The sequence below is a fragment of the Rhodanobacter caeni genome (genome assembly GCF_039523575.1).
Lineage (GTDB): Bacteria > Pseudomonadota > Gammaproteobacteria > Xanthomonadales > Rhodanobacteraceae > Rhodanobacter > Rhodanobacter caeni.
On the sequence record NZ_BAAAFO010000001.1, the window covers coordinates 902,653 to 958,522 of the forward strand.

Below are 55,870 nucleotides of genomic sequence, written 5' to 3' on the forward strand. Positions count from 1 at the left end.
TCGCGGGCAACATCGTCACCGGCGAGGCGGCGCGCGCGCTGCTGGACGTGGGCGTGGACGCGGTGAAGGTGGGCGTGGGCCCCGGTTCGATCTGCACCACGCGCGTGGTGGCCGGCGTGGGCGTGCCGCAGATCACCGCCATCGACATGGTGGCCACGGCGCTGAAGGACGAGATCCCGTTGATCGCCGATGGCGGCATCCGCTATTCCGGCGATATTCCCAAGGCGCTCGCCGCGGGCGCGTCGAGCGTGATGCTCGGCTCGATGTTCGCCGGTACCGAGGAATCCCCCGGTGAGGTCGAGCTGTTCCAGGGCCGCTCGTACAAGAGTTATCGCGGCATGGGCTCGATCGGTGCGATGGCGCTGGGTTCGAAGGACCGTTATTTCCAGGAAGAGGCCGACGCGGACAAGCTGGTGCCCGAAGGTATCGAAGGCCGCGTGCCGTACCGCGGCCCGCTGCGCAACATCATCCATCAGCTGATCGGCGGCCTGCGTGCCTCGATGGGTTACCTGGGCGCGGCCACGATCGAGGACGTGCGCAGCAAGGCCCAGTTCGTGAAGGTTACTTCCGCCGGCGTCACCGAGGCGCATCCGCACGACATCCAGATCACCAAGGAAGCGCCGAATTACCGGTTGAATTCGTGATCCGGGAGGGAAGGGTGCTCATTACCATGCTCGCCCTTCCCACTACACGCCGTACCACACCGTCGTCATCCCGGCGAAAGCCGGAGGAGCTCTACAACAGCCGAAGGCTGGTCATCCAGCGCCTTCCCAAGCTTCGCGGCACAAGTCACTGGATCCCGGCTTTCGCCGGGATGACGGATGTGGGGAATCGTCGCTCCACGCAGCTTTCGGCTTTCGCCGGGGCGACCGACATGCCGCTTCGGTTACCCGTCGCACTCGTTCGCCCATCCTTTCCCGATACCAGTCCGCCGCTCATGACCAACATCCACTCCCACAAAATACTCATCCTCGATTTTGGCGCGCAGTACACGCAGCTGATCGCGCGGCGCATCCGCGAGATCGGGGTGTATTGCGAGATCTGGGCGTGGGATCACGATCCGACACAGATTGCCGCGTTCGGCGCCAAGGGCATCATCCTGTCGGGCGGGCCCGAATCCACCACGCTGGCCGATGCGCCCAAGGCACCGCGGCAAGTGTTCGATGCCGGTGTGCCGATCCTGGGCATCTGCTACGGCATGCAGACGATGGCGGCGCAGTTGGGTGGCGCCACCGAAGCGGCCGAGGCGCGCGAGTTTGGCCACGCCAGCGTGGACATCATTGCCCCCAGCCGCCTGTTCGACGGCCTCAACGATCATCCGGGCGACCACAAGCTCGACGTGTGGATGAGTCACGGCGACCATGTCGCCACCGCGCCGCCCGGTTTCACGGTCACTGGCCGCACCGCGCGCATCCCCGTGGCGGTGATGGAGAACGACGACAAGCGGTGGTACGGCGTGCAGTTCCACCCGGAAGTCACCCACACCAAGCAGGGCGAGCCGCTGCTGAAGCGCTTCGTCAGCGAGATCTGCGGTTGCGCCACGCTGTGGACGGCGGCCAACATCATCGACGACCAGATTGCCCGCGTGCGCGAGCAGGTGGGTGATGACCATGTGTTGCTGGGCCTGTCCGGCGGCGTCGATTCCTCCGTGGTGGCCGCGCTGCTGCACAAGGCCATCGGTGACCGGCTGACCTGCGTGTTCGTCGACACCGGCCTGTTGCGCTGGAAAGAGGGCGACCAGGTGATGGCGACCATGGCCGAGCACATGGGCGTCAAGGTGATCCGTGTCGACGCCGCCGACCGCTATTTCAAGGCGCTCGAAGGCGTGGCCGACCCCGAGGCCAAGCGCAAGATCATCGGCGGGCTGTTCATCGAGATCTTCGACGAGGAGTCGGCAAAGATCACCGCCGACGGCAGCAAGGTGAAATGGCTGGCGCAGGGCACGATCTACCCCGACGTGATCGAGTCGGCCGGCAGCAAGACCGGCAAGGCCCACGTCATCAAGAGCCACCACAACGTGGGCGGACTGCCCGCGCACATGCAGCTGAAGCTGGTCGAGCCGCTGCGCGAACTGTTCAAGGACGAGGTGCGCCGCATCGGCGTGGCGCTTGGCCTGCCGCGCGCGATGGTCTATCGCCACCCGTTCCCCGGCCCGGGCCTGGGCGTGCGCATCCTGGGCGAAGTGAAACGCGAATACGCCGAGCTGCTGGCCCAGGCCGATGCGATCTTCATCGACGAGCTGCGCAAGGCCGACCTGTACGACACCACCAGCCAGGCGTTCGCCGTATTCCTGCCGGTGAAATCGGTGGGCGTGGTGGGCGATGCGCGCGCGTACGAGTGGGTGATCGCGCTGCGCGCGGTGGAAACCATCGACTTCATGACGGCGCACTGGGCGCACCTGCCGTACGACTTCCTTGGCAAGGTTTCAAATAGAATTATCAATGAGTTGCGCGGTGTTTCTCGCGTAGTCTATGACATCAGTGGCAAGCCGCCCGCAACCATCGAGTGGGAGTAGGAAAATCAGTCACCTACGCAAGCCCAGGGAGGCCGGCAACTTGCCGGCTTTCTCATGTATGAACCACAATGCATTGAAATGACTGAAGAAAATACCGGAGCCACCAACGCCTTTTCGGCGGCCGATATTCGGCACATGCGTCACGCCCTGCAACTGGCGGCGCATGCCCGCGATGCCGAGGGCGAAGTCCCGGTGGGTGCGGTGCTGGTGCAGGGGGAGGAGGTGATTGGCCTGGGCTGGAACCGCAACATCACCTTGCACGATCCGACTGCCCACGCCGAGGTGATGGCGATGCGCGCGGCAGGCGAGAAAATGGCCAATCACCGGCTGACCGGCGCCACGCTTTACGTCACGCTGGAGCCGTGCGTGATGTGCGCGATGGCGATGATCCACGCCCGCCTCGGCCGCGTCGTCTACGCCGCCGTCGACCCCAAGACCGGCGCCGCCGGCGGCATGTTCGACACGCTGGTCGACGAGCGCCACAACCATCGCATCGAGGTGGCCGGCGGCCTGCTGGCCGAGGAATCGGCCCGCATGCTGCGCGAGTTCTTCCGCGCGCGTCGCTGAGCCATCAATCGGCGACGGTGGCCAGGACGCCGTCGGCGGCGCTGTCGGCGTGGCTGTCGAGCAACTGCAGCGGCATGCCCCACGGCGCCAGGAAGTCGAGCACCATCCGGCCGGCCAGCGGGCCGGAGGTCAAGCGGTGGGGTGAACCGTTCACCGTGACGCCTTCGCGGCGCAGCCAGTCGCCGCCGTGCCGCAGGTCGTCGGCGACGAACCGCAGCGGCTGATCCGGCTTGGCCGACGCGGCGGGAACGCCGCGGTTGTCGAACAGCTCGACGATAGAGCCGGTATCGCAGGACAAGAGCACGGAGCTGGCCGACTTCCTGGTGACGTTCGCATCGATCGGCCGGCAATCCAGCACGTCCTGGAAGAACGTCACCGCCTGCGCCATATCCGGCACGCCGACCCGCGCGTAACCGGTGCCGTACAAGGTGGCCGCGCCGGCGCTCGGCGACGCCATCGCCGCCAGGGCGAGGGCGAGCAAGCACAACGTGTGCAACAACATCGAAGACCGTGATTTGCGCATGGCGCGACATCCGGGTGCCTATGACGGTGACTGGATGGGCGCGGGCGAGGCCGGACAAAAGCCAGCCATCCATGATCAATGCGTTTCCGGTTGCGAACGATCGTCCGTGGCAACGGGCCCGTCCAGCACGCCGCTCGTGGGCGGCGTGATCCATGCGCCCACGCGCCACGTGGCGGCTCTTCACGCGAGCTAGGCAACGGCGTCCGTAGATTCGATGGGATGAAAAATGACGAATCTGGCGCATTTGCCCGCCTCGGCGACGAGAACTTCGAGTACTCGCACGACTACCTGCGCGCACCGCCAGCTGGCGGGGCGGCTGCGCTCAAGCCATCGGCGCTGGAGCGCGCGTTCGAGCAGTTCGTGGCGGAAAGGGACTTCCCCTGCCTGGGCGCCAAGTCGGCGCAGAGTCGCGGGCGCCTGCATTACCTGCACGCCCGCGACATCGAAAGCGACAGCGCGGACCGGCTGATCACCGCCGGCGTGCAGGCGTTTGCCGCCGATGTCACCAGCCACAGCATGTTCGTGAGCCTGGTGGTGCTGTTTCCGCGTTCGGCGCGGCTGTCCGAGCAGGCTTTCGAAACGGCGCTGTGGCAACGCCTGCAATCGATCCATGCGCTGGATCGGGCCTCGTATCGCTGGGACCCCAACGTCAGCAGCGATCCGGCTTCGGCACGTTTCAGCATGAGCGTGGGCGGGCGCGCGTTCTACGTGATCGGTCTGCACCCGGATGCCAGCCGCCCGGCGCGCCGCTTCTCCTGCCCGGCGATGGTGTTCAACCTGCACAGCCAGTTCGAACGCCTGCGCGAGGACGGCCGCTACCCCAGGCTGCGACGGGCGATCATCGAACGCGACGTGGCGTTTTCCGGATCGGCCAACCCGATGCTGGCCGTGCATGGCGAAAGCCCCGAAGCACGCCAGTACAGCGGCCGCCAGCTGGACGCCGGCTGGGTTTGCCCGTTCCATGCCGAAAACGAAGGAAACCCCGGATGATCCACACCATCGCGCCGCGCAGCGGGGTGGCGTTCGAACTGAAGCGCGGTGAGCTCTTGAAGGTGATCGACCCGATGGGCGAGCAGGTGGCCGACCTGGTGGCGTTCAACCGCCACGACATCGGGGAGGCCATCTCGTCGGGACGCAGCATCGACTACGCCAGCAGGATCTACCTCAGCACCGGCGATCCGATCTATTCCAACCGCAGCGGCATCATGCTGCTGATTCGCGAGGACACCGTCGGGCGGCATGATTTCCTGCTGTCGCCCTGTTCGGCCGAGATGTTCCGCATCATCTACGGCGACGCCCATCCGCACCGGGGCTGCTTCGGCAACCTGGCCGCGGCGCTTGCCCCGCATGGCGTGCAGCCCGATGCGATCCCGACGGCGTTCAACGTTTTCATGAACGTGCCGATCGACGCACGAACCGGCGCGATCCGGGTAGAGCCGCCGCTGAGCGCGGCAGGCGACTACATCACATTCGAGGCGCAAATGGATCTGCTGATCGGTCTCACGGCCTGCTCGGCGGGCCAGTCGAACAACTTCAGCTACAAGCCCATCCAGTACGAGGTATCGGCCGGTGCCTGAGGTGTCCACCGGCATGCACGCAAACGCTTCGGTGGCGCGATCGCTGGCTGGCGCGAGGGCAGGGCGAGGCGCCCTGGAGTGCCTGCCCAAATGGCTGAACCTGGTGCCGATGGTGTTGCAGTGGTGCTGGTTGGGCCTGCGCTACCGCAGCGTGACCTTGCCATCGGCAGCCAACCCGGCGATCACCACGGGCGGATTGGTGGGCGATGGCAAGGCGGAATATTTCGCCGGCATGGGACAGCACGCGCTTTCGATGACGGCGCCTTTCGCGATGCTGCAGGCCAATGGCGACGATGCGCTGGCGCAGGCGCTGATGCGGATGCATGCCACCGGGCTCACGTTCCCGGTCGTGGTCAAGCCCGAGCGCGGCTGGTGCGGTTTTGGCGTGCAGCGGATCGACAACACGCCGCAATTGGCCGTCTATCTGGCGGGCTATCCGAGGGGCGAGCCGCTGATGCTGCAGCGTCACCTGGACGAACCGGGCGAAGCGGGGATTTTCTACGCCCGCATGCCCGGGCAAGCCACCGGCAGGATCTGCGGCATCGTGCTGCGCCACTACCCGCAGGTGATCGGTGACGGTGCCAGCACCGTGTCGCAGCTGATCGCCGCCGATCCGCGGCTGCGTCGCGCCCATCGATCACGCCGGCACCGTTTTCGCTGCGACCTCGCGCAGATACCGCCGGCCGGCCAATCGGTGCGGCTGTCGCTGATTGGGTCCATCCGCGCCGGCGGGCGCTACGAGGATGGCAGCGAACTGGCCGGCGGCGAACTGACCGCGGCGGTCGATGCCATCGCACGGGACATGCCGCACTTCCACGTCGGCCGGTTCGACGTGCGCTATGCCAGCGTGGCGGATCTGCGCCAGGGTCGGTTTCGCATCATGGAAGTCAACGGTGCGGGCTCCGAGGCGGTCTACGCCTGGGACCCGAAATACTCGTTGCGTGAGGCTTATCGCATGGTCTTTGCCAAACAGCGGATGCTGTTCGAGATGGGTGCGGCCAACCGGGCGCGCGGCCATCGTCCCGTCGGCGCGCTGGCACTTGCCCGGCATTTCCTGCGCCAGCAGAAGCTGATCCACCGGTATCCGCCCTCCAATTGAGCATCGGTGCCCGCGCCGCGGCGGCGATCAATCCGGGGTTTCCCGGTTGTTCCGTTCGATGGCGGCCCGGCGCGTCTTCCACACTTCCGCCGTCTGCGGCTTGACGAACAAAGTCAGCAACTCCGCGTGCGCGGCCTTGGCGCCTTTCTCGATGCGGTGAATGCAGGTTTCGATCTGCGGCGTGGTCAGCGCGTCCTCGAACTCGGCACTCAGCGCCGCCACCACCTGATTCGGGCCCATCTGCATCGTCAGCACGCCGTTGGCGCAACGCACGCCCGGATCATTCGCCGCGATGGCAAGGATCGCCTCGCGCACCACCGGATGGGCCGGCTCGCCAAGCAGCAAACCCTTGCTTTCGCGCGCCAGCAGGATCGCCGACACGGTGAGCACCAGGGCGATGCCGATCGACGCCACGCCATCGAGCCGCGGCTCGCTGAACGCGTGCGAACCGAGCACGCCCAGGAAGGCGATCAGCAGGCCGAGCAGGGCGGCGCTGTCTTCCAGCAGGACGGTGAACGTGCTGGGGTCCTTGCTCTGCCGGAACGCCTCGAAATAACCGAGCTTGCCCTTGTGGCGGCGAAACTCGCGCAGCGCGATCACCCAGGAGGTGCCCTCGAAAACCACCGACACCGCCAGCACGATGTAGTTGATCGCGGGGTTGGCCATCGCCTCCGGCTGGCGCATGTGCGCCACGCCCTCGTAGAACGACACCCCCGCGCCCAGCGCCAGCACCAGCAGCGCCACGATGAAACTCCAGAAATACAGCTCGCGGCCGTGGCCGAACGGGTGTGCATCATCCGGCGGCGCCTTGGCCCGATGCAGGCCGTACAGCAACAGCACCTCGTTGACCGTATCCACCAGCGAATGCACGCCCTCGCTGAGCATCGCCGAGCTGCCGGAGAACGCCGCCGCCACGAACTTGCTGGCCGCGATCAGCAGATTGCCGCCCAGCGCCACATACACCACTACGCTGGAACCGGACGCTGTGGACATGACGGGTCTCCTGCAGTGGCGTGATGCGACGGGAAGGTGTCGCCACGACAAGCGACCGCGCCATCTTGCACGGCCGGCTTTCCACGGAAAGTGAATGCCACCGATGAAGGACGATCGGCCTGTTCACGGCAGGAAACGCACCGATCGCGAAGCCGGACTTTTCCGGCCTGGGTCGCGCACCGATATCGGATGCACCCAAACCTGTCATGCGCCGCTGCGATCGGGCGCACATCATGGAAACGCTCCGATGAAACGTCACCTGTCCACCTTGCTGCAGCGCAAGCGCTCCGAGTTTGATGGCGCTTCCCATGCCTCCGCGCCGGCAACCCGGCGTGCGAATGCCGTTCCGACGGAATTGAACGGATACGACTGGCTGCAACGGATCAAGCGTGCGCGCATGGTCCGCGTCTCCGGTGCCTGAAACGGTCAGGCGGCCAGGCAACGCGGCGCCATTGAAGGCTCAATCGGTCCCGCACCACTGGTGTTCGCAAGGCTCGCCATCGCCGTCACCGTCCATCTGGGTGCCGGGACATTGCCTGAGGAAATAGGTGGCCTCCGCGCATGACGTCATCTGCGAACAACGGGTACGGCCGTCGCAGCTGAACGTTTGATCGGGGATGCTCGGCCTGGCCCGGATGGCGTGCGCCGCGGGTTCCGTGTGCGCGGCACGTCCCGGCGCAAGCCATGCCCGGCCATACCAACCGGCAACGCCCAACGCCAGCAAACCCAGGATCATCACCGCGGTGCCTGCGCGGCGCGTCGCGGGTGGCGCGCCATGGGTGGCTGCGGGAGGTCCGGCACGGCGGCTGCCAGGGCGCATGATGCGAACGGCGCGCTTCTTTCCGTCCTGGCGAAGATCGATTTCGAACGACACGAGCTCGCCGATGCGTGGCCGAACGCCGTCGCGCGGGAAGGCGGAAACATGCACGAAAATCTCCTCCGTGCCTGTCGCCGGTTCGATGAAGCCGAAGCCGCGATCGTCATTCCATTTCACCAGCGTTCCGTGGCTTCGCATGGGCGTGGCTTCCTTCATTCTTGTCACGACGGGACGTGGCGCGATGTTCCGGCGAGGGCGTCGACAGCGTCAAGCGATGCGCCGGTTCTCCCCCAAACGTCATGGCCGATTCGTGACCTCTGACCCTTCGTGGACGGCGTGGGCGCGGCATACGCTGCGCGCGTCGATCTGGTTCCGGTGAGGGTGATTCCACCGGCGGCAGATGGACGCTTCAACTTCATACGAGCTGGCTGCCATCCCCATGGCGGCTCGTCCCGACGCATGGAAAAAAAGGAAAATCCCATGAACCATTTCAGCTCTCCCTCTCCCCGCCATTTCCATCGCTTCTCCTTCCGCGGCCTGGCGGTTGCCGCCGTCCTTGGTGCCTGCGGCATGGTGGGCTCCGTCGCGGTCCAGGCCCAGGCCACCGCCGGCCACATCTTCGGAAAGGCGCCGGCGGGTGACACCGTAAGGGCGAGAAGCACCACCACCGGCCTGCAGCGCCACGTCGAGGTGGACGCCAAGGGCCGCTACTCGATCAGCGCCTTGCCGGTCGGTATCTACACGGTGACGCTGGAGGAAAACGGCAAGCCCGTGGTCAAGCACCTGAACGTTGGCGTTGTCGTGAATCGCGGCATCAAGGTCGATTTCGATTGCACGCAAGGCCAGTGCGGACAGGCTGCCGAAAACCGGTGATGCCGGTGGCGTGGCCGGCCAACACCCTGCGGGGCGGCAACCGGCCGCGCTGAATGCGTCATCGTCATGAAGTGCCCGGCGCCGGAAGACGCCGGACACTTGCGGTTCTGCCGCGGTTTTACTTTTGCCCGGTGTCGATGCCGTCGAACAAGTGGTTGATCGAAGCGTAATCCAGTGCCGGGCGTGCCGGGTGGCCTTCGCCGTCATGCAGGAAACGGTTCGCGAGCCCGGCCACGCATTCCATGGTGGCAATCGAAATCGACGCGCCGGCACTCAGTCGCCGCACGCCCAGGGCAGCCAGCTCCGCCACGCCTGGCAGGCCGGGTCGACTCATCACATTCAATGGCAAGCCCGCCTCCGCGACGAGGCGGCGGATGTCGTCCACATCGACCACGCCGGGCACGAACAGGTTGTCGGCACCGGCCGCGCGATATCGTGCTGCACGGGCCAGGGTTTCCCCGACGCGCTGGTCGTCGCTGGCGAGGCCGCGCAGATAGACGTCCGTGCGGGCGTTGACGAACAGATCGACGCCGCGCTGGGCGGCCATGCGCTTGATTCGCTCGATCTTGCTGGCGAGCAGGTCGGGGCTGTCGGCACCGTCTTCGATATTGATGCCGACGGCGCCAGCGTCGATCACGCGGGCGACATTGTCGGCGACGGTCGCGGGATCGCTGGCGTAACCGTCCTCGAAGTCGACGCTGAGCGGCACGCGAATCACGCGGACGATGCGGGCAACGGTGTCGGCCACGTGCTGAACGGGCAACTGGCTGCCATCGGCGTGGCCGTTGGCCCAGGCGACACCCGCGCTGGTGGTGGCAATGGCCCTGGCGCCGAGGCTTTCGATCAACCGGGCGCTGCCGGCGTCCCAGGCATTGGCGAGCAGCAGCAGGCCGTGCTGGTGCAACTGGCGGAAGGTGGCGGCGTGATTGGTGGCTGTCATCGGGGTGGCTCCGGCGAGTCGGTTGGAGATGGTTGCGAGTGTTTCATGCGGCGCGTTTCCGCGGCTCGCCGTTTTCGGTCAGCAACGCCTGGAGTTTCCCACTGTGCACCGTGTTGGCGTGGCTTGCGTGCATTCACTGGCGTGGCAATCGCGCCATGTGCAGCAACACGCCAGCCAGGCTTTTCAGGTCCTGCGCGTTGTGATGGGCCACCCGCCGCAGGTTCGCGGCCGATCCGCCGCGCAGGTAGGCGAGCCACGCCGCCGGCGCCTCCGCGCCCGGCAGGTCGTCTTCGCGAACCACGCCGAGCAGTTGCCGCTCGGCTGTGGCCAGGCGGCAGTTTTCCCATTGGCCTTTCCAGTGGCGGCGCACGGGATGCAGCAGGTCGAGGTGGCCCAGGCCGGTCAGCGGGTCGGGCAAGCGGGCCAGGCGGTAGCGCGTCTTGAGCAGGGGCGAGTCGTAGCATTTGCCGTTGTAGCTGACGAGCACGGTGTCGTCGGCCAGCCAACTGGCGAACGTGCGCAGCATGGCGGTTTCGGCGGCCATGGCTGTGATGGTGAGCTGGCGGATGCGAAAGCGACCCTCGTGCCAGTCGGCCGCGCCGATCATGAAGGCGCGGGTGCCGGTGCCGCCGGCCAGGCCGGTGGTTTCGGTGTCGAAGTGCAGCAGGCGGCGATGGTGTACCGGCTCCATCCGGGCAAAAGTGGCGTCGACGGTTTCGGGCGGAGCGAGCCAGTCGACGTGGGCTTCGGTGTAGCGCAGGCCGGGGGCAAGCTCGATGCCGGGGACGTCGCGGTCACTGGATGCCAGGTACGTTGGGCCGCGTTTGAGCTGGGCGTGGCGTTGCAACAGGCGGCGAACATCGGGTGAGAGGGATTTTTGCGTGATCGGTGACGGCGCTTTCGACTTCGCTGCGCCAAGCCTGTCCCGAGCCTTGTCGAAGGGCTCAGGGTGAACGGTTGTGGGAGAAGACGCTTGTCCCGCATCCGCGCGCAACTGCCGCAGTTTTTCGGCCAAGGCACTCACAGCGCCACCAGCAGCGCCAGCACGCGCAACGCCAGCGATTTGGGCGTCTGGACGTCCAAATTATCGTTGTGTTCGTCCGCAGCAAGTATGGGCCCCACGCAGCCGGGACAACCGGCGCGGCAGTCGCAGCGTTCGATCAGGGTGATCGACTGGGCGACCAGATCCTCGCGGCGCTGGAACAGCGGTTCGCTCTGGCCGATGCCGCCGGGGAAGGCGTCGTACAGGTAGACGGTGGGCGTGAACGGCGCATCGGGCGCCAGCGCGGCGGGCTGGCCGTCGCTGCCGCGCAGCTGGCCGCGGCCGTTGAGGTCGGCGCTGACGAACCAGGCGCCATCGCCGCTGCCCACCGATTTCTGCAGGTCGCGCGCCTCGGCCATCACTGCCACGGTGGCCACGATATGCAGCGCGTAGGCGGCGCCCAGGAAACCGTCCAGCGCCTGCTGCCGATCCGCGAATGCCGAAGCCAGCACGGCTTGCGACAGCTGCCACCAAACGGCGGTGGTGTGCAGCTCCTGGTCGGGCAGGTTGACCGGGCCGTAGCCGATGTTTTCATGCGAGTAGAAGCGGATTTTCTTGTAGCCGGGCACGCGGCGCACCACGTGCACTTCGCCGTGGTTTGCCTTCCCGCGGCCGGCGCCGGCGCTGTCGAAACAATCCAGCACCTTCAGCTTGGTGTAGTCGATGGCGTCGGTGTAGTAGTCGACTTCGGTGCGCGTGACGTAGGCCTTGCGGCCTTCCCAGTCCAGCCGCTCCACCTGGTAGGGCACCGACTGGATCATGTGGATGGCGCCTTCGTACAAGGTCACCGGCGCGGCGCTGTAATCGACCTCGGCGATGATGGTCTGGCGGCCGTTGGTGCGGTCGACCACCACGAAATTGCCGTCCGCCACCGCACGCAATGACACCGCGATGGCGGGGTAGCTGTCGGCGATCCACTCCCAGCGGTCGCCCTCGCGATGCAGCACGCCTTCCTCGCCCAGCACGTCCAGCCACGGCGTGGCGACCTCGTTGCCGAACATCTCCTCGCCCACGAACGGCAATTCGAACGCGGCGCAGCGGATGTGGTCGAGCAGGATCAATGGTTGATCCGGCTGGATGCGCGCGTGTTCGGGTGTGGCGCCCTGGAAGAACTCCGGGTGGCGCACCAGGTACTGGTCCAGCGGATCGGAGCTGGCCACCAGCACGCCCAGCGCGGACTGCTGCCGGCGCCCGGCGCGGCCGAAACGCTGCCACGTGGCGGCGACGGAACCGGGGTAGCCGTTCAGCACCACCGCGTCCAGCGCACCGATATCCACGCCCAGCTCCAGCGCCGAGGTGCTGACGATGCCGTCCACGCTGCCCGCGCGCATGTCGCGTTCGGCCGCGCGGCGCTCCTTCGGCAGGTAGCCGCCGCGGTAGGCGCGGATGCGCGGGCGCTTGCGCGGGTCGTGGTCGAATACGTCCTTGAGGTACTTGGTGAGCACCTCGACCATGCTGCGGCTCTGCGCGAACACCAGCGTCTTCAGCCCGGACTTGATCGCCAGCCGCGCGATGCGGTTGGTCTGCGAACGCGCCGACGCGCGCAGGCCAAGATCCGGGTTCACCACCGGCGGATTCCACAGCATCACGTGCTTCTCGCCGGTTGGCGCGCCACTTTCAACGATGGCGGTGACCGCATCCTCGATCAGCGCCTCGGCATGCTCGCGCGGGTTGCCGATGGTGGCCGAGCAGAGGATGAACTGCGGCGTCACGCCGTAGAACGCACACACCCGTTTCAGCCGGCGGATCACGTTGGCCACGTGCGAGCCGAACACGCCGCGATAGGTGTGCACCTCGTCGATCACCACGTAGCGCAGGTTCTCGAAGAACTGCGCCCACTTGGTGTGATGCGGCAGGATCGCCTGGTGCAGCATGTCCGGGTTGCTGACCACGATGTCGCCGTGCAGACGGATCGCCTGGCGCGCATCGCCGGGCGTGTCGCCGTCGAAGGTAAACGCCTTGACGCCCAACTCGCCGGCCTGGTTCAGTTCCAGCAACTCGGCCACCTGGTCCTGCGCCAGCGCCTTGGTGGGGAACAGGTACAGCGCCTTGGCGTGCTGCTGCATCGCCGCGCTGATCACCGGCAGCGTGTAGCACAACGACTTGCCCGACGCAGTGGGCGTGGCCACGGCCACATGCGCGCCGGCTTGGGTGGCGGCCCACGCTTCGGCCTGATGGCTGTAAAGCCGGTCGACGCCGCGGCTGCGCAAGGCCTGCGCCAGCGCGGGCGGCAAATCAGGCGGCAGCGGCGCGTAGATGCCTTCCTGCGCGGGCACCACGAAGGCACCGGTGATGCGTGCGGCGTAACGCTTGTTGAGCCGCTGCGCCAGCGAGCGGCCATCGCCGGGGCTGCGCAGCACCAGTTCGTCGGCGGCGTGGTAACGGTCGGGCAAGGCGTTCACGGGCGGATCTCGGCGGGCAGGGCGGCATGACAGCAAGGGGTGGTCTCATCCGCTGAGATCGCGCGGAGCAAGACTGAAGCCGCACCGCGACGTTCATCTTTCTCTTCTTCATTTTCACCACAAAAGGTGAAAAGATACCAGCCATGACCCTGCAGCTCACCGCCCGCCAATCCAACATCCTGGATTTCATCCGCGACCGCCTGGAACACACCGGCCAGGCGCCCACGCTGGAGGAAATCGGCCAGGCCATGGGGCTGTCCAACGTCAGCGCGGTGCTGAAACACGTGCGCTCGCTGGAGGCGAAAGGCCGGCTGCAGATCGAGCCGAACCGCTCGCGCGGCATCCGCCTGGTGACCTCGGCCGACCCGCTGGACGCGGACACGATGGAGCTGCCGCTGGTGGGCCGCATCGCCGCCGGCGAGCCGCTGTTTTCCGACGCACGGGTGGAGCGCACGCTGCGCGTGTCCAGCTGGCTGTTCCGGCTGAAGCCGGATTACCTGGTGCGCGTGGTCGGTGATTCGATGCGCGACGAGGGCATCCTCGACCAGGACATCGTGGGCGTGCACGCCACGCCGGTGGCGCGCCACGGCCAGGTGGTAGCCGCAAGGGTGGGTGGCGACCGCTTCACCATCAAGCGGCTGTACTGGCAGGGTGACGTGATCCGGCTGCTGCCGAACAGCCCCGGCTACCAGCCGATCGATCCCGACCCCAGCGAGGATTTCGCCATCGAAGGCCTGTTCGCGGGCCTGCTGAGGGGCAGCTGATGGGCGCCGTGGTGGCCTTGTCCACGCTGCTGGATGCGCAGCAGGTCTGGCGCGGGCGGGCGGCGCCGCTGCCGGCGGGCGAGCAGCCCACTGGCTGGGCCGCGCTCGATGATGTGCTGCCGGCCGGTGGTTGGCCGCCGGCCGCGCTGTCGGAAATCCTGCTTCCTGCCGATGGCGTGGGCGAGTTGCGGCTGGTGCTGCCCAGCCTGGCGCGGCTCACCCAGGGCGGGCGGACCGTGGTGATCGTGGCGCCGCCGTACCTGCCGTGCGTGGCCGGCTGGCAGCAGCAGGGCGTGGACATGCGCCGGGTCGACATCGTCGCCGCGGGCGACAACGACGTGGCCTGGGCGATGGAGCAATGCCTGCGCTCGGGCAGTTGCGCGGCGGTGCTGGCGTGGCCGCGCCAGGCCGACGACCGCACGCTGCGGCGGCTGCAGGTGGCGGCCGATCACGGCCAGGCGCTGGCGTTTGCGTTTCGCGATCGCAAGCACCTGCCGCACGCCTCGCCGGCAGCCCTGCGGCTGGAGCTGGAGGCCGCGCCCCGCGCCCAGGTGTGGGTGCGCAAATGCCGTGGCGGATCGGTGCCGGCGCAGCCGGTGCCGCTCGGTCGCGCCCTGCATTGATGGCTGGCGGATATGTTGTGGGCCTGCATCGTGCTGCCGCACCTGGCGCTGGACGGCGTCCTTCGGCGTAACCCCCAGAGCGGGCCGCTGGTGCTGGTGGATGGACCGGTCAACGCGCGCCGCATCGTGTCCGCCAACCGCGAGGCGCGCGAGGCGGGCTTGCACGTGGGCCAGCGGTTGAGTGCCGCGCAGGCCTTGCTGACCCGCTTCGATGCCGTGCCCTACGACCGCGCGGCGGTGGATCGCTGGCACCGTTTCCTGGCCGCCGTGGCGTACCGCTACAGCTCCGAGGTGAGCCTGTTGCCGCATGCGATCGTGCTGGAGGTGAGCCGCAGCATGAGCCTGTTCGGCCCCTGGCCGCGGCTGGAAGCGATGCTGCGCGCCGATCTCGCCGCGCTGGGTTTTCGCCATCGCATCACCGCCGCGCCCACGCCGCATGCCGCGCATGTGCTGGCCGGTGTCAGCGACGGCCAGGCGGTGCTGACGCCCGATGCCATGCGCCAGGCATTGCAGCGTGTGCCGATCGGCAAGAGCCGCCTGCCGGCGATGGCGACGGAAACCTTGCCCGGCATGGGCATCCGCACGCTGGGCCAGTTGCTGGCGCTGCCGCGCGATGGCCTGCGCCGGCGTTTCGGCGCCGGGCTGCTGGAGATGCTCGACCGGCTCACCGGCGACCTGCCTGCGGGGCTGGACAGCTATCGCCCCCCCGACGTTTTCGACCTGCGCATCGAGCTGATGCACGAGGTGGAAAACATCGCCTCGCTGGTCTTTCCCCTGCGCCGCATGACCGGCGATCTGGCCGCCTATCTGGCCGGACGCGACGGCGGCGTGCAGCGGTTCACGCTGCGGCTGGAACATCGCGACGGCAGGGTCACCGAGGTGCCGGTGGGCCTGCTCACGCCCGAGCGCGAACCCGGCATGCTGTTCGAACTGGCGCGCGGCCGGCTCGATCAGGTGCAACTGCCCGAGCCGGTGCTGGCGATGCGGCTGGTGGCGCGCGAACTGCCGCCGTTCGTGCCGGCGGGCCGCGACCTGTTCGACGAGCGGCCCACCCATGCGCTGCCACTTGACCAGTTGCGCGAACGCCTGCGCGCGCGGCTGGGCGATCGCGCCGTGCATCAGCTGGACAGCACTACCGATCCACGGCCGGAGCGGGCGCAGGCCGTTGCAGGAAACCCCTGTAGGAGCGGCTTCAGCCGCGAGGCCTTTGGGCCGGGATTCGGGATTCGGGATTCGGGATTCGCAAAAGCAAAAGCGTCGCGGCTGAAGCCGCTCCTACAGGGGATTGGACCACGCCCCACCTGGTTGCTGGATCGCCCCATTCCCTTGCGCGGCGCGGCGCCGCGCATCCTGGCGGGCCCCGAGCGGCTGGAAACCGGCTGGTGGGATGGCGGCGAGGTGTGTCGCGATTACTACGTGGTGGAGACCTCGCTGGGCCAGCACGCGTGGGCGTTCTGCGCGCCGGGCGAGCAGGACGGCTGGATGCTGCAGGGCTGGTTCGCATGACGGACTACGCCGAGCTGCATTGCCTGTCCGACTTCTCCTTCGGCCGCGGCGCCTCGAACGCGGGCGAGTTGTTCGAGCGCGCCAAGGCCTGCGGCTACCACGCGCTGGCGATCACCGACGAATGCTCGCTGGCCGGCATCGTGCGCGCCTACCAGGCTTCGACCGAGCTGGGCCTGAAGCTGATCGTGGGCGTCGAATTCCAGCTGGAGGATGGCCCGAAGCTGGTGCTGCTGTGCGAGAACAAGCAAGGCTATGTGGAACTGTGCCGGTTGATCACCCGCGGCCGCCGCGCGTCGGAAAAAGGCAGCTACCGGCTCACCCGCGCCGACATGGAAAACGGCATGCCGGGCACGCTGGCCTTGTGGGTGCCCGACGCGCCACCGGACATCGCCCACGGCCGCTGGATGCGCGAGACCTTTGGCGACCGCGCCTGGCTGGCGGTGGAGCTGCATCGCGGCCCCGACGACGCGGCGCGCCTGCGCGAACTGCAAGCGCTGGGCGATACGCTCGGCCTGCCGCTGGTGGCCAGCGGCGACGTGCACATGCATGTGCGCAGGCGCCTGGCCCTGCAGCACACGCTCACCGCGATCCGCCACCGCGTGCCGATCGCCGAGGCGGGCGCGCTGATCTTCCGCAATGGCGAGCGGCACCTGCGCCGCTGCGACGTGCTGGCCGGGATCTATCCCGACGCCTTGCTGCAGGAAAGCGTGCGCATCGCCGAGCGCTGCACGTTCCACATGAGCGAGCTGCACTACGACTATCCGGCGGAGCTGGTGCCGCCAGGCCACACGCCTGGCAGCTGGCTGCGCCAGTTGGCAGAGGAGGGCATCCGGTGGCGCTGGCCGAGCGGCGCCAGCGCCAAGGTGCGCAAGCTGATCGATGAAGAGCTGGCGTTGATCGCATCGAAAAAGTACGAGGCGTTCTTCCTCACCGTGCACGACATCGTCCGCTTCGCGCGCGGCGAAGGCATCCTCTGCCAGGGTCGTGGCTCGGCCGCCAACTCCGCCGTGTGTTTCGCGCTGGGCGTGACCGAGGTGGACCCGGAGGTCAACGAACTGTTGGTGGCGCGCTTCATCAGCGAAGACCGCGACGAGCCGCCCGACATCGACGTCGATTTCGAGCACGAGCGGCGCGAGGAGGTGATCCAGTACATCTACAAGAAGTACGGCCGCGAACGCGCCGCGCTGGCCGCCACCGTGATCTGCTATCGCGGCCGCAGCGCCGTGCGCGACGTGGCCAAGGCGCTGGGCCTGCCGCTGGATCAGGTCGACCGGCTCAGCGACATCTTTGCGCGCGGCTGGGGCGACAGCAGCGCCGAGGAACGCCTGCGCGAACAGGGCTTCGACCCGGACAGCCCGATCATCCGCCGCGTATTGAAGCTCACCCACGAACTGCTCGGCATGCCGCGGCACCTGTCGCAGCACGTCGGTGGCTTCGTGATCTCCAACACCTCGCTGAGCGAGATGGTGCCGGTGGAAAACGCGGCGATGGTCGATCGCACGGTGATCCAGTGGGAGAAGGACGATCTCGACTACATGCGCATGCTGAAGGTCGACTGCCTGGCGCTGGGCATGCTCACCTGCCTGCGCAAATGCTTCGGCCTGGTGGAACGCGAGCATGGCATCACGAAAACCATCGCCACGATCGAACCCGATGACAAGGACACCTACGCCATGATCCAGCGCGCCGACACCGTCGGCGTGTTCCAGATCGAAAGCCGCGCGCAGATGGCGATGCTGCCGCGGCATCGACCGGAAAAGTTCTACGACCTGGTGATCCAGGTGGCGATCGTGCGGCCCGGGCCGATCCAGGGCGACATGGTGCATCCGTATTTGCGGCGACGTAACGGTGAGGAAGAAGTCGTCTACCCCTCGCCGCAATTCAAGGCGGTGCTGCAACGCACGCTCGGCGTGCCGCTGTTCCAGGAGCAGGTGATGCAACTGGCCATCGTGGCGGCCGATTTCAGCGCAGGCGAGGCCGACAAGCTGCGCCGTTCGATGGGGGCGTGGAAGCGCCACGGCGGGCTGGAGCCGCATCGCGACAAGCTGATCCGCGGCATGCTGAAGAACGGCTACACGGCCGCGTTCGCCGAACGCATCTTCGAGCAGATCAAGGGTTTTGGCTCCTACGGGTTTCCCGAATCGCACGCGGCCAGTTTCGCCAACCTGGTCTACGCCTCGTGCTGGCTGAAATGCCATTACCCGGCGGCGTTCGCCTGCGCCCTGCTCAACTCGCAGCCGATGGGCTTCTACGCGCCCAGCCAGATCGTGCAGGACGTGCGGCGCCATGGCATCGCGGTGCATCCGGTGGACGTGCGTTTCAGCGACTGGGATTGCACGCTGGAGCCCGATCCTCGCCGCGGTGTCGATGCACGCGCGATCCGCCTGGGCCTGCGCATGGTGCGCGGTTGCTCCGAAAAAGCGGCGCTACGGCTGATGGACGCGCGCAGGCAGCAGCCTTTCGCCGACATCGCCGACCTGTGCGCACGTGCCGGCATCGATCGCCGCCAGCAGGAACTGCTGGCCGATGCGGCAGCCCTGCGCGGCCTGGTCGGCCATCGTCATCGCGCGCGCTGGGCGGTGGCCGGGGTGGAACCGCAGTTGCCGCTGTTCGGCAACGCGAGTCCGGCCGAGCAGGCGGTGATCCTGCCCCTGCCCACGCAGGCCGAGGACACGCTGGCGGACTACGCGCGCACCGGCCTCAGCCTGGGCGTGCATCCGCTGCGGCAGATCCGCAGCCGGTTGAACGCCGCACGCTGCATCGACGGCAAGGCCCTGCGCCGGCAACCGCACAACAGCCGCGTGCGCGTGGCCGGCCTGGTCACCTCGCGCCAGCAGCCGCAAACCGCCAGCGGCATCATCTTCGTGACGCTGGAAGACGAGCACGGCCTGATCAACGTGGTGGTGTGGCGCCATGTGGCCGAGGCGCAACGCCTGCCGCTGCTGCAGGCGCGCCTGCTCGCGGTGGAGGGTCAGTGGGAACGGATGGATGGCGTCACCCATCTGATCGCGCATCGGCTGAAAGATCTCACCCCGCTGCTTGGTGCACTGGATGCACGCTCGCGCGATTTCCAGTGAGCAGGGAATGGGGGATTCGGGATTCGGGAATCGGGAGGCTATGGCGCATGGCAGGGCGGTGGGGAGCCTCGGCATCCGCCTTTGCCGTCATTCCTGCGCAAGCAGGAATCCAGTGCCTGGACGTTCCATGGCCTACCGGCACTGGATCCCAGCTTGCGCTGGGATGACGAGCAACATCGGATCTTCCCTGGCTCTTGCGATTTCCCCATCGCTCGCTACACGGGTCCGGAAGCGCCGGTCGGCGCCGTGCTGTCCTCGGGGTGGGTGTCCTGGCCGGTCACGCTGCGGTAGAAGCCGATCGCCAGGATCGTGGCCAGCGCCACGATCAACACGATCAGCGCCACCCAGCGGCGTTTCATGGCTGCACCCGCCCCGCGTGGCAACGGCCGTGGCGCATCATGGTTCCAGGCCGGCCAGCACGGTGGCCAGCTGCCGCAGGTCGACCACCAGCTCCGCATAGGCCCGATCGCGCCGAGTCGCTTCGGGCATGCGCAGCACCGCGGAAGGGTGCCAGGTGGCCATGCCGCGCACTTCTTCGCCCAGTTCGCGCCATTGCCCGCGCTCGCGGGTGATGCGGAAGCTATTGCCGAACAGCGTCTGCGCCGCCATCGCCCCCAGCCCGACCACCACCCGTGGCTGCACCCGCAGCAATTCGGCGGCCAGCCACATGCGGCATGCCGCCTGCTCGGAGGCGTTGGCGCGCTTGTGCAGCCTGGCCTTGCCGCGGCGCTCGTACTTGAAATGCTTGACGGTGTTGGTGAGATACAGCGCCTGCCGGTCCAGGCCCGCTTCGTCCAGTGCGCGATCAAGCAGGTGCCCGGCTGGCCCCACGAACGGCTTGCCCGATTGATCCTCCTGCGAGCCGGGCTGTTCGCCGATCAGCATCGCCTTGGCCGCGGCCGGCCCCTCGCCGAATACCGTCTGCGTGGCAGGGCGCCACAGCGGGCAGGCGCGGCAGGTTTTCGCCTTGCGACGCAGGGTTGGCAGCTTGCCCGGGGGGATTTCCCCCACGGGCTTGGCCAGCGGAAGGCGTGCAGCATGTGCGGGCGCGGGAGTGGCAGCCTTCACCGGCGCATCTGCAATCAGAAAACGCCAAGCAGCAACAACACGATGACAATGATCACGATGATGCCCAGCCCGCCCACCGGGCGGTAACCCCACGAGCGGCTGTACGGCCAGGCGGGAAGCGCGCCGATCAGCAGGATGATCAACACGATGACAAGCAGGAGTGACATCGACATGGGTGCGTCCTTGTAGAAAAGTGGGATGGCGCGGCGGTGTGCCTGGCGCCGACCGCACGATGGCAAGGTGCGGGTGGAGACACTGTCAAGGAGCCGCATTGACGCGGCATCCATCCCCCGGGGACGACACTGCGCCTTCCTCCTCTCCCCGGGAAAATGTCATGGCCGAATCCGAAAAACTCAGCGACCGCCGTGTGGCCGTGCTCGCCACCGATGGCTTCGAGCAATCCGAGCTGACCGAGCCCAAGCGCCTGCTGGAAGTGGCCGGCGCGCATGTCGACGTGATCGCGCCGGGCGGCGCCACGCAGATCAGGGGCTGGGACAAGAAGAACTGGGGTGCCGCGGTGGATGTGGATGTGGCGCTGAAGGATGCACGCCCGGAAGACTACGACGCGCTGGTGCTGCCCGGCGGCGTGATGAACCCCGACAAGCTGCGACTGGAGCCCGATGCGATCGCCTTCATCGCCCGCTTCGGTGCATCGGACAACCCGCTCGCCGCGATCTGCCATGGACCATGGACGCTGATCGACGCCGGCCTGGTGAAGGGACGCAAGCTCACCTCGTGGCCATCGCTGCGCAAGGATCTGGAAAACGCCGGTGCGCAGTGGGAAGACAGCGAAGTGGTGCGCGATGGTCCGCTGATCACCAGCCGCAAGCCACAGGATATTCCCGCGTTTGCCGGTGCGGTGATTGCGGCATTGGAAAAGGCTGGGGCCGCGTAGCAGGTGTTTGACGGCTTGCCCTTCGACTTCGGCCCTGCGGGCCTACGCTCAGGGTGATCGTTGAGCTGGCCAGCCCACCTACCTGGGCTGGTCCGGTTTGCTCTCCGGGACGTTCTGCGATTCGTGCGGGGTATCTTCGTCCGGCATCCTGTCGTGGCCGCTTTTCGGCTTGGGCTGGGGCTCGGGATAGCCCGAGGTACCGGGCGGCTGTTTCGGTCGATCCGTATCGGGCATGAGCTGCTCCGTTCAGTGGCGGGGTTTGGAATGGACGTCCATACGGCGATCAGTCAAGGCGATCCATCACCTGGTCCAGGTTCTGCTGCACGGCATCGATGCCTTTCCACGGGTCCGAGCGCAATCTCGCCAGCCGCTTTGGGGTGGAGTGGATGTCGAAATCGTGGCCGCTTTTCAGCTTGCCCAGCTCGTTCCAGCGCAGCGGCACGGCCACCGGTGCACCGGCACGGGCGCGCAGCGAATACGAGGCCACGCTGGTGGCGCCGCGGCTGTTGCGCAGGTAGTCCACGTAGATCTTGCCGTTGCGCTGCGACTTGGTGGCGGTGGCCACGAAATCCAGCGGATGCGCCTGCGCCAGGGTCGAGGCGAACGCCTGCGCAAAGTTCTTCACCATCGGCCAGGGGCAACCGGGGTTCAGCGGCACCACCACGTGCAGGCCCTTGCCGCCGGTGGTGCGCAGGAACGATTCCAGCCCGAGCTGGGTGAGCAGCTTGCGCACCAGCCGCGCGGCGGCCACCACGCGCTCCCATGCCACGTTGTCGCCGGGATCGAGGTCGAACACCACGCGGTTGGCCTTGTCGGGATGCTCCACGGTCGAGCCCCAGGGGTGGAACTCCAGCACGCCAAACTGCACCAGCTCGATGATCGAACTGGCATCCAGCGGATAGATGTAGACAGCCTGCGCACCCGACTCCTCCTTGAGCTTGGCGCTGCCCACGTGTTTGAGCCCCTGCATCAGGTGCTTCTGGAAGAAGCAGGGCTTGTCCGCGCCGTCGGGGCAGCGGATGACCGACGTGGGGCGGTCGACCACGCCGGGCAGAAACCACTTCATCACCGCCTTGTAGTAGTCGGCCACGTCCTGCTTGGTGATGCTGCCTTCGGCGAACACCACGCGGTCGGGGTGGCTGATGGTGATGTCGGCCGCTTGCGCGGCGTCATCGCGGGAAGTTCTGGTCGTCTTCTTCGCGTTTTTTCCCTTGGGTTTCGGCTTGCCGCGGTCGGAGTCGAGCAGGTCGGCGGGGCTTTTGTCGGTGCGCATGGTTTTCAGGCTCGGTTGGCGCAGCAGGTTCTGGTTGCCGATGCCGCGGTAATACACCTCGGCCACGGCCACCGGCTCGATCCAGCGCGCGTCGCGCAGCAGCGGGTCAACGTCGGCAAGTGCCACGCTGGGCTTCTTGCCGCCCTTGCCCTCCATCGTCTTGCTCAGCGCGCGCAGCTGCTCGTCGGAAAAGCCGCTGCCCACGCGGCCGGCATAGATCCAGCCCGATGGCGTGTCCGGGTCGGGGCGGGCCAGCAGCAGCGAGCCGAAACCGCTGCGGCTGCCCTTGGGTGGCGTGTAGCCCACCACGGCGAATTCGTCGCTTTCCAGTCGCTTCACCTTGATCCAGTCGTCACCACGGCCCGGGTGATACGTGGATTGCACGCGTTTGCAGACGATGCCTTCCAGTTGCTGCTCGCTCGCCATCCGGAACGCCTCCTCGCCGTTGCCGATGGCATGCGTGCTGAAGGCGAGGTGGCGCGGCGCATGCGCCGTCAGCTGCTGCAGCAGATCCTTGCGCTCGAGCAGGGCCACGCGTGACAGGTCGTGGCCTTCGAAGTAGGGCAGGTCGAACAGCATGTAGACCAAGGGCGATTGCAGCTCGCCGGAAAGGGTTTTCTGCAGCGCGTTGAAATCGCTGCGCCCCTGCGCGTCCAGCGCCACCAGCTCGCCATCGAGCCGGGCCGATTGCAGCCCCAGCAACTCCAGCGCCTGCACGATGTCGGGCAGCTTGTCGTTCCAGGGCAGGGCATTGCGCGACCACAGCTTCACTTCGCCATCAGCAATCGCCGTGAGGATGCGGTAGCCGTCCCATTTCACTTCGTGCAGCCAGTCGTCGCCGGCCGGCGCCGTGTCGCGCAGGCGCGCCAGTTCGGGCTTGAAGAAATCGTTGCTGGCCTTGGCCTTGCGCGCGCCTTGCAGCCCGGCGGCGATTTTCGCCAGGCGCTCGCGCGGGATCTTCTTCGTGCCCTTGGGAATGGCCTTCTTGCGCGCCGTCGATTTTTTCGCCGCGGCCCGCGTGGCGGGCGTCTTCGCCGCGGCCCGGGTGCTGGCGATCATCTTCCTGTCGAGCAGATCGTCCGCCTCCACGTCGCCGGCGAAGGCATCCTTGTCCTTGATCAGGAACCACGCCGGTTGCCGCTCCTTGCGGCTGCTGCGCACCAGGTGCCAGCCGCCCTTGAGTCGCTTGCCGAACAGCTCGAAGCGCAGGTGGCCTTTCTGCAGCTGCGCCTCGGGGTCGCCCTCGGTGGTCCACACGCCCAGGTCGAACTGGTCGACGTGGCCCTTGCCGTAGCCGTGTTCGATATCGCCCTCGAACGTGGCGTACGCCACCGGGTGGTCTTCCACCTCCACCGCCAGCCGCTTCACCTGCGGGTCGTAGCTGGGGCCTTTGGGCACCGCCCAGCTCTTCAGCACGTCGCCCACCTGCAGGCGAAAATCGAAATGGCGGCGGCTGGCGTGATGCAGCTGCACCACGAACAGCGAGCGTCGCTCCGGCGCCACGGCCGCGTCGGGGGCGGGTTCACGGGTTTTCGTGAAGTCGCGCTTGCGGCGGTATTCCTGCAGTTCGGTCATCGTGCCCATCCAGCGAGTCGCATGACAGCGACGGTGGGGATCAACCGGTAGGCCCGCCCATCACGGGGATCACCGCACCGGAGATGTAGCTGGCGCACGAGGGTGCGGCCAGGAACACGTAGGCGGGGGCCAGCTCCTCCGGCTGGGCCGGGCGGCCCATCGGGTTGGACTTGCCGAAGTCCTCCACCTTGTCGGCAGGCTTGTCGGCGGGGTTCAGCGGCGTCCACACCGGGCCGGGCGCCACCGCGTTCACGCGGATGCCGCGCGACACCAGGTTCGATGCCAGCGCCTTGGTGAAGGCGTGGATGCCACCCTTGGTCATCGAATAGTCCAGCAGCTTGCTGCTGCCGAACAGGCCGGTTTCCGAGCCGGTGTTGATGATCGAATCACCGCTGCCAAGGTGCGGCGAGGCCGCGCGCGCCATGTAGAAGTAGCCGTACAGGTTGGTGCGCAGGGTCTGGTCCAGGTGCGCGTCGGTGACGTCCTCGATGGACTCGGCGTGCTGCTGGAAGGCGGCGTTGTTGACCAGGATCGACAGCTTGCCAAACACCTTCACCGTTTTCTCCACCGCGCTCGTGCAGAACTTCGGATCGCGCACGTCGCCGCGGATCAGCAGGCAGCGCCGGCCTTCGGCCTCCACGTAGTCGCGGGTCTCGGCGGCATCCTCGTCCTCGCACAGGTAGACCACGGCCACGTCGGCGCCTTCGCGGGCAAACAGCACGGCCACGGCGCGGCCGATACCCGAGTCGCCGCCGGTGACGATGGCGGTCATGCCGTTGAGCTTGCCGCTGCCGGCGTAGGTCGGCGCGGTGAACTGTGGCCGCGGGTCCAGTTCGTGCTCGCTGCCGGGCTTGGCCTGGTGCTGTTTCGGCAACGGGTTCTTCGGCTGCTTGCGTTCGCCGGTTTGCGGCGCATTTTTCTTGGCGGCTTTCGCGCTGCTGGCGGGCTTGTCCTGCTCCTTGCGTTCCACGCCGCGCTGGGTCTTCCGCGCCTTCTGCGCGGTCTTGCTGGTGCTGGCTTTTCGCGAGGCGTTCTTGCTGGTGGCCATGGTGGAATCCGTTGGGGAGCGGGAACCCGGACGCTAACCATCGCCACGTTGATCCGGGGTGAAACTTGACAGCCCGTCCACGAGCCCATCGCCATAGTCGATGCGCGAATCCCTCGCCGGAGCACACACCATGGCGCGCCCCATCTGGACCGGAACCCTCTCCTTCGGCTTGCTCAACGTGCCCGTCTCGCTGATGTCCGGCGAGCGCAGCGTCGACCTGCATTTCCGCATGCTGGACAACCGCAGCAACACGCCGGTGCGCTACGAGCGCGTCAACGCGGAAACCGGCGAGGAAGTGCCGTGGAAGGAAATCGTCAAGGCGTTCGAATACGAGAAGGGCAGCTACGTCGTGCTGGAGCCGGACGACATCAAGTCGGCCTCGTCCGAGGGACGCGAGGCGGTGGAGGTGAAGACCTTCGTGGACGCCGGCTCGATCGGGCCGGAGTATTTCGAAAAGCCCTATATCCTGGTGCCCGGCAAGAAGGCGGAGAAGGGCTACGTGCTGCTGCGCGAGACGCTCAAGCGCACCGGCAAGATCGGCATAGCGCGGGTGGTGATCCGCACCCGCGAGTACCTTTCCGCGGTGATGCCGCGCGACAACAGCCTGCTGCTGATGCTGCTGCGCTATCCGCAGGAGCTGGTGGACGCGGGCGACTACAAGATTCCCGAGGGCGCGGTGTCCGACTACCGCATCTCGCCCAAGGAGCTGGAGATGGCCGAGCAGCTGATCGACTCGATGAGCGACGAATGGAAGCCCGGCGACTACCGTGACGAGTTCCGCGAACGCCTGCGCGCGGTGATCGAGAAGCGGCTCAAGTCCAAGGGCGTGGTGACGCCGCCGTCCGAGGACGAAAGCGAGATGCCCGAGAACGCCAGTACCAACGTGGTCGATTTCATGGCCTTGCTGCAGAAGAGTCTGGACACCAAGCAGCGCACGCCGGCGAAAAAGACGGCGACGAAAAAGACGAGCGAGAAGAAGGCGCCGCGCAAGGCGGCATCCCGAAAGTCGACCGGCAAGGATGCGGCCGGCAAGAAGAAGCCCGCCGCCAAGACGGCGAAGAAAACCGCGCATCGCAGAACCGCTTGACGGCGGCGGGCGGCATCACGCCTGCGGCGGGTGACGGCGCTCGTGGGCGTGTTGCTGGTGGCAGGCCTCGTGCCCGCACTCGCAAGGCGCGCCGGCATGCGCGCCCGGCCGCTCCGTCATCCGGCGGCAGTAATCGCTGCAATACGGATCATCCACCCGCGTCTGGCAGTTGCAGGCCGGATGCGCGCAGCGTTCGTCGATCGGCGCGTTCATGCCGGCGTGCCGCTGTTGCCCGTGGCGCGCAGCGGCTGGTCGGGCAGGTCGGGGTTGTGCGGTTCCACCGGCGGCAGTTCCGGGTTTGGCGGCGTCTGCACCGGCTCGCCCGGGCGCGTGGGATCGGCGGGCGTGGGCGGCGGCGGGCCGGGCGGCACGTACTCCATGTCGCTGCCCGCCAGGCGGGTCGTCGGGGAGCTATCGGCGATGTTCATCGGTCACCTCGCAAGTCATAGCGGTGGAAGCGGATCGCCGCGTTGATAGTTGAAGCACGGGCGGCGTGCGAAAAGTGCACAGGATGGCGTCATGCAAGTTCGTGTTGCGTGACGACGGTGGCGCGGCGATTCGCTCGCGTCTCGCCATCAACAACGCGTACACGACGCGACGTCTAGATTGCCCGTTCCCCCACCCACGGAGTTTCCCCAAGATGAATTTCCCCTCCCGCGCGCATCGGCGCGCCCGCTCGCTGTTGTGGCTTCCGCTGGCCTTGATGAGTTCGGCGGCATTTGCCCAACGGTCGCCGGCACTCGATCGCGCCAGTCTGTGGGTGGGCGGTTATTACACGCAGATGGATACCGTGATCGGCGCCAGCGACAAGAGCGGCGAGTTGTACGGTTCGGTGGATCTGGAGGACGACCTCGGCTTCGACTCCCACAAGACCACGCCAAGAGTCAGGCTGGATTTCCTGGTCGGCGACCACCAGGGCTTCTCGTTCGACTACTACGATGTGCGGCGCAATCGGTCAAAGTCGATGAGCCGCGATTTCTCCTACGGCGGCACCGACTACATCGCCTCGGCATCCGTCCGCGGCAAGCTCGATTTCAATTTCGGCAGCGCCGCCTACCGCTGGTGGCTGGGCAGCGGCAACGACGTCTTCGGCATCGGCCTGGGCGCGGCCTACTACGGCGTACACGCCAGCATCAGCGGCGAGGCGCGCCTCAACGACGAGGTGGTGCAGGCATCGAGCCGTTACAGCGAAAACGCCTGGGCGCCGATGCTGCAGCTGGGCTGGCGGCACGCGTTCGACGACACCATGCGCATGTACGTCGACCTGTCCGGCGTCAAGCGCAACAGCAGCCGTCTGGGCGGCCATATCTACAACGCGTCGGTGGGCTTCGAGTGGTTCCCGTGGCAGCACGTGGGCCTGGGCGCCGAGTACGGCTACAGCCGGATCTCGCTGCACCAGCACCGCGAGAACTATGACGACGGCCTGGACATGAAGTTCTCGGGACCGTCGCTGTTCGCACGCTTCCGGTTCTGAGACATGGCCCCACGCTACCGGCGCAATTCGCGCTCCACGTCCTCGGCCATCACGCCGACCTTGTCGACCGCCGCGCGCAATTGCTCCGGCGTCACCTGCCATTTGGCCGTCCAATAGCGCACTTCGTAATCCTCGCCCATGTTCACGCGCTGGGCATCGGCGGGGGTGCGCAGGGACTTGTCATCGCTCATGGTGTCATCCTCGGGGAAGGGGGATGACACATGTCTCACGCCGCCGGTGAACGCGCTGTCGAGCGCGGGCTCAGCACGGTGCGCGGGTGTCGTCCGTCTTTTCGGCCTGGGGCTGGGGCTGCACCGACTCGCCGCGGGCGAGCGACAGGCCATGGGTGAGCTCGGCGCCGACCAGCACGATGGTGGCCGCGTAGTAGACCCAGGTCAGCAGCACCACCAGCGCGCCGGCCGGGCCGTAGGCGCCACCGACACTGGCGTGCTGGATGTAGAGGTCGATCACGTACTTGCCCGCGACAAACAGCACCGTCGTCAGCAGCGCGCCGCGCCAGGCGTCGACCCAGGCGATGTGCGCATCGGGCAGCACGCGGTACATCGCGCCGAACGCGGCGATGAAAACCAGCAGCGAGACGCAACGTTCGGCGATGCTCCAGGCCAGCGAGTCGGCGGGCACGAAGAGGTGGATGAAGGCGCTGACCACGAACGACACGATGAGCAGGAACGCCATGCCCACCAGCAGGCTGATGGCGCGCGCACGCGCCCACAGCCACGCCGTGATGGCCTTGCCCGGCTTCGCCTCGACATCCCAGATCGCGTTCAACGACTCCTGCAGCTGCGCAAACACCACCGAAGCGCTGAACAACGTGATGCACAGGCCGACGATGCCGGCGATATTGCCCAGCGTGGGTTTCGACTCGGCGTTCTCCAGCACCATGGCGGTGGCGCCGGCGGCCTTCTCGCCCAGCATCGAGGCGAGGCCATCGGTCAGTTGCGCCTGCCACTCGGGACGAAGCGCAGCCAGCACCCACAGCAACAGCACCATCAACGGCGCGAACGACAGCGCGGAGTAGAACGCGATCGCCGCCGCGCGGGTCAGCAGCGCATCCTCGCCGACACCGCTGACGGCCTTGCGCAGGGCGACGGCGAACTGCGATACACGCATGGGCATCCCTCTCCAAAATGACGGGAAAGAAATCGCATAGTGGCGGTGAACGCGATGTTGGCGTCCGCGGGGCGAGGTGGTGGGGAGCGGGTAGTGGAACTGGCTGCCCGGAGCAAGCGCTCGACGGGTGACGGGTGCTGATGGGAGCCGGGGCATGGCCCCGGCTCCGTTGGAGATGGACGGCCGAAGCCGTCCGTTTCATCGGCCGATCAGGCGGCGTGCAGCATCTTCTTCAGGTCGCGCATCTGGTCGTGGCCGCTGCGCACGGAGGTGTAGACGTCGGCAATGGCGGACATCGCCGGCGGCGACAGCTCGTTGTCGTTCATCGCCTCCTCGAACTTGTGCTTGATGTGATCCTCGCCGCGTTCCACCTCGTCCACCACGGCGGTGTTGTCGGCCGAGGTGATGCTGCTGCGCAGGTTCACGAACATGCGATGGGCCGAGGCCAGCACGGTGCCGTCGTCCTCCGGCGTGCCGCCGAGCGAACGCACGCACTGCTGCAGCGTCGAGGCCGCGCGGCGGCGTTCGCCGGCACGTCCCTCGAACAGCGACACGAGCTGCGCGCTCTTGGCGTCCTTGGCCGCCTCGGCATAGCCTTCGGCGCTGTCCAGGGTGGTTTCGACGAGACTGTTCAGTACCTTGATGTCGTGATCGTTGTTCATGTTTCAGTGCTCTCCTTGGATGCCGGCGTCGCGCACCGGCGGATTGTGGCGAGGGGGAGTCGCCGGACCGCCGTCAGTAGACCGGCGCGGGCGTGACGAGGACGGCTAGGCAACGTTCAACCCGTGTCATGCAGCGATGCGGATGGCGCCATCCACTGACCTGGCGCAGACGAAACATCCGGCACGCTGCGTGTCACATCAGCCACCGCATGAAACGGGCCGACGCCGCCCGCGGCTACGAGATGTTCGAGGAGAAGGAGAGCGATTGCCGCGAGATCGTGCTGACGCCCTGGACGCTCAGCCCGGCGGCAGCGGCGCCGTCGACGGGCGCGTATCCACGCGTAGCTCCACCATCGGGAAACGCCACGCTGGACCGCCTGCCATGAACACGCCGCGAAGGCGCGACATGAGGCTGCGCAAGGCGAATGTTTGACGTGCCATTGATGCCCGATCGGCAAGTCTGGCCGTCCTCCCAATGCATCCCTTCGACAAGGACGTCGGCGAGCTTCGCCGACCGTTTCCCCGGGGTTTTCCACCATGGCCGGCCATCGGCTGGACCCTCGTCGGCATCGTTCGTGTCCCGCCGCGAGCTCTGATGAACGAACGTCATCCGCGGACGATGGGGCAGCGATGCGCTTCGAGGCCCACCCGCCACAGGAGAGATCCATGTTTGCCCACAACAAGCGACTGCAATATTCCGTTCGCGTTTCCGAGTGCAACCCCGGTCTCGCCAATCTGATGCTGGAACAGTTCGGCGGCCCGCAAGGCGAACTGGCCGCCGCGATGCGCTACTTCACCCAGGCCCTTGGCGAGGATGACGCCGGTCGCAAGGACATGCTGCTGGATATCGCCACCGAGGAGCTGAGCCACCTGGAAATCATCGGCACGATCGTGGCCATGCTCAACAAGGGCGCCAAGGGCAGGCTGGCCGAGGCGATCGACGAGGAGGCGGAACTGTTCCGCTCGCTGCAGGGCGCCGGGAATGACTCGCACGTCACCCAGGTGCTCTACGGCGGCGGGCCGGCGCTGACCAATTCGGGCGGCCAGCTGTGGACGGCAGGCTACATCGACAGCATCGGTGAGCCGACCTGCGACCTGCGCTCCAACATCGCCGCCGAGGCGCGCGCCAAGATCGTCTACGAGCGGCTGATCAACGTCACTGCGGACCCCGGCGTGAAGGACGCGCTGGGCTTTCTGATGACGCGGGAAATGTCGCACCAGCAGTCGTTCGAGAAGGCGCTGTACTCGATCGAGCCGAACTTTCCGCCGGGCAAGCTGCCGGGCATGCCGCAGTTCGCCAACACCTACGTCAACACCTCGCAGGGCGAGGGCGACATGCGCGGCTCCTGGAACAGCGACGCCAACTTCGACTACCTCAGCGACCGCGAGAAATTCCTGGCGATGGATGGCGGCAGCGGCCTGCCGGAGGTCACCCTGTCGGCGGAGGAGCGCAAGGCGCTCGACCAGATGGCCCGGCGCACCCAGTCCGATCCCAACGCCGATCCGCGCACCGGCGCCGACCTGGGCGCGGGCAGGAAGACCAGGCCGAAGTAGGGCGATCAACGGACGGGGCGCAAGTCGCCCCGCCCGGGCGAAAGCGACGTCAGCCCAGGGCCGTATCCAGCATCATCATCATCACGAAGCCCACCATCAGGCCCCCGGTGGCGAAGTTCTCGTGCCCCTGGCGGTGCGATTCGGGGATGATCTCGTGGCTCACCACGAACAGCATTGCGCCCGCGGCGAAGCCCAGGCCCACCGGCAGCAGCAGCGGAAAATCCACCACCACCGCGGCGCCGACGAAGGCGCCCACCGGTTCGATCAGCCCCGATGCCATGCCCACCATCACCGAGTAGCCGCGCGCATAGCCGGCGGCCATCAGCGCCACTGCCACCACCAGCCCCTCGGGTATGTCCTGGATCGCGATGCCGGTGGCCAGCGCCAGGCCGTGCGCGGTGTCGGTGCCGGCAAAACCCACGCCGATGGCCAGCCCCTCGGGCAGGTTGTGCAGGCAGATGGCGAACACGAACAGCCACGCGCGCTTGATCCGCTGCGACGACAAGCCCTCGGGCCCCTTGATGAAATGCTCGTGCGGCACCACGCGGTCCAGCACCAGCAGCAGCGCCGCGCCGACCAGGATCGACGCCGCCACGATCCCGCCCGCATGCCAGGGTCCGGCGCCATGGCTCTGCGCCGCGTGGATGCCGGGCAGGGCCAGCGAAAAGGCACTGGCCGCCAGCATCACGCCGGCGCCGAAACCGAACATGGTGTCCTGCGTACGCTGCGCGATGCTGCGCGCGAACAGCGCCGGCAAGGTGCCTGCCGCGGTGGCGCCCGCGGCCACGCAGCCGCCGAGGAAAGCCGCCAGAACGGGTGGGATGGAGGGATTCACGCGCGGCCAGTGTACGCCGCCGGCGCCGGCAGGGATGATCGGTGGGACACGGTATTCCCTTCGTGACGCAAGAAACGCGCGCCAGCATGACGGCGACGGAATCGCCGCGACGTGAATGCGCTGGGGCAGCGACTCGATCACCATCAGGTTGAACACTGTCAGGGTAGAACACTGCCTGGAGGGCCAAGAAGGGCACGCCTCTCGCCCACGCGACAAACGGTTGACGCGGTGTTGATGCGTGGTGGGCGAACCTCGCCACTCCCCCAACCGTGCCAACAGGACGCCCCATGGACGCCATCAAGCTGCTCACGCAAGACCACCAGACCGTTCGCCAATTGCTGACCCAGCTGGAGGAGACGACGACGCGCGCGGTGAAGAAGCGGGCCGACCTGCTGGCCGAGATCGCGGTCCAGCTGAAAGCCCACACCACGATCGAGGAAGAAATCTTCTATCCCGCGTTCAAGGCGGCGGGCGACAAGTCCGACGACGCGATGATGTATTTCGAGGCGATGGAAGAACACCGCGCCGCCGGCGACCTGGTGCTGCCGGACCTGCAGAACACGCCGACGGACAGCGAGAAGTTCTCCGGTCGCGCCAAGGTGCTCAAGGAGCTGGTCGAGCACCATGCCGACGAGGAGGAGAAGGAGATGTTCAAGCGCGCGAAGAAACTGATGGGTGCGGCGGAACTGAAGACGCTGGGCGAACAACTGGAAAAGCGCAAGGCCGAGCTGGTGAAGCAGTTCAAGGCCGAGGCGAAGGCTGCCGCGTAGGGTCGCATTCCCGCACCGTGTGCCTGCGGCGCGCAGCGGTGTCGCCCGGACAGCGCCATGTGTCCCGCCCCCAGCGGTCATGCAAGAGGCCGGCAGCCTGTTCTGCACGCCCTGCGCCGCGGCCATGTCGGGACAGCCGCGTCTTGACGCATCGTTGATCCGGCGGCTGTCAACGTGCGCCCGCGCGCGAGCGGAGGAAACGGCATGAATGTCTGTCGTCAGCAACTGTGCACCGATCACGGAGATCGCCCGTGACGCCGCTGGACAAACCGTTGCGGCGGCTGCTCGCCGTGGGCGACAAGGCCTATACGCTCACCATCGCCCCGCAGGGGCTGAAGCTGGTGGAGAAGGGACACCGCAAGGGGATTGAGCTGGACTGGATCGATCTGCTGAATGGCGATGCCGCGCTGGCGGCAGCGCTCAACGCGGCCGTGGCGGGCTCGCCGCCTCCGTGATCCGGGGCGAAGCCCGCGCCGGGCCGGCTATCATCGGGCCATCAGCATTTCGGGAGACCATTCGTGACGGGGAAGCAGGCATCAGCGCCGTGTTGCATTGGCCCGCAACGGCCGTCACGCTGTGAACTGGGCCGATCGCTGCTGGAAGCCATGCCGACCGCGGCCTTCGTCTGCGACCTCGACGGCAGGGTTCTCGATTGCAATGCCCGCGCGCGCGCCTTGTGGGGCGAAGCCATGCGCGAGGGCGCCGCGGGCGAGGATTTCTTTCTGCCGCCCACCGATGCGCCGCAGGCCGAGAGCCCGATGGCGCGCGTAAGACGCCAGGGCCAGCCGTGGCGCGATTTCGAGACGCGGGTCCAGCCCGCGCAGGGCACGCCGCGCCGTGCCATCGCCAGCGTGGTCCCGCTGAGCAACGCTTCCGGCATGCTGTGCGGCGTGGTCAACAGCTTCGACGTGTCCGCGCCGATCGGCGACAGCCCGGACGTGTTCGAGAACGTCACCGTCCAGAAGCGCGGTGACGACGCCGCGCGCCTGCGCGACCGGCTGTGGCGCAACGTGCTGCAGGCGCTGCCGGTGGCCATCTACATGACCGACGCCGAGGGCCGGGTGACGTTCTTCAACGAGGCGGCCGTCCACTTCGCGGGACGCACGCCAGCGCTGGGCGAGCCGTGGTCGATCTGCTGGAAGCTGTTCCACCTCGACGGCCGCCCGATGCCGCACAGCGAGGGCCCGATGGCCACGGCCCTGCGCGAGCAGCGACCGTTGCGCGGCGAGGAGGCGATCACCGAGCAACCCGGCGGGCTGCGCCTGGCGTTCAAGGCCTACCCCACGCCGTTGTTCGACGAGGCCGGCGAACTGGTGGGCGCGGTCAACCTGATGATCGACATTACCGAGCACCGCAAGATCGAACAGGCCCTGCAGGACCTGAACAGCACGCTGGAGAAACGCGTGGTCCACCGCACCAATACGGTGGAAAAGATGTTCATGAAACTGCACCGCAGCGAAAGCCATCTCGAGCTGCTGGTGAAGAATGTCACGGACTACGCCGTCTACATGCTCGACCCCGACGGCCACATCATCAGCTGGAATGAGGGCGCCGAGCGCGTCAAGGGCTACACCGCCGCGGAGATCATGGGCCGGCATTTCTCCACCTTCTACACGCCGGAGGATCGCGAGGAAGGCATGCCCGAGGTCGCGCTCGCCGCCGCGCGGCGCAACGGCAGTTTCGGCGCCGAAGGCTGGCGCGTGCGCAAGGACGGCAGCCGCTTCTGGGCCAGCGTGGTGATCCACACCACGATCGACGAGGGCCGGCTGGTCGGTTTCGTGAAGATCACCCGCGACATCACCGAGCGGCGCGAGCACGAACTGGCCCTGATCGAAAGCGAGCAGCAGGCGCGCGGCGTGATCGACACCGCGCTGGACGGCTTTGCGCAACTGGACGAGGCCGGCTGCATCACCGAGTGGAATCCGCGCGCCGAAAGCCTGTTCGGCTGGGAGCGGGACGAGGTGCTGGGGCGCGATTTCGTGCAGCTGGCCATCGCCGAAAAGGATCGCGGGCGCTTCCTGCATGCGCTGCCCACCGTCACCGACGCCACGCTGCAGCACGGTTCGGACGACCAGTTCGAGGCGGTGCGCCGCGATGGCGAAACCTTCGTGGTGGAGTTCCGCATCAGCGCGCTGCGGCTCAGCAGCGGTGACTGGTTCAACGTATTCATCCGCGACCTGAGCGAGAAGATCCTGGTCGAGTCGCAGCTGCGCCAGGCGCAGAAGATGGACGCCATCGGCCAGCTCACCAGCGGCATCGCGCACGACTTCAACAATCTTTTGCAAGGCATCATCGGCGCGCTGGAGCTGGTCGAGATGCGCGTGCGCGACAAGGATGACGGACGCCTCGGTCGTTTCATCAATGGCGCGCTGACCTCGGCCAACCGCGCCGCCGCGCTGACCCACCGCCTGCTGGCCTTCTCGCGGCGGCAACCGCTGGACCCGCGGCATGTGCACGTCAATCCGCTGATCGCCTCGATGGAGGAGTTCCTGCGCCGCACGATGGGCGAGCGCATCCGCATCGAGCTGGATCTGGCCGTCGACCTGTGGGTCACGCTGTGCGATCCCAACCAGTTGGAGAACGCGCTGCTCAACCTGGCCATCAATGCCCGCGACGCCATGCCCGAGGGCGGCCTGCTGACGGTGCGCACGCGCAATGTCGAGGTCGACCAGCTGCGCGCGCGCACCTGGCAGGTGGGCGACAGCGGCCAGTACGTGGGCATCGAGGTTTCCGATACCGGCTCCGGCATGCCGGCGGACGTGGCTGGACGCGCCTTCGATCCGTTCTTCACCACCAAGCCGAACGGCAAGGGCACCGGGCTGGGGCTGTCGATGGTCTACGGTTTCGCGCGCCAGTCCAACGGCCATTGCGAGCTGGACAGCCATATCGGGCGGGGCACGAGCATCACGCTGTACCTGCCGCGCACGACCAGCGAGGCGGTTGCCGTTCCGCCACCGCTGCCCGCCGCCACGCACCCGGAAGGCAGCGGCGAGGTGGTACTGGTGGTGGAGGACGAGGCGATCGTGCGCCTGCTGGTGATCGAGGTACTGCACCAGCTCGGTTACCAGACGATCGAGGCTGTCGATGCGGAGGAGGCCCTGCGCATCATCGACTCCAGCCAGCCGATCGACCTGCTGGTATCGGACATCGGGCTGCCGGGCACGAACGGCCGCGCGATGGCGGGCACGGCGCGCCAGCGGCGGCCCGGACTCAAGGTGCTGCTGATGACCGGCTACGCCTCTGAAGCCGCGGCGGCCGATGGCTTCCTGGAGCCGGGCATGCAGCTGATCACCAAACCGTTCACCGTCGAACTGCTGGCGCGCCGCGTCGGCGAAATGATCGGTGGCGGCGCGAGGGCAGGGGTGACGGAAAACGTTTGAGGCGGCGCACACCCTCCAGCCGTTCAGGCTGAGCGTAGCCGCGCGGCGGCGAGGTCGAAGCCTTCCCGCGCACGCCCTTCGACTTCGCCTCTGCGCGGCTACGCTCAGGGTGAACGGTTCGAGGGAATCCAAATCTCGATTCCCCATTCCCCATTCCCCATTCCCTGCCTCCCAAAAACTTCACCCCCGCGTGACTTCCGCGGCGCGAAGGTAGCGGCCTGCTTTTCCGCCGCGCCCCTCGCGTCCGCTCGCGACGCCGGCCCGGCCATCGGATTCACGGGGTCTGCGCGCCTGCGCCAGCCGATCCCGTCCTCTCCATTGCACATCCGCGAGGACCCTGCCATGAGCGAAACCGTCGGCGATTTCATCCTGCAACGCCTTACCGACTGGGGCATCAAGCGCGTGTTCGGCTTTCCGGGCGACGGCATCAACGGGCTGATGGGCGCGATGGGTCGCGCCGCCGACCGCTTCGACTACGTGCGCGTGCGGCACGAGGAAATGGCCGCGTTCATGGCCGGCGGGCATGCCAAGTTCACCGGTGAGGTGGGCGTGTGCTTCGCCACCTCAGGCCCCGGCGCCATCCATCTGCTGAACGGCTTGTACGACGCGCAGATGGATCACATGCCGGTGGTGGCGATCGTGGGGCAGGCCACGCGCTCGTCGCTGGGCGCCGACTTCCAGCAGGAGGTGGATCTGCAGACACTGTTCAAGGACGTCTGCGGCTACGTGGAAACGGTGGTGTCCCCGGTACAGGTGCGTCACGTCATCGACCGCGCCATCCGCATTGCCGCGGCCGAGCGCACCGTCACCTGCGTGATCCTGCCGAACGATCTGCAGGAGTTGCCCGCAGTGGAAAGCCCGCCGCGCAAGCACGGCGACGTGTACTCCGGCGTGGGCTACGCCAACGCGCATCCGGTGCCCGACCACGACGATCTGCAACGCGCGGCCGACGTGCTCAATGCGGGGCGCAAGGTGGCGATCCTGGCCGGTGCGGGCGCGCTGGGCGCGGGCGACGAAGTGGCGGCGGTGGCCGAACGCCTGGGCGCGGGCGTGGCCAAGGCGCTGCTGGGCAAGGCGGTGCTGCCCGACGACCTGCCGTATGTCACCGGCTCCATCGGCCTGCTGGGCACCAAGGCCAGCTGGCAGATGATGAACGACTGCGACACGCTGCTGATGATCGGCACCACGTTTCCGTATTCCGAATTCCTGCCCGAGGACGGCCAGGCGCGCGCGGTACAGATCGACATCGCGCCGCGCAACGTGTCCATGCGCTACGCCACCGAGGTCAACCTGATCGGCGACAGCGGCGAAGTGCTGCGCCGCCTGCTGCCGCTGCTGGAGGCGAAAACCGATCCCGACTGGCGCGAGCGGATCGAGCTCAACGTGCGCAAATCCTGGCGCGCGCTGGAAGCGAAGGCGATGGAGCCGGCCAACCCGATCAACCCGCAGCGCATTTTCTGGGAGCTGTCGCCGCGCCTGCCCGACAACGCCATCATCTGCGGCGACTGCGGCTCGCACACCAATTGGTACGCGCGCGACGTGAGGCTGCGCCGCGGCATGATGGCCTCGCTGTCCGGCAAGCTGGCCACCATGGGCAGCGGCGTGCCGTACGCGATCGCGGCCAAGTTCGCCTACCCCGATCATCCGGTGCTGGCGATCGTGGGCGACGGCGCGATGCAGATGAACGGCAACGCCGAGCTGATCACCGTCAAGGAATATTGGAAGCGCTGGGGCAACCCCTGCTTCGTGGTGATGGTGCTGCACAACAACGACCTGAACCAGGTGACGTGGGAGCAACGGGCGCTGGCCGGCGACCCCAAGTTTTCCGCCGCGCAGGATGTGGAGGAATTCCCGTATGCGCGCTACGGCGAGATGCTGGGGTTCAAGGGCATCCGCGTGGACAAGCCCGAGGACATAGCCGACGCGTGGGAGCAGGCGTTCAGCGCCGATCGGCCGGTGGTGCTGGAGTTCATCAGCGACCCCGACGTGCCGCCGCTGCCGCCGCACATCAGCTTCCAGCAGGCGCGTGCGTACATGACCGCGTTGACGAAGAACGACCCGGACGAGCTGGGCATCATCAAGCAGAGCCTGCGCCAGGTATTGGCCGGCATCCTGCCGCGTGGCAGCACGGACGACAGTGGCAGGGACGACAGCGACAAGGCCGGATCGTGACCGCGGCCCCGCCCATCGCGGCGGGGCGCCGGATCGCCAGCGTCGAGGCCAGTGCCTATCGCATCCCCACCGACGCGCCCGAAGCGGACGGCACCATCGCCTGGGACGCCACCACCCTGGTGCTGGCGCAGGTGAGCGCGGATGGCGAGTGCGGGCTGGGCTACACCTACGCCCATACCGCGGCGGCGTCGTTGATCGCCGACCCGCTGCGTGCCTGCCTGCTGGGTGCCGATGCGGACGACATTCCCGCCGTGTGGGCGGCGATGAACCGCGCCCTGCGCAACATCGGCCGTCCGGGCCTCGGTTTGATGGCCATTGCCGCGGTCGATCACGCGCTGTGGGATCTGAAGGCGCGGCTGCACGAAACCTCGGTGCTGCGGCTGCTTGGCGCGGCGCGCGAGGCGGTGCCTGTCTACGGCAGCGGCGGCTTCACGTCGTACTCCACCGAGCGCCTGCAGCAACAACTGGCCGGGTGGGCGGAGGAGGGCATTGCCCGCGTCAAGATGAAGGTCGGCACGCGGCCGCAGGATGACCCGGCGCGCGTGCATGCCGCGCGCGAGGCGATCGGGCCGGATGTGGAATTGATGGTCGATGCCAATGGCGCCTACACCCGCCAGCAGGCGCTGGCGCTGGCCGATGCGTATGCGTGCGAGCGGGTGGGCTGGTTCGAGGAGCCGGTGTCATCCGACGATCTGGACGGGCTGCGGCTGCTGCGCGATCGCGCGCCGCACGGCATGGCGATCGCCGCCGGCGAATACGGCTGGGATGCGTGGTACTTCCGCCGCATGCTCGCCGCCGGCGCGGTCGACGTGCTGCAGATCGACAGCACCCGCTGCGGCGGCTTCAGCGGCTTTCTGCACGCCGCGTCGCTGGCGCGCGGTTTCGGCGTGCCGGTGTCCGCGCATTGCGCGCCGACCCTGCACGCCCACGTCTGCAGCGCGCTCGACAACCTGCTGCACCTGGAATATTTCCACGACCACAGCCGCATCGAGGCGATGTTCTTCGATGGTCTGCCCACGCTGCACGACGGCGCGCTGAAGGTGGATGCCGATCGTCCCGGCCTGGGCCTGGTGCTGAAGCAGGTCGACGTGCAGCGTTACCGCGTGGCCACTGATCGGGAGCCCGACCATGTTCACTGATCCAGGGCATCCGGAGCGTTCCCCCGAAAGCGCCTCCGCCATCGACCTGCCGCTGCCCGCGCCGCGCGTGCATCACAGCCACAGCAGTGACGGCGCGTTCTCCGCGCAGGCGGCGGCAGCGCTGGCGAGCGACCTGCGCCAGCAGGTCAAGGGCGAGGTCTGTTTCGACGACGGCAGCCGTGCACTGTATGCCACCGACGGCTCGATCTATCGGCAGGTGCCGATCGGCGTGGTGATGCCGCGCGACGCGGACGACGTGCTGGCGGTGTTGCGCGTCTGCGCCGCGCACGACGCGCCGGTGCTGTCGCGCGGCGGTGGCACCAGCCTGGCCGGGCAGTGCTGCAATACGGCGGTGGTGATGGATTTCTCGCGCCACCTGGACCGCATCGTGGCGATCGACGTGGACGCACGACGCGCCAGGGTGGAGCCCGGCTGCGTGCTGGACGACCTGCGTGATGCGGCGGAAAAGCACCACCTCACCTTTGGCCCCGATCCGTCCACCCACGCGCACAACACGCTGGGCGGCATGGTGGGCAACAATTCCTGCGGCGTGCATTCGGTCATGGCCGGGCGCACCGCCGACAACGTGCACTCGCTGGACATCGTTACCTGCGACGGCGTGCGCATGCACGTGGGGCCCACCAGCGACGACGAGCTGGAGGCGATCATCCGCGCCGGCGGCCGCCGCGGCGAGATCTACGCGGGACTGAAAGCCATCCGCGACCGCTACGCGGACCTGATCCGCCAGCGCTATCCGAAGATTCCGCGCCGCGTGTCCGGCTACAACCTCGACGAGTTGCTGCCGGAAAACGGCTTCAACGTGGCGCGTGCGCTGGTGGGTACCGAAGGCACCTGCGTCACCATCCTGGAGGCGGAGTTGCGGCTGGTGCCCAGCCCGCCGGTGCGCTCGCTGCTGGTGCTGGGCTACCGCGACGTGTTCCTGGCCGGCGACCACGTGCCGCAGATCCTCGGCTTCGGCCCGATTGGCCTGGAAGGCATTGACGACGCGCTGATCGCCGACATGAAGCGCAAGAACATGCACCCGAAGGATCGCGCGCTGCTGCCGCCGGGCGGCGGCTGGCTGCTGGTGGAATTCGGCGGAGACAGCAAGGACGAATCCGACGGCAAGGCACGCCGCTTGATGGAGGCACTCAAGGGCAGGGATGACGCGCCCAGCATGAAGCTGTTCGACAATCCGGACGAGGAGAAGATGCTTTGGCTGATCCGCGAATCCGGCCTGGGCGCCACCGCCCGCGTGCCCGGCCAGCCGGACGGCCATCCGGGCTGGGAGGATGCGGCCGTCCCGCCGGACAAGGTGGGCGCGTACCTGCGCGATTTCCGCCAGCTGCTGACCAAGTACGACTACACCTGCGCGCTGTACGGCCATTTCGGCGATGGCTGCATCCACTGCCGCATCGACTTCGACCTGTCCACGCCCGAGGCCGTGTCGCAGTGGCGCGCGTTCATGGACGAGGCCTCGGACCTGGTGCTGCGCTACGGTGGCTCGCTCTCCGGCGAGCACGGCGATGGCCAGGTGCGCGCATCGTTCCTGCCCAAGATGTTTGGCGACGAGCTGGTGCGCGCGTTCGGCGAGTTCAAGGCGCTGTGGGACCCGCACGGCCGCATGAACCCCGGCAAGATCGTCGACCCCAACCCGATGGATGCCGACCTGCGCACCGGCCCCGCCTACCAGCCGCCCAAGCTGCAGACCAAATTCGCCTGGCGCGACGACGGCACCAGCTTTGCCCAGGCCACGCGCCGTTGCGTGGGCGTGGGCAACTGCCGCAACAAGCGCGGCGGCGTGATGTGCCCCAGCTACCGCGCCACGCACGAGGAGAAATATTCCACCCGCGGCCGCGCCCACCTGCTGTTCGAGATGCTGCAGGGCGACCCGATGCACGGCGGCTGGCGCAGCGAGCCGGTGCGCGACGCGCTCGACCTGTGCCTGGCCTGCAAGGGTTGCAAGAGCGATTGCCCGGTGAACGTGGACATGGCCACCTGCAAGGCCGAGTTCATGTCGCACCACTACCGCCACCGGCTGCGCCCGCGCGCGGCGTATGCGATGGGCCTGATCTTCTGGTGGGCGCGCGCGGCATCGAAAGTGCCGTGGCTGGCGAACTTCCTGCTGCGCGCGCCGGGCGTGTCGCGCGTGTCCAAGGCCATCGGCGGCATCGCGGCCGAACGCACGCTGCCGAGGTTTGCCAGCGAGACGTTCCGCGACTGGTTCTTCGCGCGCCCGCCCGGCGACGCGGACAAGCCCGCCGTGGTGCTGTGGCCGGACACCTTCAACAACTACCTGCATCCCGAGCCGCTGAAAGACGCCGTCGCCGTGCTCGAATCGATCGGCTACAGCGTGCGCGTGCCGCGCCCCGCGGTGTGCTGCGCGCGGCCGCTCTACGCCGAAGGCATGCTGGATCTGGCGCGCCATCAGTTGCGCGACAGCATGCGCGCCCTGGCCACGGACATCGATCGCGGGTTGCCGGTGGTGGGGCTGGAGCCGTCGTGCGTGGCGAGCTTTCGCGACGAATTGCCCAATCTTTTCCCCGGCGACGAGCGTGCGCACTGGCTGTCGCGCAACACCTTCCTGCTCAGCGAGTTCCTGGACCGGATTGGCTACGCGCCACCGCCGTTGAAACGCAAGACGCTGGTGCACGCGCATTGCCACCATCACGCGGTGATCGGCATCGATGCGGAAAAACATCTCCTCGACAAGCTGGGCATGGACGTGGAATTCCTCGACGCCGGCTGCTGCGGCATGGCCGGCTCGTTCGGTTTCGATGCGCGCCATGTCGACGTGTCGCGCGCCATTGGCGAGCTGCAGCTGCTGCCGGCTGTGCGCGCTGCCAGCGCGGACACCCTGATCATCACCAACGGCTTCAGCTGCCGCCAGCAGGTCGCGCAATGCACCGGCCGCGAGGCCCTGGGCATGGCGCAGGTGCTGGCGATGGCGCTGCGCCAGCACCAGGGCGCGACATTCCAGTCGCTTGATACCGACCACCGTTGAGCGGCCATCAACGCGGAGGCAAGCATGCAGCACAAGCTGATCCATGACGACGGCAGCAAGACCTGGGCGGTGATTCTGGAAACGGGCGACGAGGTCACCGCCTGCCTGCAGTCGTTCGCCAACGCACAGAACCTCAGTGCCGCGCACCTCACCGCGATCGGTGCGTTCGAGCGCGCCGTGCTGGGTTACTTCGAGTGGGACCGGAAAACCTACCGGCGCAACCGGGTGGACAACCAGTGCGAAGTGGTGGCGCTGTTGGGCGACGTGGCACTGAAGGATGGCGAGCCGAAACTGCACATGCATGCGGTTCTGGGTCAGCCGGACGGCCGGGCTTTGGGCGGCCATCTGCTGGAGGGCCATGTGCGCCCCACGCTGGAGGTGGTGGTCACGGAAACGCCGGCGCATCTGCATCGGCACTTCGATGCCGACGCGGGTCTTGCCTTGATCAGGATGGGACGGGAACGATGAGAGGGCCGACGCCGGTATGGACGGCCAAGCCATCACGCACTGGTCACCGCGCCACCACGAAGATCGACGGCATCCGTCGACTGCGCAGGAGGTGACATGAAGACACGCCACGTATTCACCACGCCCGACGTCCGCGCCGCCGAAGAAGCGGTCAATGCGCTGCGTCGCGCGGGCATCCCCAAGGACGACATCTCGCTGATCGCCAGCGACAGCATCGAAAAGGAGGCCATCCCCGACGACCACCAGGAAACCAGCGGCGACTTCGCCGGCGGCGGCATGAAGGGCCTGGCGGCCGGCGGCGCCAGCGGCCTGCTGGCCGGCATCGTGGCGGTCACCATTGCGCCGATCGGGCTGACTCTCGCCGGCGTGGCGGCGATGACCCTGGTGGGCGCGGCGGTCGGCGGCTGGGCGGGCATGCTCACCGGCACCGAGGAGCCCGACACCGTGCGTCGCACCTTCGAGGACGAGATCGCCGCCGGCCACGTGCTGGTGGTGGTGGATGGCGAGGAAGACATGCTGGCGCGCGCCGATGCCGCCTTGCTGGCCACCGCCGCCACGCCCCTGCCGTTCGACAAGCCCACGTCGATGACGTGAGCGCGAGGTCCGCGTGCCGCCACGCGGGAGTTTTCCGCGCCGGTCGTGCGGTGTCGCAATGGATCGTCCATGGGTCAGGTCTTTCATCCGCGTTTCGGGTTGTACGTGCAGCTCGTCCTGTTCGCCGTCATCGCCTCGCTGGCATGCGGCGTCCTGGTCTGGCGCGCCAGCACGGCCGAACCGCATGGCATCGGTGAACCCCTGGAGCAACCCGTGCCCTTCAGCCACAAGCATCACGTGGGCGACGACGGCATCGATTGCCGCTACTGCCACAGCGCGGTGGAATCCCACGCCTTCGCCGGCATTCCGCCGCTGTCCACCTGCATGACCTGCCACTCGCAACTGTATACGGACGCCGCCGCGCTGAAGCCGGTGGTCGACAGCTGGCGCCGCGGCGTGGCGCTGCACTGGCAGCGGGTGCACCAGTTGCCGGATTTCGTGTACTTCAACCACAGCATCCACGTGGCCAAGGGCGTGGGCTGCGTCACCTGCCACGGCCGGGTCGACCGCATGCCGCTGACCTGGCGCGCCAAGCCGCTGTCGATGCAGTGGTGCCTGGATTGCCATCGCGCACCGCAGAAATTCCTGCGCCCGCGCGACAAGGTGTTCGACATGACCTGGAAGGCGAAGAACCAGGACGCGCTGGGGATGGCATTGGTGCGGCACTACCACATCGATACGCGCCGCCTGTCCGACTGCTCGGTATGCCACCGATGAGCGCCACGCCCGCCACCGAGGTCGCGATGCAGGCGCTGCGCCAGCGCATGGGCGACGCGCAGGGGCCGCGCTTCTGGCGCGCGCTGGAGGAGCTGGCCGACGACGCGCACTGGCGCGAGACCCTGCACGCCGCCATGCCGCAACTGGCCGCGCTGGCACCGATGGACCGGCGCCGCTTCCTGAAACTGCTGGGCGCGTCATTGGCGCTGGCCGGGCTCGCCGCGTGCAGTTCGCCGCCGCAGGAACAGCTGGTGCCGTGGCTGCGCCAACCCGAAGGCATGGCGGCGGACGAGGCGCGCTTCTACGCCAACGCGCTGGCCTGCGCGGGCGACGTCTGCGGCGTGCTGGTGGAAACGCACATGGGCCGCCCGACCAAGATCGAGGGCAATCCCGCACACCCCGCCAGCCTCGGCGGCAGTGCGCCGGCCCTGCAGGCCGCGGTACTGGAACTGTGGGACCCGGATCGTTCGCAGACGCCGCTGCATCGTGGCGTTCCGGCGACGTGGGACGATTTCTTCGCCGAGCTGGCCAAGCTGTCGCGCGGTGATGGCCGCGGCCTGCGCATACTCAGCGGTGCCATCGTCTCGCCCACGCTGGCGGCGCAACGCGATGCCTTGCTGCAAAAGTTTCCCGGTGCCCGTTGGCATCGCCACGAGGCAACAGGGCAGGGCCAGGCATTGGCCGGCGCCACGCTGGCGTTCGGTACACCGTTGCAGCCGATCTACCACTTCGACAAGGCGCAACGCATCGTGGCGCTGGATGCCGATTTCCTGAGCAGCATGCCGGGCCGGCTCGCCCATGCGCGCGCCTTCGCGCAACAGCGCAAACCGCCGCGGATGAACCGGCTGTACGCCGTGGAGCCCACGCCGTCGCTGACCGGTGCCATGGCCGATCACGCCTGGCCGATGGCGCATGGCGAGGTGGGCGTCTTCGCGCACCATCTCGCCGTCGCGCTGGGCATTGCCGGTACGGCGGATAGAGCCGCCGATGAAAAGCGCATACGCGCGGTGGCCGACGACCTGCTCGCGCACAAGGGCCAGTCGCTGGTGCTGGCCGGTGAATCCCAGCCGCCGGCGGTGCACGCGCTGGCGCATCGGCTGAACCAGGCGCTGGGCAATATCGGCCACACGGTGGATTACGTCGCGCCGATGGACGTGGTCGAGCCCGCCGATTCGCTGGCAGCGTTGTGCAAGGCGATGGACGCGGGCGAGGTCGACACCTTGCTGGTGCTCGATGCCAACCCGGCCTACGACGCTCCCGCCGACCTGGGGTTTGCGCAGGCGCTGGCCAAGGTGAGGCAACGCATCCACCTGGGCTTGTATCGCGACGAGACAGCGCAGCTTTGCGACTGGCACCTGCCGATGGCGCACGCGCTGGAAAGCTGGTCCGACCTGCGCGCGTGGGACGGCACCGCCAGCATCGTGCAACCCGTGATCGAGCCGCTGTATGCCGGCCGTTCCGCGCACCAATTGCTGGCAGCGCTGCTCGGCCAGCCGACCGACATCCGTGCCCTGCTGCAGTCGCGCTGGCACGCCGGCGATGACGAAGGTTGGAACCGCAGCCTGCGCGAAGGCCTGGTTGCCGACAGCGCCACCGCGCCCACGCATCCCTCCGCGGTCAGCGCCGACATCCCCGCATCCATGCCGACTGCGGACGATCTCGAACTGCTGTTCCGCCCCGATCCCACGCTGTGGGATGGCCGCTACGCCAACAACGGCTGGCTGCAGGAACTGCCCAAGCCGCTGAGCCAGCTCACCTGGGGCAATGCGGCATTCATCAGCCCCGCGCTGGCGGCCCAGCGCAAGCTGGCCAACGGCGACGTGGTGGAACTGCGCCTAGGCGGGCGCCAGCTCCGCGCGCCGGTGTGGATCATGCCGGGGCAGGCCGCGCGCAGCGTCACCGTGCACCTGGGCCACGGCCGTCGCCATGCGGGGCACGTGGGCAACGGCGTGGGCTTCGATGCCTACGCGCTGCGCAGCGATCGATCGCCCTGGCGCGAAGGCGGCCTGCAGTTGCACGCCACCGGCGAGCACGTCGAGCTGGCCGCCACCCAGCATCACCACGCGATGGAAGGCCGCGCCCCGGTACGCGCCGGCACGCTGGACGAATACCTGCACGATGCAAACTTCCTGCACGCCGACGAACCGGCCACGCCGCCCAGCCTGTATCCCGCCAAGCCGCCAGGCGAATACGCGTGGGGCATGGCGATCGATCTCAACGCCTGCATCGGCTGCAAGGGCTGCACCATCGCCTGCCAGGCGGAAAACAACATCCCGGTGGTGGGCGCCGATCAGGTGAGGCGCGGCCGCGAGATGCACTGGATCAGGGTGGACCGCTACTACGAAGGCAGCGCGCAGGCACCGCACACGCATCATCAGCCGGTGCCGTGCATGCATTGCGAGCACGCGCCGTGCGAGGTGGTCTGTCCGGTCGGCGCCACCGTGCACGATGCCGAGGGGCTGAACCTGCAGGTGTACAACCGCTGCGTGGGCACGCGTTTCTGTTCCAACAACTGCCCGTACAAGGTGCGTCGCTTCAACTTCCTGCAGTACGCCGACGTAAAGACGGAAAGCCTGAAGGCCCGGCGCAACCCGGACGTCTCCGTGCGCAACCGCGGCGTGATGGAGAAATGCACCTATTGCATCCAGCGCATCCAGACCGCGCACATCGCCGCCGATCGCGAGGGCCGCCCGATCGCCGATGGCGAGATCGTCACCGCCTGCCAGGCCGCATGCCCCACCCAGGCGATCACGTTCGGCAACATCGCCGACCCGGACAGCGCGGTAAGCAAGGCCAAGGCCTCCCCGCTGGATTACACCTTGCTGACCGAACTCAACACACGCCCGCGCACCAGCTACGGCGCGCACCTGCGCAACCCGAACCCGGCACTGGGGGACGACGCATGACCGGTGCCCTCGACAACGCACCGTTGCTGGCACCGAGCCAGAGCCTGGCCGGCGTCACCGACCACGTCAGCGACATCGTGCTGAAGCGGCCCACCGGCCCTCTGTGGCTGGCGGCGTTTGCGCTGTCGCTGGCGCTCACCGGTCTGCTGGCCACCGGCATCGTGTGGCTGCTGATGCGCGGCGTGGGTATCTGGGGGCTGGACATGCCGGTGGCGTGGGCGTTCGCCATCGCCAACTACGTGTGGTGGATCGCGATCGGCATGGCCGGCACCTTCATCAGCGCCGCGCTGTACCTCACGCGGCAGGACTGGCGCAGCCCGCTGACCCGCTATGCCGAGACGATGACCGTGTTCGCGGTGTCGGTGTCGGGCCTGTTTCCCATCCTGCACCTGGGTCGACCCTGGTTCTTCTACTGGCTGGCACCTTACCCGGACCGCATGAACGTGTGGCCGCAGTGGCGCAGCTCGCTGCTGTGGGATTTCTTTGCCATCGTGGCGTACCTGATCGTGTCGCTGCTGTACTGGTACGTGTCGATGATTCCCGACCTGGCCACGCTGCGCGACCGCGCCGTCACGCGGGGCAGGCAGGTGTTCTACGGGTTGCTGGCGCTGGGCTGGCGCGGCGAGGCGCGGCACTGGAAACGTTTCGAGACGCTGAGCCTGCTGCTGGCCGCGCTGGCGGTGCCGCTGGTGTTCTCGGTGCACTCGATGGTGGCGCTGGATTTCTCCGAGGGGCTGCTGCCGGGCTGGCATTCCAGCATCTTTCCGCCGTTCTTCGTGGCCGGCGCGCTGTTCTCCGGCTTCGCCATGGCGATGGTGCTGGGCCTGCCGTTGCGGCACTGGTTCAAGCTGGGCGATTTCATCACGCCGCGCCACATCGACAACCTGGCCAAGATGATGCTGGCCGCCGGCCTGTTCGTCGACTACAGCTACCTGATGGAAATCTTCACCGCGTTCTACGGCATGGATCGCTACGACGTGGTGATGACGATGCAGCGGTTCGCGGGCGCCTACGCGTGGGTGTTCTGGACCACGATCGCGTGCAACGTGGTGGCGATCCAGGCGCTGTGGTGGCGGCGGGTGCGCGCCAACCGTGCCGCGTTGTTTGGCATCAGCGTGCTGGTGCTGATCGGGATGTGGTTCGAGCGACTGATGCTGATCGTCAGCAGCCTGTACCACGATTTCCTGCCGTCGAGCTGGGGCATGTTCTATCCCACGTTCTGGGACATCGCGTTCCTGGCCGGTTCGATCGGTTTGTTCTTCCTGCTGTTCCTGCTGTTCGTGCGGGTGCTGCCGATCGTGTCGATGTCGGACATGCGCAAGCTGGTGCATCGCTTGCAGGGGCCGCGGCCATGACTAGCGCGAGCGTCTATGGCTGCATGGCCCGCTTCGACAGCGCCGAGACCTTGCGCGGCGCCGCCCTGGAGTTGCGCCACGCCGGTTATACGCGGCTGGAGGCGTACTCGCCGTTTGCCGTGGAAGGGCTGGCCGAGGCGCTGGGCCCCACGCGCAGCCGCCTGCCGCTGCTGGTACTGCTGGGCGGGTTGTTCGGCGGCGTCGGCACGCTGGCGCTGCAGTACTACTCGGCGGTGGTCGACTACCCGATCGACGTGGGCGGTCGCCCCGCGGCCAGCTGGCCGGCCTTCATTCCCGCGGCGCTGGAGATGACGATCCTGTGCGCGGTGCTGGCCGGCGTGGTCGGTATGCTGATGGGCAACGGCCTGCCGCGGCTTTATCACCCGGTGTTCAACGTGGCGCGTTTTGCGCGGGCCAGCCGTGATGGTTTTTTCCTGGTGATCCGTGCCGATGATCCGCGCTACGACGATGCACGGCAGGCTCTGGCCGATCTGGCGCCGCTGTCGCTCGACGAGGTGCCGGCGTGATCCGCCGCGTGCTCGGCGTGCTGCTGATGGCGCTGCTGCTCGGCGGCTGCGAGCGCGGCATGCACGACATGTACGACCAGCCCAAATACAAATCGCTGGCGCCCAGCCCGCTGTTCGCCAACGGCAACTCCGCGCGCACGCCGCCGCCGGGCAGCGTGGCCACCACGGCCGGTGAGGCGGCCGACAGCAGCGGCGGGCGACGGGGCGCACTGCCCGCGGCCCGGTCGATCGCTTCGCCCACGCCGCTGGACGAGCAGGGCCGCAGCCTGGCCCAGGGCGACATGGGCGGACGCGCCGCATCCAACCCGCTGCCGCTGACCATGGCCCTGCTGCGACGCGGGCAGCAGCGCTACGACATCTACTGCGCGGTCTGCCACGGCGCGGCGGGTGACGGCGACGGCATGATCGTGCGGCGCGGTTTTCCGGCACCGCCGTCGTATCACAGCGAACGACTGCGCAACGCGCCGGACAGCCACTTCTTCCAGGTGATCACCCACGGTTACGGCGTGATGTATCCCTACGCCGACCGCGTGCCGGTGCACGACCGCTGGGCCATCGTGGCGTACATCCGCGCGCTGCAGCTGAGCCGCCATGCACCGGTGTATCAGCTGGATGCCAGCGACCGGGCGCAACTGCAGGCCAGCGCGGGAGCCAACCGATGATGCCGGCGATGGACAAACGGGGCGCGCGGCGCGTCCACCTGGCAGTGGCCGGCGTGGCTTCCATCGCGCTGCTGCTGTGCCTGCTGCTGGGCTGGCACGCGCCGCGGCAGGCGCTGCTGTCGTACCTGGTGGCCGGCATGTTCTGCCTGTCGCTGTCGCTGGGGTCGATGGCGCTGCTGATGGTGCACGTGCTCACCGGCGGCGGCTGGGGCTGGTACCTGCGCCCGCAACTGCTGGCGGCGATGCGCCCCTTGCCGTGGCTGGCCGTGCTGTGGCTGCCGCTGCTGCTGGGCATGCGCCTGCTTTATCCGTGGGCGGTGCCGGGCGCGATGGCCGATGCCGCGTTGCGCCGCCAGGCGTGGTATCTGGACGAGGGCTTTTTCATCGTGCGCATGCTGGTGTGCTTCGGGGTGTGGCTGTGGCTGGCCTCGGCCTTGCGGCGGCGGCTGGATCGCACCGACGATACCGATTTGTCGCGCTTCGCGGCGCTGGGACTGATCGTCTACCTGCTCACCGTGACCACGGCCGCGGTGGACTGGGTGATGTCGCTGGTGCCGGCGTGGCGATCGTCCGTGTTCGGCCTGATCGTGGCCACCAGCCAGTTGCTGGGCGCCGCCGCGTTGGGGGTGGGGTACGCGGCGTTCCAGCATCGACGCGACGACACCCCAGCGCACCCGCCGGCCGAGCCCGCGCGCCTGCTGGGCGATGTGGGCAAGCTGCTGCTGACCCTGGTGCTGGCCTGGTCGTACCTGGCGTTCATGGATTACCTCACCGCATGGATCGGCGACCTGCCGGCGGAAACGGTGTGGTACCTGCCGCGGCTGAAAACCTCGTGGAGCGCGCTGGCCGCGGTGCTGGTGGTGTTTCATCTGGCCGTGCCGTTTGCGGTGCTGTTGTCGCGGCAGGCCAAACATCATGCGGACTGGTTGCTGGCCGTGGCGGCCTTGCTGCTGGTGATGCATTACGCCTACCTGTTGTGGCTGGTGGTGCCCAGCTTCCGGGCCGCAGGTTTTGCGCTGGCGTGGACCGACCCGCTGGCATGGCTGGGTATCGGCGGCTGGTGGTGGCTGCTGTTCGATGCGCGCTGGCGCGCCGTCGTGCAACCCGTGAACGCGTCCGCGGCGAGGACATTGCCATGAACGCCAGGCATCGCCATGAACATGCTTGGGTCGACGCGCGGCTGCTGCATCGGGTGGCGCTGGGCCTTGGTGTTGCACTGGTGGTGATCGCGGCGCTGATGTATCCGCTGCTGCGCTTCTGGCTGGCGCCGCAGCTCACCGCCGGCCTGCAGGCGCCGCCGCCCGCGCCGCGGCTGCAGGCCGATCCCGCGACGGATCTGGCGGCCGAGCGCGCGCAGCAGCGGCAGCGGTTGCAGAGCTATCGCTGGGTGGATCGCGATGCCGGCATCGCGCAGATCCCGATCGGGCGGGCGATGGCCTTGCTGGTGGCAAACCACGCCACGCGGGCGACGTCGGACGCGGAGGATTCGCGATGATCCGCGTCCTCATCGCCTGCGTCTGCCTGTCTTTTGGCGTGGCCGCGTTGGCGCACGCACCGATGGCGCCAGCCGATCTCGACCAGCGCGCCGGCTTCGACCAGCGCCTGGGCGCGCAGGTGCCGATGGAGCTGGCGTTCCGGGAAAGCGATGGCCAGTCGCGCTCGCTGCGCCAGGTGGCCGACGGCAAGCCGATCGTGCTGGCGATGGGCTACTACCGTTGCCCGAACCTCTGCGATGCGGTGCTGCATGGGCTCTCGCACGCGATGGCGACGCTGACGCTGCGGCCGGGGCAGGATTTCGCCGTGGTGTTCGTCAGCATCGACCCGCGCGAGCTGCCCGCCGACGCGGCCACCAGCCAGCGCATGCTGGCGCGCGAGCAGCCGGCGGCGAAGGTCGATCGCTGGCACTTGATGACTGGCGACGAGACGGACGTCCAGGCGCTGGCTCGTGCGATCGGCTTTCGCTATTTCCTCGACCCGCGCAACGACCAGTACGCCCACGCCGCCGGCCTCGTGGTGCTGTCCGCCCAAGGCCGCGTGACCCAATACCTGTTCGGCGTCGATTACCCGCCGCGCTCGCTGCGCCTGGCGCTGGTGGATGCCTCGCGCGGCAAGCTGGGCGGCCTGGTGGATCAACTGGTACTGCTGTGCTGCGGCTACGACCCCAGCACCGGCCGCTACAGCCTGCTGATCGGGCGCGTGATGCAGTTCATCGGCGTCGGCTTTGCGATCGTGCTTGGCGCCCTCGTGTGGCGGCTGCACCGGCGGCGGAGGGCGGCATGATCGCGCTTTCGCCCCCGCAGGCATCGAGCGTGGCCGGCAGCGTGGACACGCTGTTCGACGTGATGCTGGCGCTGACCGGTACCGTGTCGGTGGCGGTGTTCGTGGTGATGATCGTGTTCTGCGTGAAGTACCGCCGCCGCAGCCACGCCGACCGCAGCAACGCAAACCAGACGCGCCTCGGCGTGGAGATCGCCTGGACGGTGCTGCCGTTCCTGATGTTCATGGCGCTGTTTGGCTGGAGCATCAGCTTGTGGAGCCGCATGCGCACGCCGCCGGCCGATGCCGCACCGATCTACGTGGTGGCCAAGCAGTGGATGTGGAAGGTGCAGCATCCGGGCGGCCAGCGCGAGATCGACAGCCTGCACGTGCCGCTGGGTCAGCCGATCCGGCTGGTGATGACCTCGCAGGACGTGATCCACAGTTTCTACGTGCCCGCGTTCCGGCAGAAGCAGGACGTGCTGCCGGGACGCTACACGCAGTTGTGGTTCACCGCCACGCGCGAGGGCGACTACCCGCTGCTGTGCTCGCAATATTGCGGCACCGACCACGCCCGCATGACCGGCACCGTCACCGTGATGAAACCGGCCGATTACGCGCGCTGGCTGCAGGCGCACGCGGGCCAGGGCCTGGCGGAGCAGGGCGCCGAACGCTTCCGCCGTTTCGGCTGCAGCGGCTGCCATGACAGCCAGTCCGGCGTGCATGCGCCCGACCTGGATGGCCTCTACGGCAGCACCGTGCCGCTGGCCGACGGCAGCCAGGTGCGTGCCGACGATCGCTACATCCACGACTCGATCATGCTGCCGCGCAAGCAGGTGGCGGCGGGCTACGCGCCGATCATGCCCAGCTACAGCGGCCGCATCGGCGAGGACGACGTGTTGGCCCTGATCGCCTACATCAAATCGCGCCGCACCGCGATGGAGGCCGCACGTGAACAGCATTGAGCACGCGCCACTGCCGCGCAGCTACCTCGACGACGGCCACAGCCTGCGCTCGTGGCTGCTCACCCACGACCACAAGCGCATCGCGATCCTGTACGCGCTGGCGATCACGTTCTTCTTCTTTTTGGGCGGTTTCGCGGCGCTGCTGATCCGGCTGGAGCTGATCACGCCAGCCGGCGACATGCTGACCGCGGACGAATACAACAAGGCGTTCACCTTCCACGGCGTGGTGATGGTGTGGTTCTTCCTGATCCCGTCGATCCCCGCCACGCTTGGCAATTTCCTGCTGCCGATGATGATCGGCGCGCGCGACATGGCGTTTCCGCGGCTGAACCTTTTCAGCTGGTACCTGTACATGATCGGCGGGCTGTTCACCCTGGCGATGCTGGTGCTGGGCGGGGTGGACACGGGCTGGACGTTCTACACCCCGTTTTCCACCATGTTCTCCAACGGCCACGTGATGCTGACCGTGGTGGGCGTGTTCGTGGTGGGTTTCTCCTCCATCCTCACCGGCATCAACTTCATCGCCACCACCCACAGCATGCGCGCGCCGGGCATGACCTGGCTGCGGCTGCCGCTGTTCGTGTGGGCGATGTATGCGGTGGCGCTGGTAATGGTGCTGGCCACGCCGGTGCTGGCGATGACGCTGTCGCTGATCGCGCTGGAGCGGATCTTCGGCGTGGGCATTTTCGACCCTGCGCTGGGCGGCGATCCGCTGCTGTTCCAGCATTTCTTCTGGTTCTACTCGCACCCGGCCGTCTACATCATGATCCTGCCGGCGATGGGCGTGGTCAGCGAGCTGATCACCGCCGGCGCGCGCAAGCGCATCTTCGGCTACAGGTTCATGGTGTGGGCGATCGTGGGCATCTCGGTGGTGGGCTTCCTGGTATGGGGCCATCACATGTTCGTGGCGGGGCAGTCGATGTACGCCAGCATGGTGTTCTCGATCCTGAGCTTCATCATCGCGGTGCCCTCGGCGATCAAGGTCTTCAACTGGACGGCCACGCTGTACAAGGGGCGCATCGATTTCAGCGCGCCGATGCTGTACGCGCTGGGTTTCGTGGGCCTGTTCATGCTGGGCGGCATGACCGGCATCTTCCTGGCCGCCACCGCGCTGGACGTGAGCCTGCACGACACCTATTTCGTGGTGGCGCACTTCCACTACATCATGGTGGGCGGTTCGGTGATGGCCTACCTGGGCGGCATCCATTTCTGGTGGCCCAAGGTCACCGGCCGGCTGTATTCGCAGGCGTGGGCGCGCTTTGCCGCGATCCTGATGTTCTTCGGCTTCAACCTCACGTTCTTTCCGCAATACCTGCTCGGCTACGAGGGCATGCCGCGGCGCTATCACGAGTACCTGCCGCAGTTTCAGGTGCTGAACATCCTGTCGTCGGCGGGCGCGTCGATCCTCGCCGTTTCCTACCTGCTGCCGCTGGTGTACCTGGGCTGGTCGCTGCGTTACGGGGCCCGATCCGGCCCCAACCCGTGGCGGGCGAAGGGGCTGGAATGGCTTGCCGATTCGCCGCCGCCCACGCACAACTTCGAGGTCACGCCGGTGGTCACCGACGGCCCCTACGCCTACGAGGACGCATGAGCACCGACACCACCATGCTGGCCCAGCAGTTCGACGATGCCGCGCAACAGCGCGATGCGTCGGCGCTGGGCATGTGGGTGTTCCTGGCCACCGAGGCGCTGTTTCTCGGCGTGCTGTTTGCCGGCTACACCGTATGCCGCGTGCGCTTCCCCGAGGCCTTCGCGGCAGGCAGCCGGCATACCGACATGCTGCTCGGGACGATCGAGACCGCCGTGCTGCTGACCAGCAGTTGCGCCGTGGCGCTGGCCCTGCGCGACGTGCAGCTGGGCGGACGGCGCATCGCCGTGTGGTTGCTGCTGCTGACCGCGGCATTGGGCCTGGGCTTTCTGGTGATGCACGGCTTCGAGTACTACAGCGAGTACCGCGAAGGACTGATGCCCGGCATCCACTACACCCAGCAGGGCCCGCTGGCCGCACCGATGCAGCTGTTCTTCTGCCTTTACTACTTCATCACCGGCTTTCACAGTCTGCATGTAGGCATCGGTGTGATCCTGCTGCTGGTCATGGCCCGCCGCACGCATCGCGCGCAGTTCAATGCGCAGTACTGCACGCCGCTGGAGCTGTCGGCACTGTATTGGCATCTGGTCGACATCGTATGGATCTTTGTCTATCCGCTGGTCTACCTGGTGGGGCGCGCGGGATGAACCCCTCGCCCCAGCCGGCCACGCCGCCCTCGTTGCGCCTGCACCTGATCGTGCTGGCGGCCTTGCTGGCCCTGCTGCTGACCAGCGCCGGCTTGGCACTGCTGCCGCTGGGCGTGTTCAACACGTTGAGCGCACTCGGAATTTCGGTGGCGAAGACGCTGCTGGTGATGGCCTTCTTCATGCGCCTGCGGCGCGGCCCGCCCCTGCTGCGGATCGCCGCGGCGGTGGGCTTCGCCTGGCTGGCCGTCTTGATCGGCATGACCGTGGCGGATGTACTGACCCGAGTGGTGCTACCTTCGCCGTGGTGAAACGCCGCTGCCCCGACTCCCGCCCCGTCTGACCAAAGGAAATGGAATGAACCAGCCGCTTGCCATCGCCCCCATTGCCGACGCCTGGAACCACTTCCACGCGATCTCGCACGTCGGCCATATCACGGACGATCAGGAGTACGAGACGTCCATCCAGCTGGCCGATGCATTGATCAACGAAGGCGCGATGGAGGAGACCCATCCGCAGTATTCGCTGTTCATGATGCTCAACGACCTCATCTACGCCTACGACCAGCGGCACGACGCCATGTCGGCGCCGCAGAGCGCCCAGGTGCTGCGTTTCCTGATGGAACAGCACGGCCTGAAGCTGGCCCAGCTGCCGGAGATCGGCCGCCAAAGCGATGTGTCCGAGATCCTGGCGGGCAAGCGCAGCCTCACCGCCAACCACATCCGCAGCCTGTCGGCCCGTTTCGGGATCAATCCCAACGCTTTCTTCTGACGGGCGGTTGTGCCGCGACAATGGCGCGGCCC

Annotated in this window: 54 protein-coding genes and 1 pseudogene (1 of these 55 cut by a window edge); 38 read left to right on the forward strand and 17 right to left on the reverse strand. The window is 67.5% G+C overall.

Annotated features, from left to right (window positions below; genetic code table 11):
* The 3 genes from guaB to tadA all read left to right on the forward strand — a co-directional run.
* Window positions 1-644: the 3' portion of an IMP dehydrogenase gene (gene guaB, locus ABD017_RS04175; protein ID WP_343880429.1), read on the forward strand. Its footprint begins 814 nt before the window's first position; only the last 644 of its 1,458 coding nucleotides appear in the window; the start codon falls outside the window, past its left edge; its stop codon occupies window positions 642-644.
* 293 nt (window positions 645-937) lie between these two features.
* Window positions 938-2,515: a glutamine-hydrolyzing GMP synthase gene (guaA, locus tag ABD017_RS04180; RefSeq protein WP_343880431.1), complete on the forward strand. Its 1,578-nt coding sequence runs from the start codon at window positions 938-940 to the stop codon at window positions 2,513-2,515.
* 78 nt (window positions 2,516-2,593) lie between these two features.
* Window positions 2,594-3,082, forward strand: a complete 489-nt coding sequence (gene tadA / locus ABD017_RS04185; protein ID WP_343880433.1) for a tRNA adenosine(34) deaminase TadA — start codon at window positions 2,594-2,596, stop codon at window positions 3,080-3,082.
* A 4-nt stretch (window positions 3,083-3,086) separates the two neighbouring features.
* On the opposite strand, the gene ABD017_RS04190 is transcribed toward tadA, so the two are convergent.
* Window positions 3,087-3,563, reverse strand: coding sequence for a VOC family protein (locus ABD017_RS04190; RefSeq protein ID WP_343880435.1), 477 nt, complete (start codon window positions 3,561-3,563; stop codon window positions 3,087-3,089).
* A 261-nt stretch (window positions 3,564-3,824) separates the two neighbouring features.
* Between ABD017_RS04190 and gntA the strand changes: the two genes are divergently transcribed.
* The 3 genes from gntA to ABD017_RS04205 are packed head-to-tail and all read left to right on the forward strand — an operon-like array spanning window position 3,825 to window position 6,281.
* Complete coding sequence (gene gntA / locus ABD017_RS04195; RefSeq protein WP_343880437.1) at window positions 3,825-4,595, forward strand: guanitoxin biosynthesis heme-dependent pre-guanitoxin N-hydroxylase GntA; 771 nt, start codon at window positions 3,825-3,827, stop codon at window positions 4,593-4,595.
* Window positions 4,592-5,182 (forward strand): DUF1989 domain-containing protein, encoded by a 591-nt coding sequence (locus ABD017_RS04200; protein WP_343880439.1) that lies wholly within the window; start codon window positions 4,592-4,594, stop codon window positions 5,180-5,182. The genes gntA and ABD017_RS04200 overlap by 4 nt, the downstream gene beginning before the upstream one ends.
* A 13-nt stretch (window positions 5,183-5,195) precedes the next feature.
* Window positions 5,196-6,281 carry a hypothetical protein gene (locus ABD017_RS04205; protein ID WP_343880441.1) on the forward strand — a complete coding sequence of 362 codons (1,086 nt, stop codon included), beginning with the start codon at window positions 5,196-5,198 and terminating at the stop codon, window positions 6,279-6,281.
* Between the two features lie 27 nt (window positions 6,282-6,308).
* On the opposite strand, the gene ABD017_RS04210 is transcribed toward ABD017_RS04205, so the two are convergent.
* A complete protein-coding gene (locus ABD017_RS04210) occupies window positions 6,309-7,274 on the reverse strand; it encodes a cation diffusion facilitator family transporter (RefSeq protein WP_343880443.1) in 966 nt (321 codons plus the stop codon).
* Window positions 7,275-7,521: 247 nt separating this feature from the next.
* Here ABD017_RS04210 and ABD017_RS04215 point away from each other — a divergent pair, with 247 nt between their 5' ends.
* Window positions 7,522-7,695 (forward strand): hypothetical protein, encoded by a 174-nt coding sequence (locus ABD017_RS04215; RefSeq protein WP_343880445.1) that lies wholly within the window; start codon window positions 7,522-7,524, stop codon window positions 7,693-7,695.
* Between the two features lie 39 nt (window positions 7,696-7,734).
* Here ABD017_RS04215 and ABD017_RS04220 read toward each other — a convergent pair whose 3' ends face one another.
* Complete coding sequence (locus ABD017_RS04220; protein WP_343880447.1) at window positions 7,735-8,307, reverse strand: cold shock domain-containing protein; 573 nt, start codon at window positions 8,305-8,307, stop codon at window positions 7,735-7,737.
* 264 nt (window positions 8,308-8,571) lie between these two features.
* Here ABD017_RS04220 and ABD017_RS04225 point away from each other — a divergent pair, with 264 nt between their 5' ends.
* The gene (locus tag ABD017_RS04225) at window positions 8,572-8,964 is read left to right on the forward strand and encodes a carboxypeptidase-like regulatory domain-containing protein (RefSeq protein ID WP_343880449.1); all 393 of its coding nucleotides are present in this window, start codon (window positions 8,572-8,574) and stop codon (window positions 8,962-8,964) included.
* A 118-nt stretch (window positions 8,965-9,082) separates the two neighbouring features.
* On the opposite strand, the gene ABD017_RS04230 is transcribed toward ABD017_RS04225, so the two are convergent.
* The 3 genes from ABD017_RS04230 to ABD017_RS04240 all read right to left on the reverse strand — a co-directional run bounded on the left by ABD017_RS04230 (window position 9,083) and on the right by ABD017_RS04240 (window position 13,348).
* On the reverse strand, window positions 9,083-9,904 hold the full coding sequence (locus ABD017_RS04230) for an isocitrate lyase/PEP mutase family protein (RefSeq protein WP_343880451.1): 822 nt from the start codon (window positions 9,902-9,904) through the stop codon (window positions 9,083-9,085).
* A 133-nt stretch (window positions 9,905-10,037) separates the two neighbouring features.
* Window positions 10,038-10,751, reverse strand: coding sequence for a ribonuclease H-like domain-containing protein (locus tag ABD017_RS04235; RefSeq protein ID WP_425543655.1), 714 nt, complete (start codon window positions 10,749-10,751; stop codon window positions 10,038-10,040).
* Between the two features lie 173 nt (window positions 10,752-10,924).
* Window positions 10,925-13,348 carry a DEAD/DEAH box helicase gene (locus ABD017_RS04240; protein ID WP_343880455.1) on the reverse strand — a complete coding sequence of 808 codons (2,424 nt, stop codon included), beginning with the start codon at window positions 13,346-13,348 and terminating at the stop codon, window positions 10,925-10,927.
* Between the two features lie 143 nt (window positions 13,349-13,491).
* On the opposite strand from ABD017_RS04240, the gene lexA reads away from it, so the two are divergent.
* From lexA to ABD017_RS04260, 4 genes are read left to right on the forward strand one after another with little or no spacing between them, the layout of a single operon-like run.
* Window positions 13,492-14,112, forward strand: a complete 621-nt coding sequence (gene lexA, locus ABD017_RS04245) for a transcriptional repressor LexA (RefSeq protein ID WP_343880457.1) — start codon at window positions 13,492-13,494, stop codon at window positions 14,110-14,112.
* The gene (imuA, locus tag ABD017_RS04250) at window positions 14,112-14,735 is read left to right on the forward strand and encodes a translesion DNA synthesis-associated protein ImuA (protein WP_056603713.1); all 624 of its coding nucleotides are present in this window, start codon (window positions 14,112-14,114) and stop codon (window positions 14,733-14,735) included. The genes lexA and imuA overlap by 1 nt, the downstream gene beginning before the upstream one ends.
* Before the next feature lie 12 nt (window positions 14,736-14,747).
* Window positions 14,748-16,241: a Y-family DNA polymerase gene (locus ABD017_RS04255; RefSeq protein WP_343880459.1), complete on the forward strand. Its 1,494-nt coding sequence runs from the start codon at window positions 14,748-14,750 to the stop codon at window positions 16,239-16,241.
* On the forward strand, window positions 16,238-19,318 hold the full coding sequence (locus ABD017_RS04260) for an error-prone DNA polymerase (protein WP_343880461.1): 3,081 nt from the start codon (window positions 16,238-16,240) through the stop codon (window positions 19,316-19,318). Before ABD017_RS04255 ends, ABD017_RS04260 begins: the two co-directional genes overlap by 4 nt.
* Window positions 19,319-19,533: 215 nt before the next feature.
* Here the strand turns inward: ABD017_RS04260 and ABD017_RS04265 are convergent, their stop codons facing one another.
* The 3 genes from ABD017_RS04265 to ABD017_RS04275 are packed head-to-tail and all read right to left on the reverse strand — an operon-like array spanning window position 19,534 to window position 20,559.
* The gene (locus tag ABD017_RS04265; RefSeq protein ID WP_343880463.1) at window positions 19,534-19,677 is read right to left on the reverse strand and encodes a hypothetical protein; all 144 of its coding nucleotides are present in this window, start codon (window positions 19,675-19,677) and stop codon (window positions 19,534-19,536) included.
* Window positions 19,678-19,714: 37 nt separating this feature from the next.
* The gene (locus ABD017_RS04270) at window positions 19,715-20,386 is read right to left on the reverse strand and encodes a UdgX family uracil-DNA binding protein (RefSeq protein WP_343880465.1); all 672 of its coding nucleotides are present in this window, start codon (window positions 20,384-20,386) and stop codon (window positions 19,715-19,717) included.
* A gap of 14 nt (window positions 20,387-20,400) precedes the next feature.
* Window positions 20,401-20,559, reverse strand: a complete 159-nt coding sequence (locus tag ABD017_RS04275; RefSeq protein ID WP_425543656.1) for a DUF3309 family protein — start codon at window positions 20,557-20,559, stop codon at window positions 20,401-20,403.
* 161 nt (window positions 20,560-20,720) lie between these two features.
* Here ABD017_RS04275 and ABD017_RS04280 point away from each other — a divergent pair, with 161 nt between their 5' ends.
* The gene (locus ABD017_RS04280) at window positions 20,721-21,281 is read left to right on the forward strand and encodes a type 1 glutamine amidotransferase domain-containing protein (RefSeq protein WP_343880467.1); all 561 of its coding nucleotides are present in this window, start codon (window positions 20,721-20,723) and stop codon (window positions 21,279-21,281) included.
* A gap of 283 nt (window positions 21,282-21,564) precedes the next feature.
* On the opposite strand, the gene ligD is transcribed toward ABD017_RS04280, so the two are convergent.
* The gene (gene ligD, locus ABD017_RS04285; protein ID WP_343880470.1) at window positions 21,565-24,129 is read right to left on the reverse strand and encodes a DNA ligase D; all 2,565 of its coding nucleotides are present in this window, start codon (window positions 24,127-24,129) and stop codon (window positions 21,565-21,567) included.
* A 40-nt stretch (window positions 24,130-24,169) separates the two neighbouring features.
* Window positions 24,170-25,177: an SDR family oxidoreductase gene (locus ABD017_RS04290; protein WP_343880472.1), complete on the reverse strand. Its 1,008-nt coding sequence runs from the start codon at window positions 25,175-25,177 to the stop codon at window positions 24,170-24,172.
* Window positions 25,178-25,307: 130 nt separating this feature from the next.
* Here ABD017_RS04290 and ku point away from each other — a divergent pair, with 130 nt between their 5' ends.
* Window positions 25,308-26,264 carry a non-homologous end joining protein Ku gene (ku, locus tag ABD017_RS04295; protein ID WP_343880474.1) on the forward strand — a complete coding sequence of 319 codons (957 nt, stop codon included), beginning with the start codon at window positions 25,308-25,310 and terminating at the stop codon, window positions 26,262-26,264.
* Between the two features lie 15 nt (window positions 26,265-26,279).
* Here the strand turns inward: ku and ABD017_RS04300 are convergent, their stop codons facing one another.
* Window positions 26,280-26,477, reverse strand: a complete 198-nt coding sequence (locus ABD017_RS04300) for a hypothetical protein (protein ID WP_343880476.1) — start codon at window positions 26,475-26,477, stop codon at window positions 26,280-26,282.
* Window positions 26,474-26,692 carry a hypothetical protein gene (locus ABD017_RS04305; RefSeq protein ID WP_343880478.1) on the reverse strand — a complete coding sequence of 73 codons (219 nt, stop codon included), beginning with the start codon at window positions 26,690-26,692 and terminating at the stop codon, window positions 26,474-26,476. Before ABD017_RS04305 ends, ABD017_RS04300 begins: the two co-directional genes overlap by 4 nt.
* A 212-nt stretch (window positions 26,693-26,904) precedes the next feature.
* Between ABD017_RS04305 and ABD017_RS04310 the strand changes: the two genes are divergently transcribed.
* Window positions 26,905-27,738, forward strand: a complete 834-nt coding sequence (locus tag ABD017_RS04310) for an autotransporter outer membrane beta-barrel domain-containing protein (RefSeq protein ID WP_343880480.1) — start codon at window positions 26,905-26,907, stop codon at window positions 27,736-27,738.
* A 14-nt stretch (window positions 27,739-27,752) separates the two neighbouring features.
* On the opposite strand, the gene ABD017_RS04315 is transcribed toward ABD017_RS04310, so the two are convergent.
* The 3 genes from ABD017_RS04315 to ABD017_RS04325 all read right to left on the reverse strand — a co-directional run bounded on the left by ABD017_RS04315 (window position 27,753) and on the right by ABD017_RS04325 (window position 29,531).
* The gene (locus ABD017_RS04315; RefSeq protein WP_343880482.1) at window positions 27,753-27,929 is read right to left on the reverse strand and encodes a DUF3606 domain-containing protein; all 177 of its coding nucleotides are present in this window, start codon (window positions 27,927-27,929) and stop codon (window positions 27,753-27,755) included.
* A gap of 70 nt (window positions 27,930-27,999) precedes the next feature.
* Window positions 28,000-28,869, reverse strand: a complete 870-nt coding sequence (locus ABD017_RS04320; RefSeq protein ID WP_343880484.1) for a YihY/virulence factor BrkB family protein — start codon at window positions 28,867-28,869, stop codon at window positions 28,000-28,002.
* Window positions 28,870-29,078: 209 nt separating this feature from the next.
* Window positions 29,079-29,531 carry a PA2169 family four-helix-bundle protein gene (locus tag ABD017_RS04325; RefSeq protein ID WP_343880486.1) on the reverse strand — a complete coding sequence of 151 codons (453 nt, stop codon included), beginning with the start codon at window positions 29,529-29,531 and terminating at the stop codon, window positions 29,079-29,081.
* Between the two features lie 197 nt (window positions 29,532-29,728).
* On the opposite strand from ABD017_RS04325, the pseudogene ABD017_RS04330 reads away from it, so the two are divergent.
* Together ABD017_RS04330 and ABD017_RS04335 are read left to right on the forward strand one after the other, a co-directional pair.
* Window positions 29,729-29,821, forward strand: a pseudogene (locus tag ABD017_RS04330) (zinc-binding dehydrogenase); the annotation flags it as partial.
* Window positions 29,822-30,197: 376 nt separating this feature from the next.
* A complete protein-coding gene (locus ABD017_RS04335; RefSeq protein WP_343880488.1) occupies window positions 30,198-31,085 on the forward strand; it encodes a manganese catalase family protein in 888 nt (295 codons plus the stop codon).
* A gap of 49 nt (window positions 31,086-31,134) precedes the next feature.
* On the opposite strand, the gene ABD017_RS04340 is transcribed toward ABD017_RS04335, so the two are convergent.
* Window positions 31,135-31,920, reverse strand: a complete 786-nt coding sequence (locus ABD017_RS04340) for a ZIP family metal transporter (RefSeq protein ID WP_343880491.1) — start codon at window positions 31,918-31,920, stop codon at window positions 31,135-31,137.
* 287 nt (window positions 31,921-32,207) lie between these two features.
* Between ABD017_RS04340 and ABD017_RS04345 the strand changes: the two genes are divergently transcribed.
* The 21 genes from ABD017_RS04345 (at window position 32,208) to ABD017_RS04445 (ending at window position 55,838) form a co-directional block, all read left to right on the forward strand.
* Window positions 32,208-32,690, forward strand: a complete 483-nt coding sequence (locus ABD017_RS04345; protein ID WP_343880493.1) for a PA2171 family ribosome-binding persister protein — start codon at window positions 32,208-32,210, stop codon at window positions 32,688-32,690.
* A gap of 251 nt (window positions 32,691-32,941) precedes the next feature.
* Entirely contained in the window at window positions 32,942-33,145 is a 204-nt protein-coding gene (locus tag ABD017_RS04350) for a hypothetical protein (RefSeq protein ID WP_343880495.1), read from the forward strand.
* Window positions 33,146-33,283: 138 nt separating this feature from the next.
* Window positions 33,284-36,070, forward strand: coding sequence for a PAS domain S-box protein (locus ABD017_RS04355; RefSeq protein ID WP_343880664.1), 2,787 nt, complete (start codon window positions 33,284-33,286; stop codon window positions 36,068-36,070).
* A gap of 342 nt (window positions 36,071-36,412) precedes the next feature.
* A complete protein-coding gene (locus ABD017_RS04360) occupies window positions 36,413-38,242 on the forward strand; it encodes a thiamine pyrophosphate-requiring protein (protein WP_343880497.1) in 1,830 nt (609 codons plus the stop codon).
* Entirely contained in the window at window positions 38,239-39,381 is a 1,143-nt protein-coding gene (locus tag ABD017_RS04365; RefSeq protein ID WP_343880499.1) for an enolase C-terminal domain-like protein, read from the forward strand. Before ABD017_RS04360 ends, ABD017_RS04365 begins: the two co-directional genes overlap by 4 nt.
* A complete protein-coding gene (locus ABD017_RS04370; protein ID WP_343880501.1) occupies window positions 39,371-42,385 on the forward strand; it encodes an FAD-binding and (Fe-S)-binding domain-containing protein in 3,015 nt (1,004 codons plus the stop codon). Before ABD017_RS04365 ends, ABD017_RS04370 begins: the two co-directional genes overlap by 11 nt.
* Before the next feature lie 24 nt (window positions 42,386-42,409).
* Window positions 42,410-42,853, forward strand: coding sequence for a PPC domain-containing DNA-binding protein (locus ABD017_RS04375; RefSeq protein ID WP_343880503.1), 444 nt, complete (start codon window positions 42,410-42,412; stop codon window positions 42,851-42,853).
* 96 nt (window positions 42,854-42,949) lie between these two features.
* Window positions 42,950-43,447 carry a hypothetical protein gene (locus tag ABD017_RS04380; RefSeq protein ID WP_343880505.1) on the forward strand — a complete coding sequence of 166 codons (498 nt, stop codon included), beginning with the start codon at window positions 42,950-42,952 and terminating at the stop codon, window positions 43,445-43,447.
* A 69-nt stretch (window positions 43,448-43,516) separates the two neighbouring features.
* Entirely contained in the window at window positions 43,517-44,164 is a 648-nt protein-coding gene (locus tag ABD017_RS04385) for a cytochrome c3 family protein (protein WP_343880507.1), read from the forward strand.
* On the forward strand, window positions 44,161-47,070 hold the full coding sequence (locus ABD017_RS04390) for a TAT-variant-translocated molybdopterin oxidoreductase (RefSeq protein WP_343880509.1): 2,910 nt from the start codon (window positions 44,161-44,163) through the stop codon (window positions 47,068-47,070). The genes ABD017_RS04385 and ABD017_RS04390 overlap by 4 nt, the downstream gene beginning before the upstream one ends.
* Window positions 47,067-48,425 carry an NrfD/PsrC family molybdoenzyme membrane anchor subunit gene (gene nrfD, locus ABD017_RS04395; RefSeq protein ID WP_343880511.1) on the forward strand — a complete coding sequence of 453 codons (1,359 nt, stop codon included), beginning with the start codon at window positions 47,067-47,069 and terminating at the stop codon, window positions 48,423-48,425. The genes ABD017_RS04390 and nrfD overlap by 4 nt, the downstream gene beginning before the upstream one ends.
* Window positions 48,422-48,952 carry a DUF3341 domain-containing protein gene (locus ABD017_RS04400; protein ID WP_343880513.1) on the forward strand — a complete coding sequence of 177 codons (531 nt, stop codon included), beginning with the start codon at window positions 48,422-48,424 and terminating at the stop codon, window positions 48,950-48,952. The genes nrfD and ABD017_RS04400 overlap by 4 nt, the downstream gene beginning before the upstream one ends.
* A complete protein-coding gene (locus ABD017_RS04405) occupies window positions 48,949-49,614 on the forward strand; it encodes a c-type cytochrome (protein WP_343880515.1) in 666 nt (221 codons plus the stop codon). The genes ABD017_RS04400 and ABD017_RS04405 overlap by 4 nt, the downstream gene beginning before the upstream one ends.
* Before the next feature lie 8 nt (window positions 49,615-49,622).
* On the forward strand, window positions 49,623-50,753 hold the full coding sequence (locus tag ABD017_RS04410; RefSeq protein ID WP_343880517.1) for a hypothetical protein: 1,131 nt from the start codon (window positions 49,623-49,625) through the stop codon (window positions 50,751-50,753).
* The gene (locus ABD017_RS04415; protein ID WP_343880519.1) at window positions 50,750-51,109 is read left to right on the forward strand and encodes a hypothetical protein; all 360 of its coding nucleotides are present in this window, start codon (window positions 50,750-50,752) and stop codon (window positions 51,107-51,109) included. The genes ABD017_RS04410 and ABD017_RS04415 overlap by 4 nt, the downstream gene beginning before the upstream one ends.
* Window positions 51,106-51,894: an SCO family protein gene (locus ABD017_RS04420; protein WP_343880521.1), complete on the forward strand. Its 789-nt coding sequence runs from the start codon at window positions 51,106-51,108 to the stop codon at window positions 51,892-51,894. The genes ABD017_RS04415 and ABD017_RS04420 overlap by 4 nt, the downstream gene beginning before the upstream one ends.
* Window positions 51,891-52,835, forward strand: coding sequence for a cytochrome c oxidase subunit II (gene coxB / locus ABD017_RS04425; RefSeq protein WP_343880523.1), 945 nt, complete (start codon window positions 51,891-51,893; stop codon window positions 52,833-52,835). The genes ABD017_RS04420 and coxB overlap by 4 nt, the downstream gene beginning before the upstream one ends.
* Entirely contained in the window at window positions 52,822-54,426 is a 1,605-nt protein-coding gene (gene ctaD / locus ABD017_RS04430) for a cytochrome c oxidase subunit I (protein ID WP_343880525.1), read from the forward strand. Before coxB ends, ctaD begins: the two co-directional genes overlap by 14 nt.
* A complete protein-coding gene (locus tag ABD017_RS04435) occupies window positions 54,423-55,070 on the forward strand; it encodes a cytochrome c oxidase subunit 3 family protein (RefSeq protein WP_343880527.1) in 648 nt (215 codons plus the stop codon). The genes ctaD and ABD017_RS04435 overlap by 4 nt, the downstream gene beginning before the upstream one ends.
* Window positions 55,067-55,378 (forward strand): cytochrome C oxidase subunit IV family protein, encoded by a 312-nt coding sequence (locus ABD017_RS04440; protein ID WP_343880529.1) that lies wholly within the window; start codon window positions 55,067-55,069, stop codon window positions 55,376-55,378. The genes ABD017_RS04435 and ABD017_RS04440 overlap by 4 nt, the downstream gene beginning before the upstream one ends.
* Before the next feature lie 46 nt (window positions 55,379-55,424).
* The gene (locus ABD017_RS04445) at window positions 55,425-55,838 is read left to right on the forward strand and encodes a helix-turn-helix domain-containing protein (RefSeq protein ID WP_343880531.1); all 414 of its coding nucleotides are present in this window, start codon (window positions 55,425-55,427) and stop codon (window positions 55,836-55,838) included.
* Window positions 55,839-55,870: the final 32 nt, after the last annotated feature.

Excerpts from the sequence above, each read along its gene's own strand:
- ABD017_RS04380 (WP_343880505.1), top strand. The coding sequence starts at position 42,950 with ATGAAGACACGCCACGTATTCACCACGCCCGACGTCCGCGCCGCCGAA.
- ABD017_RS04220 (WP_343880447.1), bottom strand. The coding sequence starts at position 8,307 with ATGAAGGAAGCCACGCCCATGCGAAGCCACGGAACGCTGGTGAAATGG.
- ABD017_RS04445 (WP_343880531.1), top strand. The coding sequence starts at position 55,425 with ATGAACCAGCCGCTTGCCATCGCCCCCATTGCCGACGCCTGGAACCAC.
- tadA (WP_343880433.1), top strand. The coding sequence starts at position 2,594 with ATGACTGAAGAAAATACCGGAGCCACCAACGCCTTTTCGGCGGCCGAT.
- ABD017_RS04325 (WP_343880486.1), bottom strand. The coding sequence starts at position 29,531 with ATGAACAACGATCACGACATCAAGGTACTGAACAGTCTCGTCGAAACC.
- ABD017_RS04435 (WP_343880527.1), top strand. The coding sequence starts at position 54,423 with ATGAGCACCGACACCACCATGCTGGCCCAGCAGTTCGACGATGCCGCG.
- coxB (WP_343880523.1), top strand. The coding sequence starts at position 51,891 with ATGATCGCGCTTTCGCCCCCGCAGGCATCGAGCGTGGCCGGCAGCGTG.
- lexA (WP_343880457.1), top strand. The coding sequence starts at position 13,492 with ATGACCCTGCAGCTCACCGCCCGCCAATCCAACATCCTGGATTTCATC.
- ABD017_RS04385 (WP_343880507.1), top strand. The coding sequence starts at position 43,517 with ATGGGTCAGGTCTTTCATCCGCGTTTCGGGTTGTACGTGCAGCTCGTC.
- imuA (WP_056603713.1), top strand. The coding sequence starts at position 14,112 with ATGGGCGCCGTGGTGGCCTTGTCCACGCTGCTGGATGCGCAGCAGGTC.
- ABD017_RS04410 (WP_343880517.1), top strand. The coding sequence starts at position 49,623 with ATGGACAAACGGGGCGCGCGGCGCGTCCACCTGGCAGTGGCCGGCGTG.
- guaA (WP_343880431.1), top strand. The coding sequence starts at position 938 with ATGACCAACATCCACTCCCACAAAATACTCATCCTCGATTTTGGCGCG.
- ABD017_RS04215 (WP_343880445.1), top strand. The coding sequence starts at position 7,522 with ATGAAACGTCACCTGTCCACCTTGCTGCAGCGCAAGCGCTCCGAGTTT.
- ABD017_RS04375 (WP_343880503.1), top strand. The coding sequence starts at position 42,410 with ATGCAGCACAAGCTGATCCATGACGACGGCAGCAAGACCTGGGCGGTG.
- ABD017_RS04360 (WP_343880497.1), top strand. The coding sequence starts at position 36,413 with ATGAGCGAAACCGTCGGCGATTTCATCCTGCAACGCCTTACCGACTGG.
- ABD017_RS04320 (WP_343880484.1), bottom strand. The coding sequence starts at position 28,869 with ATGCGTGTATCGCAGTTCGCCGTCGCCCTGCGCAAGGCCGTCAGCGGT.
- ABD017_RS04335 (WP_343880488.1), top strand. The coding sequence starts at position 30,198 with ATGTTTGCCCACAACAAGCGACTGCAATATTCCGTTCGCGTTTCCGAG.
- ABD017_RS04210 (WP_343880443.1), bottom strand. The coding sequence starts at position 7,274 with ATGTCCACAGCGTCCGGTTCCAGCGTAGTGGTGTATGTGGCGCTGGGC.
- ABD017_RS04260 (WP_343880461.1), top strand. The coding sequence starts at position 16,238 with ATGACGGACTACGCCGAGCTGCATTGCCTGTCCGACTTCTCCTTCGGC.
- ku (WP_343880474.1), top strand. The coding sequence starts at position 25,308 with ATGGCGCGCCCCATCTGGACCGGAACCCTCTCCTTCGGCTTGCTCAAC.
- ABD017_RS04345 (WP_343880493.1), top strand. The coding sequence starts at position 32,208 with ATGGACGCCATCAAGCTGCTCACGCAAGACCACCAGACCGTTCGCCAA.
- ABD017_RS04370 (WP_343880501.1), top strand. The coding sequence starts at position 39,371 with ATGTTCACTGATCCAGGGCATCCGGAGCGTTCCCCCGAAAGCGCCTCC.
- ABD017_RS04440 (WP_343880529.1), top strand. The coding sequence starts at position 55,067 with ATGAACCCCTCGCCCCAGCCGGCCACGCCGCCCTCGTTGCGCCTGCAC.
- ligD (WP_343880470.1), bottom strand. The coding sequence starts at position 24,129 with ATGACCGAACTGCAGGAATACCGCCGCAAGCGCGACTTCACGAAAACC.
- gntA (WP_343880437.1), top strand. The coding sequence starts at position 3,825 with ATGAAAAATGACGAATCTGGCGCATTTGCCCGCCTCGGCGACGAGAAC.
- ABD017_RS04225 (WP_343880449.1), top strand. The coding sequence starts at position 8,572 with ATGAACCATTTCAGCTCTCCCTCTCCCCGCCATTTCCATCGCTTCTCC.
- ABD017_RS04390 (WP_343880509.1), top strand. The coding sequence starts at position 44,161 with ATGAGCGCCACGCCCGCCACCGAGGTCGCGATGCAGGCGCTGCGCCAG.
- ABD017_RS04230 (WP_343880451.1), bottom strand. The coding sequence starts at position 9,904 with ATGACAGCCACCAATCACGCCGCCACCTTCCGCCAGTTGCACCAGCAC.
- ABD017_RS04420 (WP_343880521.1), top strand. The coding sequence starts at position 51,106 with ATGATCCGCGTCCTCATCGCCTGCGTCTGCCTGTCTTTTGGCGTGGCC.
- ABD017_RS04315 (WP_343880482.1), bottom strand. The coding sequence starts at position 27,929 with ATGAGCGATGACAAGTCCCTGCGCACCCCCGCCGATGCCCAGCGCGTG.
- ABD017_RS04415 (WP_343880519.1), top strand. The coding sequence starts at position 50,750 with ATGAACGCCAGGCATCGCCATGAACATGCTTGGGTCGACGCGCGGCTG.
- ABD017_RS04305 (WP_343880478.1), bottom strand. The coding sequence starts at position 26,692 with ATGAACATCGCCGATAGCTCCCCGACGACCCGCCTGGCGGGCAGCGAC.
- ABD017_RS04275 (WP_425543656.1), bottom strand. The coding sequence starts at position 20,559 with ATGTCGATGTCACTCCTGCTTGTCATCGTGTTGATCATCCTGCTGATC.
- ABD017_RS04310 (WP_343880480.1), top strand. The coding sequence starts at position 26,905 with ATGAATTTCCCCTCCCGCGCGCATCGGCGCGCCCGCTCGCTGTTGTGG.
- ABD017_RS04400 (WP_343880513.1), top strand. The coding sequence starts at position 48,422 with ATGACTAGCGCGAGCGTCTATGGCTGCATGGCCCGCTTCGACAGCGCC.
- ABD017_RS04265 (WP_343880463.1), bottom strand. The coding sequence starts at position 19,677 with ATGAAACGCCGCTGGGTGGCGCTGATCGTGTTGATCGTGGCGCTGGCC.
- ABD017_RS04300 (WP_343880476.1), bottom strand. The coding sequence starts at position 26,477 with ATGAACGCGCCGATCGACGAACGCTGCGCGCATCCGGCCTGCAACTGC.
- ABD017_RS04200 (WP_343880439.1), top strand. The coding sequence starts at position 4,592 with ATGATCCACACCATCGCGCCGCGCAGCGGGGTGGCGTTCGAACTGAAG.
- ABD017_RS04205 (WP_343880441.1), top strand. The coding sequence starts at position 5,196 with ATGCACGCAAACGCTTCGGTGGCGCGATCGCTGGCTGGCGCGAGGGCA.
- ABD017_RS04290 (WP_343880472.1), bottom strand. The coding sequence starts at position 25,177 with ATGGCCACCAGCAAGAACGCCTCGCGAAAAGCCAGCACCAGCAAGACC.
- ABD017_RS04280 (WP_343880467.1), top strand. The coding sequence starts at position 20,721 with ATGGCCGAATCCGAAAAACTCAGCGACCGCCGTGTGGCCGTGCTCGCC.
- ABD017_RS04255 (WP_343880459.1), top strand. The coding sequence starts at position 14,748 with ATGTTGTGGGCCTGCATCGTGCTGCCGCACCTGGCGCTGGACGGCGTC.
- nrfD (WP_343880511.1), top strand. The coding sequence starts at position 47,067 with ATGACCGGTGCCCTCGACAACGCACCGTTGCTGGCACCGAGCCAGAGC.